The sequence below is a fragment of the Clostridium sp. JN-9 genome, from assembly GCF_004103695.1.
GTDB lineage: Bacteria > Bacillota > Clostridia > Clostridiales > Clostridiaceae > JN-9.
The window spans coordinates 115343-173013 of the sequence record NZ_CP035280.1; the positions used below are offsets into that span (position 1 = coordinate 115343).

Annotated in this window: 47 protein-coding genes, 5 pseudogenes and 1 other annotated feature (2 of these 53 running past the window's edge); of the genes and pseudogenes, 34 read left to right on the plus strand and 18 right to left on the minus strand. The window is 31.3% G+C overall.

The genetic code is table 11. The features are described 5' to 3' along the window. A protein-coding gene (locus tag EQM05_RS00620) for a TIM-barrel domain-containing protein (protein ID WP_128747966.1) crosses the window boundary here: on the minus strand, window positions 1-1378 show its 5' portion. The gene continues 869 nt to the left of window position 1, outside the view; 1378 of the gene's 2247 nt are visible here — the first part of the coding sequence; the start codon lies at window positions 1376-1378; its stop codon lies off the left edge, out of view. Between the two features lie 146 nt (window positions 1379-1524). Between EQM05_RS00620 and rbr the strand changes: the two genes are divergently transcribed. From rbr to EQM05_RS00655, 7 genes and pseudogenes are all read left to right on the plus strand, one after another. Further along, on the plus strand, window positions 1525-2112 hold the full coding sequence (rbr, locus tag EQM05_RS00625) for a rubrerythrin (protein ID WP_128747968.1): 588 nt from the start codon (window positions 1525-1527) through the stop codon (window positions 2110-2112). A gap of 87 nt (window positions 2113-2199) precedes the next feature. Beyond that, a pseudogene (locus EQM05_RS00630) lies at window positions 2200-3309 on the plus strand (DUF362 domain-containing protein). Window positions 3310-3457: 148 nt separating this feature from the next. Then, a complete protein-coding gene (locus EQM05_RS00635) occupies window positions 3458-4231 on the plus strand; it encodes a TatD family hydrolase (protein ID WP_128747970.1) in 774 nt (257 codons plus the stop codon). Window positions 4232-4539: 308 nt separating this feature from the next. Next, a complete protein-coding gene (locus EQM05_RS00640; protein WP_128747972.1) occupies window positions 4540-5544 on the plus strand; it encodes a 3D domain-containing protein in 1005 nt (334 codons plus the stop codon). Between the two features lie 66 nt (window positions 5545-5610). Further along, window positions 5611-6162 carry a ribonuclease M5 gene (gene rnmV / locus EQM05_RS00645; protein WP_128747974.1) on the plus strand — a complete coding sequence of 184 codons (552 nt, stop codon included), beginning with the start codon at window positions 5611-5613 and terminating at the stop codon, window positions 6160-6162. Then, window positions 6155-6991, plus strand: a complete 837-nt coding sequence (gene rsmA / locus EQM05_RS00650; RefSeq protein WP_128747976.1) for a 16S rRNA (adenine(1518)-N(6)/adenine(1519)-N(6))-dimethyltransferase RsmA — start codon at window positions 6155-6157, stop codon at window positions 6989-6991. The genes rnmV and rsmA overlap by 8 nt, the downstream gene beginning before the upstream one ends. 75 nt (window positions 6992-7066) lie before the next feature. Beyond that, window positions 7067-8386 carry a hypothetical protein gene (locus EQM05_RS00655; protein ID WP_128747978.1) on the plus strand — a complete coding sequence of 440 codons (1320 nt, stop codon included), beginning with the start codon at window positions 7067-7069 and terminating at the stop codon, window positions 8384-8386. Window positions 8387-8611: 225 nt separating this feature from the next. Here the strand turns inward: EQM05_RS00655 and EQM05_RS00660 are convergent, their stop codons facing one another. Next, window positions 8612-9166, minus strand: a complete 555-nt coding sequence (locus tag EQM05_RS00660; RefSeq protein WP_128747980.1) for a hypothetical protein — start codon at window positions 9164-9166, stop codon at window positions 8612-8614. A 122-nt stretch (window positions 9167-9288) separates the two neighbouring features. Continuing rightward, a pseudogene (locus tag EQM05_RS16080) lies at window positions 9289-9498 on the minus strand (IS1595 family transposase); the annotation flags it as partial. A gap of 368 nt (window positions 9499-9866) precedes the next feature. Between EQM05_RS16080 and EQM05_RS00670 the strand changes: the two are divergent. The 5 genes from EQM05_RS00670 to clcA all read left to right on the plus strand — a co-directional run bounded on the left by EQM05_RS00670 (window position 9867) and on the right by clcA (window position 14685). Then, window positions 9867-10457: a hypothetical protein gene (locus EQM05_RS00670; protein WP_205694151.1), complete on the plus strand. Its 591-nt coding sequence runs from the start codon at window positions 9867-9869 to the stop codon at window positions 10455-10457. A 107-nt stretch (window positions 10458-10564) separates the two neighbouring features. Continuing rightward, window positions 10565-11323, plus strand: a complete 759-nt coding sequence (locus EQM05_RS00675; protein WP_128747984.1) for a prolipoprotein diacylglyceryl transferase — start codon at window positions 10565-10567, stop codon at window positions 11321-11323. Between the two features lie 46 nt (window positions 11324-11369). Then, entirely contained in the window at window positions 11370-12206 is an 837-nt protein-coding gene (locus EQM05_RS00680; protein ID WP_128750990.1) for a hypothetical protein, read from the plus strand. A 13-nt stretch (window positions 12207-12219) separates the two neighbouring features. Next, window positions 12220-13059: an Mrp/NBP35 family ATP-binding protein gene (locus EQM05_RS00685; protein WP_128747986.1), complete on the plus strand. Its 840-nt coding sequence runs from the start codon at window positions 12220-12222 to the stop codon at window positions 13057-13059. Between the two features lie 36 nt (window positions 13060-13095). Then, window positions 13096-14685, plus strand: coding sequence for a H(+)/Cl(-) exchange transporter ClcA (clcA, locus tag EQM05_RS00690; RefSeq protein ID WP_128747988.1), 1590 nt, complete (start codon window positions 13096-13098; stop codon window positions 14683-14685). A gap of 33 nt (window positions 14686-14718) precedes the next feature. Here the strand turns inward: clcA and EQM05_RS00695 are convergent, their stop codons facing one another. Then, window positions 14719-14913: a hypothetical protein gene (locus tag EQM05_RS00695; RefSeq protein WP_128747990.1), complete on the minus strand. Its 195-nt coding sequence runs from the start codon at window positions 14911-14913 to the stop codon at window positions 14719-14721. Window positions 14914-15083: 170 nt separating this feature from the next. On the opposite strand from EQM05_RS00695, the gene EQM05_RS00700 reads away from it, so the two are divergent. The 7 genes from EQM05_RS00700 to EQM05_RS00730 all read left to right on the plus strand — a co-directional run bounded on the left by EQM05_RS00700 (window position 15084) and on the right by EQM05_RS00730 (window position 24308). Beyond that, window positions 15084-16217: a GGDEF domain-containing protein gene (locus tag EQM05_RS00700; protein WP_128747992.1), complete on the plus strand. Its 1134-nt coding sequence runs from the start codon at window positions 15084-15086 to the stop codon at window positions 16215-16217. Between the two features lie 147 nt (window positions 16218-16364). Further along, window positions 16365-17399: an ABC transporter substrate-binding protein gene (locus EQM05_RS00705; RefSeq protein ID WP_128747994.1), complete on the plus strand. Its 1035-nt coding sequence runs from the start codon at window positions 16365-16367 to the stop codon at window positions 17397-17399. A gap of 138 nt (window positions 17400-17537) precedes the next feature. Then, entirely contained in the window at window positions 17538-19151 is a 1614-nt protein-coding gene (locus tag EQM05_RS00710; RefSeq protein ID WP_243108087.1) for an iron ABC transporter permease, read from the plus strand. 5 nt (window positions 19152-19156) lie between these two features. Continuing rightward, complete coding sequence (locus EQM05_RS00715) at window positions 19157-20227, plus strand: ABC transporter ATP-binding protein (protein WP_243108088.1); 1071 nt, start codon at window positions 19157-19159, stop codon at window positions 20225-20227. 16 nt (window positions 20228-20243) lie between these two features. Continuing rightward, complete coding sequence (locus tag EQM05_RS00720) at window positions 20244-20939, plus strand: MgtC/SapB family protein (protein WP_128748000.1); 696 nt, start codon at window positions 20244-20246, stop codon at window positions 20937-20939. Between the two features lie 74 nt (window positions 20940-21013). Continuing rightward, on the plus strand, window positions 21014-22765 hold the full coding sequence (locus EQM05_RS00725) for a sensor histidine kinase (protein ID WP_128748002.1): 1752 nt from the start codon (window positions 21014-21016) through the stop codon (window positions 22763-22765). Continuing rightward, window positions 22758-24308 carry a response regulator gene (locus EQM05_RS00730; RefSeq protein ID WP_164917151.1) on the plus strand — a complete coding sequence of 517 codons (1551 nt, stop codon included), beginning with the start codon at window positions 22758-22760 and terminating at the stop codon, window positions 24306-24308. The genes EQM05_RS00725 and EQM05_RS00730 overlap by 8 nt, the downstream gene beginning before the upstream one ends. A gap of 15 nt (window positions 24309-24323) precedes the next feature. Here the strand turns inward: EQM05_RS00730 and EQM05_RS00735 are convergent, their stop codons facing one another. Together EQM05_RS00735 and EQM05_RS00740 are read right to left on the minus strand one after the other, a co-directional pair. Beyond that, window positions 24324-24866 (minus strand): ECF transporter S component, encoded by a 543-nt coding sequence (locus EQM05_RS00735; protein WP_128748006.1) that lies wholly within the window; start codon window positions 24864-24866, stop codon window positions 24324-24326. A gap of 75 nt (window positions 24867-24941) precedes the next feature. Next, the gene (locus EQM05_RS00740) at window positions 24942-25949 is read right to left on the minus strand and encodes a DUF3048 domain-containing protein (RefSeq protein ID WP_128748008.1); all 1008 of its coding nucleotides are present in this window, start codon (window positions 25947-25949) and stop codon (window positions 24942-24944) included. 280 nt (window positions 25950-26229) lie between these two features. Between EQM05_RS00740 and EQM05_RS00745 the strand changes: the two are divergent. The 6 genes and pseudogenes from EQM05_RS00745 to nrdG all read left to right on the plus strand — a co-directional run. Next, window positions 26230-26574 (plus strand): annotated as a pseudogene (locus tag EQM05_RS00745) (ATP cone domain-containing protein); the annotation flags it as partial. Between the two features lie 816 nt (window positions 26575-27390). After that, a complete protein-coding gene (gene ltrA / locus EQM05_RS00750; RefSeq protein WP_128748012.1) occupies window positions 27391-29256 on the plus strand; it encodes a group II intron reverse transcriptase/maturase in 1866 nt (621 codons plus the stop codon). A gap of 133 nt (window positions 29257-29389) precedes the next feature. Continuing rightward, window positions 29390-29884, plus strand: a pseudogene (gene nrdD / locus EQM05_RS00755) (anaerobic ribonucleoside-triphosphate reductase); the annotation flags it as partial. Between the two features lie 838 nt (window positions 29885-30722). Further along, window positions 30723-32582, plus strand: a complete 1860-nt coding sequence (gene ltrA / locus EQM05_RS00760; RefSeq protein WP_128748014.1) for a group II intron reverse transcriptase/maturase — start codon at window positions 30723-30725, stop codon at window positions 32580-32582. Between the two features lie 105 nt (window positions 32583-32687). After that, window positions 32688-33980, plus strand: a pseudogene (gene nrdD / locus EQM05_RS00770) (anaerobic ribonucleoside-triphosphate reductase); the annotation flags it as partial. Between the two features lie 5 nt (window positions 33981-33985). Further along, a complete protein-coding gene (gene nrdG / locus EQM05_RS00775; RefSeq protein ID WP_128748016.1) occupies window positions 33986-34501 on the plus strand; it encodes an anaerobic ribonucleoside-triphosphate reductase activating protein in 516 nt (171 codons plus the stop codon). A 60-nt stretch (window positions 34502-34561) separates the two neighbouring features. Here nrdG and EQM05_RS00780 read toward each other — a convergent pair whose 3' ends face one another. Further along, window positions 34562-35002, minus strand: coding sequence for a hypothetical protein (locus EQM05_RS00780; RefSeq protein WP_128748018.1), 441 nt, complete (start codon window positions 35000-35002; stop codon window positions 34562-34564). Between the two features lie 161 nt (window positions 35003-35163). On the opposite strand from EQM05_RS00780, the gene EQM05_RS00785 reads away from it, so the two are divergent. After that, the gene (locus EQM05_RS00785; protein WP_164917152.1) at window positions 35164-37266 is read left to right on the plus strand and encodes a Mur ligase family protein; all 2103 of its coding nucleotides are present in this window, start codon (window positions 35164-35166) and stop codon (window positions 37264-37266) included. Window positions 37267-37341: 75 nt separating this feature from the next. After that, window positions 37342-37707 (plus strand): metalloregulator ArsR/SmtB family transcription factor, encoded by a 366-nt coding sequence (locus EQM05_RS00790; RefSeq protein ID WP_128748022.1) that lies wholly within the window; start codon window positions 37342-37344, stop codon window positions 37705-37707. Window positions 37708-37727: 20 nt separating this feature from the next. Here EQM05_RS00790 and EQM05_RS00795 read toward each other — a convergent pair whose 3' ends face one another. The 3 genes from EQM05_RS00795 to EQM05_RS00805 form a co-directional block, all read right to left on the minus strand. Then, entirely contained in the window at window positions 37728-38366 is a 639-nt protein-coding gene (locus tag EQM05_RS00795; RefSeq protein WP_128748024.1) for an MBL fold metallo-hydrolase, read from the minus strand. A gap of 187 nt (window positions 38367-38553) precedes the next feature. Beyond that, a complete protein-coding gene (locus tag EQM05_RS00800; RefSeq protein ID WP_128748026.1) occupies window positions 38554-38847 on the minus strand; it encodes a hypothetical protein in 294 nt (97 codons plus the stop codon). Between the two features lie 17 nt (window positions 38848-38864). Next, a complete protein-coding gene (locus tag EQM05_RS00805; RefSeq protein ID WP_128748028.1) occupies window positions 38865-39785 on the minus strand; it encodes a hypothetical protein in 921 nt (306 codons plus the stop codon). 737 nt (window positions 39786-40522) lie between these two features. On the opposite strand from EQM05_RS00805, the gene EQM05_RS15620 reads away from it, so the two are divergent. Beyond that, window positions 40523-41905, plus strand: coding sequence for a transposase (locus EQM05_RS15620; protein WP_164917153.1), 1383 nt, complete (start codon window positions 40523-40525; stop codon window positions 41903-41905). A 203-nt stretch (window positions 41906-42108) separates the two neighbouring features. Here EQM05_RS15620 and EQM05_RS00815 read toward each other — a convergent pair whose 3' ends face one another. The 4 genes from EQM05_RS00815 to EQM05_RS00830 all read right to left on the minus strand — a co-directional run bounded on the left by EQM05_RS00815 (window position 42109) and on the right by EQM05_RS00830 (window position 46248). Beyond that, window positions 42109-43581 (minus strand): IS66 family transposase, encoded by a 1473-nt coding sequence (locus EQM05_RS00815; protein ID WP_128748030.1) that lies wholly within the window; start codon window positions 43579-43581, stop codon window positions 42109-42111. A 191-nt stretch (window positions 43582-43772) separates the two neighbouring features. Continuing rightward, on the minus strand, window positions 43773-44969 hold the full coding sequence (locus EQM05_RS00820) for an ABC transporter permease (RefSeq protein WP_164917154.1): 1197 nt from the start codon (window positions 44967-44969) through the stop codon (window positions 43773-43775). 1 nt (window position 44970) lies between these two features. Beyond that, window positions 44971-45867: an ABC transporter ATP-binding protein gene (locus EQM05_RS00825; protein ID WP_164917155.1), complete on the minus strand. Its 897-nt coding sequence runs from the start codon at window positions 45865-45867 to the stop codon at window positions 44971-44973. Window positions 45868-45945: 78 nt separating this feature from the next. After that, the gene (locus EQM05_RS00830; protein ID WP_128748037.1) at window positions 45946-46248 is read right to left on the minus strand and encodes a hypothetical protein; all 303 of its coding nucleotides are present in this window, start codon (window positions 46246-46248) and stop codon (window positions 45946-45948) included. Between the two features lie 430 nt (window positions 46249-46678). Here EQM05_RS00830 and EQM05_RS00835 point away from each other — a divergent pair, with 430 nt between their 5' ends. Then, entirely contained in the window at window positions 46679-46954 is a 276-nt protein-coding gene (locus EQM05_RS00835) for a CD3324 family protein (RefSeq protein WP_128750992.1), read from the plus strand. A gap of 130 nt (window positions 46955-47084) precedes the next feature. After that, the gene (locus tag EQM05_RS00840) at window positions 47085-47591 is read left to right on the plus strand and encodes an AAA family ATPase (RefSeq protein ID WP_128748039.1); all 507 of its coding nucleotides are present in this window, start codon (window positions 47085-47087) and stop codon (window positions 47589-47591) included. 500 nt (window positions 47592-48091) lie between these two features. Here EQM05_RS00840 and EQM05_RS00845 read toward each other — a convergent pair whose 3' ends face one another. Further along, window positions 48092-49402: a helix-turn-helix transcriptional regulator gene (locus EQM05_RS00845; protein ID WP_164917156.1), complete on the minus strand. Its 1311-nt coding sequence runs from the start codon at window positions 49400-49402 to the stop codon at window positions 48092-48094. A gap of 209 nt (window positions 49403-49611) precedes the next feature. Between EQM05_RS00845 and EQM05_RS00850 the strand changes: the two genes are divergently transcribed. Further along, a complete protein-coding gene (locus tag EQM05_RS00850) occupies window positions 49612-50937 on the plus strand; it encodes a S41 family peptidase (RefSeq protein WP_128748042.1) in 1326 nt (441 codons plus the stop codon). Between the two features lie 238 nt (window positions 50938-51175). Here the strand turns inward: EQM05_RS00850 and EQM05_RS00860 are convergent, their stop codons facing one another. Continuing rightward, window positions 51176-51391, minus strand: a complete 216-nt coding sequence (locus tag EQM05_RS00860) for a helix-turn-helix transcriptional regulator (protein ID WP_128748044.1) — start codon at window positions 51389-51391, stop codon at window positions 51176-51178. 273 nt (window positions 51392-51664) lie between these two features. Between EQM05_RS00860 and EQM05_RS00865 the strand changes: the two genes are divergently transcribed. Next, window positions 51665-51832, plus strand: coding sequence for a hypothetical protein (locus EQM05_RS00865; protein WP_205694152.1), 168 nt, complete (start codon window positions 51665-51667; stop codon window positions 51830-51832). Window positions 51833-51982: 150 nt separating this feature from the next. Here EQM05_RS00865 and EQM05_RS00870 read toward each other — a convergent pair whose 3' ends face one another. Then, on the minus strand, window positions 51983-53116 hold the full coding sequence (locus tag EQM05_RS00870) for a DUF4179 domain-containing protein (protein WP_128748048.1): 1134 nt from the start codon (window positions 53114-53116) through the stop codon (window positions 51983-51985). Window positions 53117-53129: 13 nt separating this feature from the next. Continuing rightward, window positions 53130-53648, minus strand: a complete 519-nt coding sequence (locus EQM05_RS00875) for a sigma-70 family RNA polymerase sigma factor (RefSeq protein ID WP_128748050.1) — start codon at window positions 53646-53648, stop codon at window positions 53130-53132. Window positions 53649-54037: 389 nt separating this feature from the next. Beyond that, window positions 54038-54291: a binding site (T-box leader), on the plus strand. Between the two features lie 95 nt (window positions 54292-54386). Between EQM05_RS00875 and ileS the strand changes: the two genes are divergently transcribed. Further along, window positions 54387-57494, plus strand: a complete 3108-nt coding sequence (ileS, locus tag EQM05_RS00880; protein WP_128748052.1) for an isoleucine--tRNA ligase — start codon at window positions 54387-54389, stop codon at window positions 57492-57494. 164 nt (window positions 57495-57658) lie between these two features. Then, window positions 57659-57671 carry the beginning of a LacI family DNA-binding transcriptional regulator gene (locus EQM05_RS00885; RefSeq protein ID WP_128748054.1) on the plus strand. It continues 983 nt past the right edge of the window, so 13 of the gene's 996 nt are visible here — the first part of the coding sequence; the start codon lies at window positions 57659-57661; its stop codon lies beyond the right edge, outside the window.

Genomic DNA, 57671 nt, shown 5'->3' on the forward strand with positions numbered 1-57671 from the left:
TGGCTCTTGTCATTGAAAACTGGCGCAGGTTAGGTCTCAGCTCTTCCTGAGCTTCATTTGAGCATCTGCTCATTTCCATTCCAAACATGTTATGGAATTCTGAATGAGTTATTGTACCATTACTGCTGTTATGAATGCATTCATCAGGCATAGTTTTTATGTCATTATTGAAAACAGCAGGTTCATTCATATCATTCCATATTCCATCAATGCCAATAGAAATAAAGTCCTTAAGTTCTTTTTTCCACCACTGTCTGGCTTCTGCATTTGAAAAATCAGGGAAGGCACTTTCTCCAGGCCATACTTCTCCTGTAAAAAGTGTACCATCAATATTTTTTATGAAGTGATCTCCTGCTAATCCCCTTTCGTATACACCGTAATTTTCCTCTACCTTTACACCAGGATCTAAAATAGTTACAACTTTAAATCCGTTTTTATGTAATTCCTTTAGCATTTCAGAAGGATTATTAAAATTATTTTTGTCCAAGGTCATTACTTTAAATTTATCCATATAATGAATATCCAAATAGATTGTATCGCATGGAATTTTATTTTTTCTAAGGCATTTAGCCAGATTAAGTACTTCTTTTTCTGATGCATAGCTGTATCTGCACTGCTGATAGCCAAGTGCCCATTTTGGCGGCAGCTCCATGGTCCCTGTAAGCTCCGAATATTTATGTACTACATCCTTTAAGTCATTGCCGGGAATAAAATAATACTGGATCTTTCCGCCTGCTGCTCCAAAATAAATCATGTCCTTAAAGCTTTTACCCATATCGAAAAAGCTTCTAAAGCTATTATCAAAATAAATTCCATAAGCGTTATCAGGCTTAAGTCCAGCATAAAAGGGAATTGTTTTATAGAATAAACTGGTTTCATCATTATTCATAGGATCATCAGTATTGTAATTTTCTAAGTAGCAGCCCTTTTTATTTAGGGAACCACCTTTTTCACCAAGACCATAATAGGCAAGGCAGTCGTTTGTTTTGCTGATAAAAATATTTGAATCCCGCCTTCCGGCAGCTTTAAAGTCAGAACAAATTATCTTCCCGTCCTTGGATTTGAATGCTATTTTTAAAGAACTTTTTTCTATATATGTGTCTGAAATAGTTCCATGTATTATAATATAATTATCATCTTCAGAGAAAGTACAATTAACCTTATGCAGATTATCTGTAACTGCATTTGTACTACTGCTGGTTTCAAAGGGTTCACCTATGAATATTTTAATTATTCCATTAGAAAAATTGGATATTTGAATTATTCCGTTAAGGAAGTGCACAAAAACATCTTTTTCTTTTTGTTCAACTGATAGATATCCACTTATAGGTATAACGTTTTCATATTTTGCATTGAATATTTCTTTATGAAGCAGCATGATAAAATCTCCTTTATTTATTATTTTTACACATCAATTCTAATATAAATCAGCATAATAATAAACTCTATATTAGAAAATTATTAATTATTACAAAATTTTTGGGGAAAATATAGACAAAATGCTTTTATGAGGTGATTGTAATAATGAAAGATTTAAAGGGAACTCAAACAGCGGATAATCTGGCAAAGGCATTTGCAGGGGAATCACAGGCAAGAAACAGATACACATATTACAGCAAAGCTGCAGATAGGGAAGGCCATAAGCAGATTGCAGCTGTATTTTTAGAAACAGCTGATAATGAAAATGAGCATGCAAAAATATTTTTTGATTTTTTAGTTCAGGGTTTAGGAAACGCACATATTAAAGTGGATGCAGAATATCCTGTAGGATATGGTAATACTGAGCAGAATCTGCAATATGCAGCTGAGGGTGAGAAGGAGGAATGGGGTACATTATATCCTTCATTTGCAGATATAGCAGGGCAGGAAGGGTTTAAAGAAATAGAAATAACAATAAGAAAAATCATAGAAATTGAAACTGCACATGAGAAAAGATATTTAAATTTGTTAAGCAGCTTAAAAAATGGAACTTTATACAAAAAGGATACAAATCAAAAATGGAAGTGCAGAAACTGCGGATATATTTTTGAAGGAAAAGAAGCACCAGCTGTATGCCCTGCCTGCAAACATCCACAGGGGTATTTTGAAATCATGTATGATACTCAGCCGTAATATGAAGGGATTTCATCTGCTGCTAAAGTTTTACTAAGATTAAAAAAATGATATAATTAAGGGAGTTTATATTGAGGGGTGATTACAATGGAAAAGTCAAAGGTATATTTTACAGACTTAAGAACAAAACCGGGATTAAATCTGCTGGATAAGCTGGAAAAGTTGGTAAAAAGGGCAGGAATAGAAAATATTGATTTTAAAAATCAGTTTACAGCCATAAAAATCCATTTTGGAGAGCCTTGAAATCTTGCTTATTTAAGGCCCAATTATGCCGCCAAAATAGTCAGCATGATTAAAGAGCTTGGGGGGCTTGTTTTTCTTACAGATTCAAATACATTATATTCTGGAAGAAGAGCCAATGCAGTTGATCATTTATTAGCTGCACAGGAAAATGGATTTAATCCATTATCAGTTGGATGCAATGTAATAATTGCAGATGGAATTAAAGGAACAGACTATAGAGAAATAGAAATAAATGAGAAGTATTGTAAAACAGCTAAAATAGGTGCTGCCATAGCTGATGCTGATATTATTATATCAATGACTCATTTTAAAGGTCATGAAATGACTGGATTTGGTGGAGTCTTGAAAAACCTTGGCATGGGTTCAGGTTCCAGAGGTGGAAAATTAGAAATGCATTCAGCCTCTCAGCCTGAAATTCACAAAGAAAACTGCATTGGCTGTGGAATGTGTGTAAAAAGCTGTGCACAGGAAGCTATTAGCATTAACGAAAATAGAAAGGCCGAAATAGATTATAATAAATGTGTTGGATGCGGACAGTGCGTGGCTGTATGCCAATTTAATGCAGCACAGGTTGTATGGGATGAAAGCGCAGTAACAGCAAATGAAAAAATTGCAGAATATGCATATGCTGTTGTTAAAGATAAGCCAAATTTTCATATTAGTTTTATTATGAATGTATCCCCAAACTGTGACTGCTGGGATTCAAATGACTTGGCAATAGTTCCCGATATAGGAATAGCAGCATCATTTGATCCTGTAGCCCTTGACAGATTATGTGTGGATCTTGTTAACAAAGCACCTATGATAAATGGATCAACTTTAAGTGACACCAATTATCATGAAGGAGAAGATAAATTTGGACATATCCACTTGAACACAAGCTGGGAAGCAGGGCTTAAGCATGGAGAGGAAATAGGTCTTGGCACACAGGACTATGAACTAATAACTATTTAACTAAGAAGTAAGAACTAAGAGGTAAGAGGTAAGAGGTAAGAAGTAAGAGTTAAAAGCTAGCAACTTTCAACTCTTAACTTTCAACTTTCAACTGAAGAATTGACTCTTAACTTTCAACTTTTAACTTTCAACTGAAGAAAGGGGTATTATGGAAGATATAAAAATATTTGATTCTCATGCTCATTATGATGATGAGCAGTTTGATGAAGATAGAGACCAGATTATTGAAGAAATTAAAAACAGTAATGTAATAGGTGTGCTGAACTGCGGTTCTTCTTTTTATGGAGCACAAAAATCTGTGGAGCTGGCAGAGAAAAATGATTTCTTTTACGCAGCAGTAGGTTTACACCCGGAGTATGCAAATGAAGTTGATGATAATATGATAGAAAAGCTTAAGCAACTGGCTAAAAGCCCAAAAGTAAAGGCAATAGGGGAAATTGGACTGGATTATTATTATAAAGAAAATCCGCCAAGAGAAATCCAGAAAAGGGCATTTATAAAGCAGATGGAACTGGCTGAAGAATTACAGCTGCCAGTTGTTATACATGACAGAGATGCTCATGAGGATACACTAGATATAATTAAAAGGTTTCCCAAGGTAAAAGGCGTTATTCACTGTTTTTCCGGAAGCCTTGAGTTTGCAAGGCTGTGCATTAAGCTTGGATACTATATTGGATTCACAGGAGTAGTAACTTTTAAAAATTCAAAGAAAATCAAGGAAGTAGCAAAAGAAATACCTCTTGAAAGAATGTTAGTTGAAACTGACTGTCCCTATATGTCACCAGAACCCAATCGTGGTAAAAGGAATAAATCGAATTATATTAAATTTATTATAGAAAAATTGGCTGAAATTAAAAGTGTGCAGCCTTCAGTGATATCGGAAAAAACATGCGAAAATATTAAGGACTTGCTAAGATTATAAAAATAGTGTAAAATTATATTACGTAATTTTAGGAAGATTAACAAGTTTTACATTATAACGTTGTAGATGATTAAAAATATAAATTTTAGCATATAATTATAACACATACATCTAATAATACTGCAATTAATACTACCACACCCGTATAGACTGTTATAATATCAATCAGCTATTATATTATTTTATATGATTTTAAGTTTATGCACATTGTGCATTTGCAAACAGTCTAATCTGCATAAGCAACATTTGACAATTTTCGTCACAAATAATATAATGTGTTTTGTTGCTTTGCCATGAGGAGGTATTTTATGGAAGGAAAAATTAAAGACAAACTAAAATCTTTTTTTTCCAGTGGTCCTAAAACAATTTTTGTTATAATGTTAGTTTTGATGTGTTCAACAATTGTTATAGTCAACACAAGAAAGAATATTATAGTATCCATTGATGGAAAAGAAACAAAAATTACTACATTTAAAAGCACATTTAGAAGTGCACTTGACGCAAATAATATAACAGTAGGACCTAAGGATAAGACATCGCTTGGTCTTGACAGTGAAATAAAGAATGGAAGCAAAATTGAAATAACAAAGGCAGTAAATGTTCAAGTAGAAGTTGACGGAAAGAAATTGCATATACAAACAGCAGAAAACAACGTGGAAAAGATGCTGGAAGCAGAAAATATTGGGGTGCAGGATTATGACAAAGTTTATCCAGGAAAAGATGCCTCAATAAAAGACGGAATGAAAGTTTCCGTTGTCAGAGTTGATTCTAAAGTAATTAAGGAAACGCAGCCCATGGATTATTCAACTGTTGTAAAAAAAGATAATAACTCTGAGCAAGGTGTAAAAAAGGTACTTCAGGAAGGTGCTCCTGGGGAAAAGGAAATCGCGACCAGGGTAATTTATGAAGATGGTAAAGAAGTATCAAGAAAAGTAATCAGCGAAACAGTAAAAAAACAGCCAACTCAAAAAATAGTAGCTATGGGAACTTTAGGAGCAATAACTCCTTCTCGTGGTGGTGGTAAAGCTCTTTATACAAAGTCTTTAACACTAACATCCACAGCTTATTCTGGTGGAGGACATACTGCATCAGGTACTGCTGTAAGAAGAAATAATGGCGGATACAGTTCTGTGGCAGTTGATCCAAGGGTAATACCTTTGGGAACAAAACTATATATTGACGGCTATGGATATGCTGTTGCTGAGGATACTGGCGGAGCAATTAAAGGAAGTAAAATTGATTTATACTTCAATACCTACTCCGAAACAAGCAATTGGGGAGTAAGGCCAGTGACAGTTTACGTTTTAAAATAGGAGCATATGCTCCTATTTTTGTGTTTTGAATAAATTTTGATTATATAAATATGGAGGTATCAACTGTTGATTAAAGAAGTAATTGTTGTAGAGGGCAGGGATGATATAACTGCAGTAAAGAGGGCAATTGATGCAGAAGTCATAGCTGTTGGAGGCTTTGGGATTAATGCAAAGGTAATAGAAAAAATAAGGGAAGCTCAAAGAAGGCAGGGAGTTATAGTGCTTACAGACCCTGACTTTGCAGGAGAAAAAATCAGAAAGATTATTTCAAAGAGAATTAAAGGTATTAAACATGCTTATATAACTCAGCAGGAAGGATATAAGGATGGAGATATAGGAGTTGAAAATGCAGCTCCCAATGCCATAATAAAGGCTTTGGAATCAGCTAAGTGTGAAGTAAAGGAAGCAAGAGACGAATTTGATATTAAAGATATGTATTTCTTCAAGCTTGTTGGGGATAAAATGTCCAGGGAAAGAAGAGATCTCCTTGGGAAAGAATTAAGAATAGGATACTGCAATGGCACTCAGCTTGTAACAAGGTTAAATAATTTTGGGGTTTCCAGGGAAGAATTTATAAAGTGTTTAAAGAAAGTTGAAGAAGGTATAAGTAATGGATAAAGTATCAACACTTGATATAGTAAAAAAGTATGGATTTAGATTTTCTAAAAGCTTAGGGCAAAACTTTTTAATAGATAATACGGTATTACAGGATATTGTTGAAGGCGCTAATATTTCTGAAGATGATTTTGTTATTGAAATTGGGCCAGGAATAGGTACACTGACAAAAGAGCTGTTATTAAAGGCTAAAAAGGTATGTTCAATAGAACTTGATTCAGATTTAATACCAATATTAGAAGAGGAATTAAAAGAATTTAAAAATTTTGAAATAATACATAAAGATGCCCTTAAGATTGATTACAATGAAATAATAGGAGAAGAGAAAAGTGTGAAATTAGTAGCTAATCTGCCCTATTATGTTACAACACCAATAATTGCAAAGCTATTAAATGATCATTATAATTTTAAAAGTCTCACTATTATGATACAAAAAGAAGTAGCAGAGAGAATTGTTTCTAAGCCTGATTGTAAAGAGTATGGAGCTATTTCAATACTTGTCCAATATTATTGTGACACAGAAATAATCAGAAAGGTTTCCCACGCAAGCTTTGTCCCAGAGCCCAAGGTGGATTCCATGGTTATCAGGCTGGATAGACTTACTGAGCCGCGAACCAAGCTGGATAATGTAGAACTTTTCTTTAAAGTTGTCAGAAGCTCCTTTAATATGAGAAGAAAAACATTATGGAATGCTTTAAAAAGTATCCCCTTAGATAAGGATAAATTAGAAATAGCATTCCATGAGTCCGGCATTGATCCTAAAAGAAGAGGAGAAACACTTTCTGTGGAGGAATTCGGGAAGTTATCAAATTGTATAAATAAATTGCTATAAATATCACGTCTTTGTTCACTTTTTGATAATCACCTCATATATTATAATGAATAAAATATATGGAGGTATCATAAGTTGGCACAAAAAAAGAATTATAGTAGATATTTTATCATATTACAGGAAGATGAAAAAGGCTATGCCACTTCTACAGATAAGCTTCCTTCTGGTTACTTAAAGCTGGAAAATAAAAATGATAAATGCAAAGTCTCTTATTATGTTCAAAATTTAAAAAAGGAACCAGTGCCATATTACATGATTTTAATATGTAATAAAAAAGAAGTAAAAAAGATTATCAGAATAGGAGAATTGAACATAGACGATTATGGAAGAGCAGATGTAACATACGAATATCCAATAGATAGTATTGGTGGCAGTAAAATTTCTATGGATAAAATATCCGGAGCAGCCATTGTAAAGTTCCTGGATTCAAACATAATATCTGTAATGAGTGGATTTGCATCCACAGATATACCCCAGTGGAAGGGGTTTGAGATGGTAGACAATTCTACCAGAGTTAAGAAAGAGGAAAAAACTGCAGATGCTAATAATAGTATATTTGATGAATATGAAAAAAGCATTGAAAAAGTAAAAACCGTAAATAAAGAAGATAAATCAGATGTTGAACAAGTTAATAAAATCATTAATGAAATTAAGACAAATAAAGATGAATTAAAACATGATGATTTAAGCAAGCAGGAAAGGGATAATAAAGACAATAACAGTGAAGATAAAGACCTTAATTTAAAGGCTGAAAAAGCAGAACAAATAAAAACCCATAGAAAAGATGAAAAGAAAGTTGAAATAAAAGCTGAGAGAAAAGATGAAAAGAAAGTTGAAACAAAAGCTGAGAGAAATGATGAAAAGAAAGTTGAAATAGAAGTAGAAAAGGAGCCGAAAGCGGAACCTGAAAAAGAAAATATTACTTATGCCAATGATAATATTGAAAATAGAAATACAGGTGAATATCCTTTAGGTGCCGCTAACGAATTCTTCAGGGGAATAAGCCATGGACTGGAAGAAGTAGAGGAATTAAGCCGCCATATCAAAAAGTGTACATGGTATAAAGTTAAAGTTAAGAGTATTAATGATTTGTATAAATGTGATGATTACAATAAGTATACAGTTTTGTATTATCCTATGCTCAGCTATTACCCATACATTAAGCAGTATGGACATTATATTATAGGTTATAAATTTAATAACGAAGGCAGAATGAAATATTTAGTTTATGGAGTACCAGGGAGAAAGTCCAGACGAGAGCAGCCATATGGCGGGAAATCAGGATTTGTAACATGGATACCATTAGACCACGGAGAAGAGGATGAAGACAGCATGGGGTATTGGCTGATGTTTTATGATTTTAGAAATTCAACGATTATAATACCTGTGAAATAATAAAGAAGGGGCTGTCGCATTAGCAGTTAAAACTGCTGATGCAAGGCTCATTTTTTATTGAAGGCTGAAACTAAAGATTAAAAAAGGATTTGAAAAATCCAGAGCCGATAGGCTGCCCCTTAAAACCCAAAGATTAAAGTCTGTTCTTTAATCTTTCCTGCTTTAGATATATGGCTCTTTTATTAAACAGTGTTGATAAAGTAACAAGTTCATGTTAGGGACAGGCTAATTAAAACATATTTTAGCATTTCTCATATTTGTATATGTATTTTCAATATTAATTTTACTTATTGCTTCTATAAATTTATTTATTGTAGATGAAATATTATTAGAATTAGAACTCTTTAAGAATTTGAATAAGCTTAAATAATTATTTAAATATTTCGTTGCTACTCCTCTAAAACGGTATATCCATTCCATGCAGTCACATCTATATTTTACTGCTTCAAAGCTATTATCAAGGAATTTATTAATCTCCCTTATTTTCTTTCTTTTAAAGAACATGGCAAAAAAGCTTTTCGGTCTTGAGACTGCCTGCTTATTTTTATTTAATATTTTTCCAATATAATTTTCCATATCCATTGCATTCATACGTCCCATTCCCACTGCTCTGGAATAAATATTTTTATGTGAATCCAGTGCTGTAATAACGCAGACTTTATTATTGCTGATATTAATGTAACTTACGCTTTGATCATGAACTCTCTTTTCATCATGTTCAATGCCTTTCTGTCCCTTCCGGGAGAATTTTAAGAAAAAATTTTCAATAATAGATTTCAAAGTAAATCAGCTATTTAAGCTTCTCAAAAAACTGTAGAAGCATCAGTATTTTTGCTCGCTTAAATAACGATTTACTAAATGAAATTATAAAGTTCAAACTTTCCCTGCATTTTATTTTGTTTAACCATTTTTAAAGCAGAAAGCAGCTTGTGCCTCCAGTAAAATAGTGTTACATAAGAAACGCCAATTTCTTTGGCTGCCGCCTTAAGTGACAAGCCCTTCAGGGTACATCTAATGAATGATTCCCATTTATCAGGAAAGTGAGTCCTTGCAATTGGTGTGTTTGTAAAATCATTAAAGGTTTTTTTGCAGCTTTTGCATATATATCTTTGTTTACCATTGTATTTTCCGTATAGCACTGTATGGGTGCAGCCACAGTATGGGCATTTTCTTTCAGAATCATGTCTTAATGAAGCAAAATAAGATAATATATTTATATCAGTACATTTTTTATTCTCCATGGTAATCCAATCCTTTCAGTAATATGTAGGTATCTTAATTATTACCATTAAAGGATTGTCCTATTCACATCAACATTATTATTTAAAAGAGCCATAGGTGTCTATAGAAAGTAAATATCTAAACACCACAATATATTGCATGTAAATTCATTAGTGCGACAGCTCCTTCTTTATTAATATTTAATTTAATGTATTCATATATTTATTATTGAAATATTAATTAGGAGAATGATAAGATTATGAAGGTAGTTGTGGTAGATAGAAAAAAACTTGGTATTATGCTTATGATTTCAGGACTTATGATAATATTATTTTTTATAGAAATAAGTTTCCAGCAAAGATTGAAATTTACTTCGCTTATTCAAAATGATATGAATTCTTTAAAAGAGTATAGTGCAATGAATGGGAAACTTACCTATAAGCTTCCTGAAGAATGGAGTACACAGGAAAAGAATTTTGGCGGCGGTGAAATAGTATACCATAATGGCTTTAAATCAAAAGATGCAAAAATATATGGATATGTACAGGTATGGCAGTTAAATGAGGATTTAAAAATGTTTTTAGAAAATAGTAAGATAATATCTGAAAAACAAAATACCTTCAAAAATTACAGCATAAAGCCGGTATCAGTAAATGGGCAAAGTGCATACTTAGTTGAATATACGGTTTTAAATGGAAATGATATTTATTATAAGGGTATTGAATACTATATTAAAATTAAAAATGGGTTTATTAGATTTGCCTTTAATATGAGAGAAAATAACTATAAGGAAGATCTTAATATGGTATTTAAAACCATAGTTGAAAGCAGCAGATTTATAGATAAATGATGAGTTATCAGATCATGGTAATCCCTATAATAAAAATTTCAGTGTATAAATAATATTTGTGATATAATAACTCTGTAAACTTTATTGAAAATATAAGGGGGATTATTATGAGGCCCATTCTTTTTAGTGTGTTTGGAGTAAATGTCTACGGTTATGGGACAATGATAGCAATAGGAATATTAAGCGCTGTGATTTTATTAGGATACAGAGCAAAACAAAGAGGCTATAATGAAGATCACATATTTAACATGAGTGTAATTGCTGTTATATCAGGTATTATCGGAGGAAAACTATTATTTATAATTACTGAAATGACAAGCATAATTAATGATCCATCAATACTTAAGGATATTGGAAATGGATTTGTAATTTATGGGGCCGTAATAGGAGGAGCTGCTGCAGTATATTTTTATAGTAGAAGAAAAAAGTGGAACACTCTTAAAGTTTTTGACATGGTAATACCAACAGTGGCTTTAGCCCAAGGCTTTGGAAGAATAGGATGCTTTTTCGCTGGATGCTGTTATGGCAGGGAGACTGCTTTGCCTATAGGTGTAGAATTTACAAATTCTCTTTTTGCACCGCCAAATATTATAAGGTACCCAACCCAGATATTTTCATCCTGCTTTGATTTTTTATTAGCTTTGTTTTTATTATGGTATGATAGAAAAAATCATAAAGAAGGCAGGACATTTGCCTTATATTTAATAATATACAGCATAGGAAGGTTTTTGGTAGAATTTTTAAGGGGTGACCCAAGGGGTAATGTTGGGGCCTTATCTACATCACAATTTATCAGCATTTTCGTATTTATTGCTGGAATAATTTTATTCAACATTCATTTAATATGGAAAAGAACAGAGGATTAGAAAGAGTACGCTATAGGAGGTTACCGATTTGAAAGCAAAAAAAACACTGAGCCATAGTAAATTATGTTTATCTGTCATTTTTCTGGTGATAATAGCATCTCTTTTTTCAGGCTGCAGTAAAATGAATAATATTGAAGTAAAGCTTGGTATAAAGAATAATGATTTTGAATATATTAAACAAAATAAAGTTCAGAAAATAGTAATTCAAAGCACAAGGGATAAAGGCTTTAGATTTTTAGTAACAGACACAAAGGCCATAAGTGAATTATATGACATTTTATCTTCTGCTAAAGTTGTAAATCAAAAAACCGACTTAGAGCCTGATTATATTTTTGAAATGTATGAGGGCAATAATGTTGTTCATAAATTTAAATATGTGGCAGGATTAGACAAGAAGGATTTTGGAAACCTATATAGTGATAACAAGATATACATTGTTTCAAAGAGAATAGATAATGATATTATAAAAAGCTTTTGGACTATAAGAAAACCAAAGGACTTTGAAGTTATCTATTATAAATCCATTTTAAGTGCAATAGAAAAGTATGGAACCAATACTAATGGATCTAAAAAAGTAGGTATAAATATTTATGATGATGTAGATGTTGCAAAATTTATTTTATCCACTGATTTAGAGAATTTTAAAAGTGAATTAAGTTCCAAAACAAATAATACACATTTAATGAAAAACGCCGCAGAAAAGGGGAATTATGATTCTATAATCTCCGTTCAGACTCAGGGATATAAGTCTACTTTATATAAAGCAATAATTACTTTTACTGATAAATCTAATAACAACGAAAAAAAGGTATACGTATTTGATAAATATGAAAATGGACAATGGAATATAAATATTTCTGATACAAAACAAAGCGGATTTTAAAGGAGGATAAAACATGAGCAAGTGTGATAACTGCGCAAGTAAAGGAAGTTGTAATAACAAAGAGCAGAACTGTTCCAAGATAATACCAAGGTATGGAAAAGTAAAACACATTCTTGGTGTAATCAGTGGAAAGGGAGGAGTAGGTAAATCAACTGTATCAGCTATGTTAGCAGTAAAATTAAAAAAAGCAGGATATTCAGTTGGTATATTGGATGGTGACATTACAGGCCCTTCTATTCCAAGGATTTTTAATATAAATAAGAAGAGAGCTGAAATGATACCTATAGATAATGAGCAGGTAAAATTCATGCCGGTTGAAACTGAATTAGGCATTAAAATAATATCCTTAAATCTGCTAACAGAAGAGGAAGAGCAGCCTGTTATCTGGAGAGGTCCTGTTATTACAGGTGTTTTAACTCAGATGTATACTGATACTGTTTGGGATGAACTGGATTATTTGATTATTGATATGCCGCCAGGAACAGGCGATATAGCATTGACTATAATGCAGAGTATTCCTGTTGAAAGCATGATAGTTGTTTCAACGCCTCAGGATATGGTATCCATGATAGTTAAAAAGGTTGTAATTATGGCAGAAAAAATGAATGTAAAAATAGCCGGTGTAGTTGAAAATATGTCTTATGTACAGTGCGGCAATTGCGGTGAAAAGATGAGGGTATTTAGTAAAAAAAGCGCCAAGGAACAGGCAGCATACCTGGGGATACCTCTGCTAGAGGAGCTTCCCATAGATTTGGATTTAGTTGAAAACCTGGAAAATGGCAATTGTGAAGACTATATAGCAAATAGTGAAAAATATTCAGATTTATTCTCCGATTTCATATACAAAAAATAAAGTAATATTATTATAAATTGCAGGGAAGAGATAAATTTGAATGATGAGAATAGTGAAAACAGCATATATAATACATTAAACAAGTGGCAGAATCTGAAGTTAGATCTTGTTTTAGAGGGAATATGTATAGGGGCTTTAACAGGATTCATTATTGTTTTATACAGGTTATCTATTGAAAAATTAGGTGAATTTGCAAAAAGACTTTATAGGATTCAAAGGTATAATTATTGGTATATAGCAGCATGGATCATAGTATTGATTATACTTGCCTATATTGTTGGAACATTAGTGAAAAGGGAACCAATGATAAGTGGAAGTGGTATTCCTCAAACAGAGGGAGTCCTCTTAAGACACCTTAATATGAATTGGTTATCAGTAATCATAAGCAAATTTATTGGAGGAATAATATCACTTGGTGCGGGACTTTCACTGGGAAGAGAAGGCCCATCCATACAAATAGGAGCAGCAGTAGGACAGGGATTCAGCAGAATCTTTAAAAGGGCAAGTGTGGAGGAGAAGTTTCTTATAACCAGCGGTGCCAGTGCAGGATTATCATCGGCATTTAATGCTCCTTTAGCTGGCGTGATTTTTTCACTGGAAGAGATACATAAAAATTTTTCACCATTAGTACTTTTATCTGCAATGTCATCTGCTTTAACTGCAGATTTTGTATCTAAAGAATTTTTCGGGCTTAATCCCATATTTGATTTTCATAAATTAAGCCCCTTGGCACTTAACAATTATTTTTACCTTATTATGCTTGGAGTTATTCTTGGTGTGCTGGGCGTGGTTTTTAATGTTTCATTGTTAAAGAGCTTAAAGATTTATGATTCTGCAACATGGCTTAAGACAGAAACAAAACCCATAATACCATTTGTACTTGCAGGAATATTAGCCCTTGTTATGCCACAGGTACTTGGTGGCGGGAATGAACTGATTTTATCTCTTATTAATAGTAATTTTACAATAGGAACTTTAATTGTATTGGTTATTGTTAAGTTTGTATTTACTATGATTAGCTATGGCTCAGGTGCTCCAGGTGGAATATTTTTACCTTTATTAGCAATAGGGGCATTAATAGGCTGTATATTTGGCAATGGGGCAGTTTTAATATTTCATATGAATTCAGTATATATTAATAATTTTATTATATTAGGTATGGCTGGATATTTTACAGCTATTGTAAGATCACCTATTACCGGGAGTATCTTAATTACAGAAATGACAGGATCCTTCAGCCATCTTCTATCACTTACTATAGTTTCTATAGTGGCTTATATTGTGGCTGATGCTATGGGATCCAAGCCTGTTTATGAGGCTTTATTAGACAGGATATTGATAAATAAACAAAAAGATTCTTCAAAAGAGGAAAATACAAGGAAAGTAATCTTAGAAATTCCTGTTTCCATGGGCAGTATATTAGAGGACAAAAAGATTAAAGAGATTAAATGGCCAAAGTCATGTCTATTAGTTGGAATCAAAAGAGGGGTAAAGGAAATTATTCCAAAGGGAAATACATCAATTTATGCAGGAGATTATTTAACGGTTCTTGTTGATGAAGATAAATCAATAGATATAAGGAATAAGCTTTTAGAATATGGTCATTGCAGCAGTATAAATAAATAATATAAAAACGTGTCAGTGTTATGACACGTTTTTTTAAAATATGTTGTTATTTAAATGGCTGTTTGAAAGGGTATGTTTGTTTACATCTTCATGAGAAGGATGAACATTTACTGAAGATCCTTGCTGAATACCAGATGGCAGACAGCATAAAGGTATATTTTTTGTTGTGCCGTCATCAAAACTTACATAAGCTTCTGCAGAATTTATTTCAATTATTCTTCCAATCATTTTTTGTCTCCCTCAATATATAATTAGTATTCTTATTGTTTACGGATATTATAAAAATATACATATTAATCCAAAAAAATCGTAAAACGTATTGTAAACATTTACTTAAGGAATTATAATCATATTGTAGACTTTTATTGTACAAGAGATGATCTACGGGGGGGATAACAGTGTTAAAATGGGGGGCTATTATTTTAATCATTTTACTTGTATTAATATTATCTTATGAGACATTTTTAATTTTAAAAATGAGGAATAAAATAGTTACTTTAAAAACCATAAAGGAAAAAATGTATGTTTTATCTGATAAAATCAATGCATTGGATATGCATGACAAAGAAAATGTGTATAATATATTATTAGAAACAGCCATTGAATTAATCCCAGGTGCTTCTAAAGGGAGCATTCTTACATTAGAAGAAGATGGATTATTTCATTATAAAGCATTAATTGGCTATTCTGAAAAAATTAAAAATCTTACTTTGAAAAAAGAAGAAATATTTTCATATAAAATTAATAATTTTACTAAGACAGTGCTGATTAATGATCCAAGGAAACTGGATGAAAAAATAGTAGAGAAAAGTAAAATAGATACATTAAAAAAATATGAAGCTTTGGATATAAAATGTATAATAAGTTCTCCAATTTATGTTGATAAAAAGTTTGTTGGAATTATAAATGTGGATGGCATAAACGAAAGCAAAGGATTTGATAAGGAAGATATTTATATAATGAATTATATTAAAAATGAGCTTCAGCTGGCATTAAAGACATCATCCATTCAAAGCAGCTTAAGATACTTTGCTAACGTGGATGAATTAACTGGTGTATTTAATAGAAGATATGTAAAACAGCTTTTTGAAAGGGAAATTGAAAATATTAAAATAACAGGACAAAGCTGCGTTATAGTATCAATGGACATCGATAATTTTAAACGCATTAATGACACTTATGGGCATAGTGCCGGAGATACAGCTTTAAGAATATTTTCAACTATTCTTAAGCAGAATATTAGAAATACAGATATATACGGAAGATTATCCGGAGATGAATTTGCATTACTGCTTAGAAATATCAGCAAAGAAAAAGCTGAGGAAAAGATGGAGGATATAAGGCAGCATCTTATAGGTAATAATATAGGCTCAATACGGTTATGCTTCAGCTATGGCATATATTATCTGGACAAGGATAATATGCTTTCAGTGGAAGAAATACTTGATGATGCAGATAAAAAGATGTATAAATATAAAAATAAAGTGAAAAAAGAAAAAGTAAAACAATATAAAGATGTAATTGAATTATAGGTACAAGGTATAAAACTTTGTACCTTTTTTATTATATGTATGTTTTTTTTACTTAAATGTGTTATATATTGTTCATATTTTAACACTAACATAATAAATGTTTTATAATGTAAACGTAAACAAAAATAAAGTTTTAGGGGGATTCAAATGAATAAGAAAAAGGTATTGGCAGTAGCATTAACTGCTATGATGACAGCAAGTCTATTCACTGGCTGTGGAAGTAAATCAACAGGAGATACCAGCAAAAAACAATTGAGTCTAACTATATATGCAGGATTAATGGAGGATCATGCAAATGCTGTAGCAAAAGAATTTGAAAAGGAAACAGGTGTAAAGACCAGCATAGTAAGAATGTCCGGCGGAGAAATTCTTACAAGGATAAAAGCCGAGAAGTCAAATACTAAAGCATCTGTATGGTATGGCGGACCAGCAGATACTTTTATAGCTGGTATGCAGGAGGGACTATTAGATAAATATGTTTCACCATCAGCTAAGGATATACCAGATAAATTTAAGGACAAAGATGGGTACTGGACAGGAATATATAATGGATATTTAGGATTCGTATGCAATAAAAAATTATTGCAGGAAAAAGGAGTAGAAGCTCCAAAATCATGGGATGATTTATTAAAACCTGAATTTAAAGGACAAATTGTTGTAGCTAACCCTGGATCATCAGGTACTGCATACACTATGCTTGCAACTTTAGTTCAGCTAAAGGGCGAGAAGGAAGCTATGGATTATCTGAAGAAACTGGATGCACAGGTAAAACAATATCCTAAGACAGGATCTGCTCCTGCACAAATGGCAGGAATGGGAGAAACTATGGTTGGTATCTGTTTCCTGCATGATGGAATAAAATATCAAAAGGAAGGATACACAGACATTGTATTGTCAGCTCCATCGGAGGGAACCGGATATGAAATAGGTGCAGTTGGATTAATAAAAGGCGCTCCAGACCAGGAAGCCGGGAAAAAGTTTATTGACTGGTGCTTAACAAAAAATGCTCAGGAATTAGGACAAAAGTATGGCTCATATCAATTCTTAACAAATACAAATGCTGTGCCGCCTAAGGAAGCAGATCAATTAAAGAGTACTAAATTAATAAATTACGATATGCAGTTTGCAGGTAAAAATAGAGCTAGATTGGTAGATGAATGGCATAAAGTTACCAATAAATAAAATTAAATTCACCGTCTTTACTTTAGGACGGTGAATTTTATAAATATAAAAAGAAAGGTGAAGCTAATGGCATTAAAAAAGTTTCGAGATAAATTGAAAAATGACTCAACCAATATGAAAAAGATTTGGCGGGATCCCATGCTTTTAATTACTATAGTTTTTGTGATTTTAACCCTTTTAATATTTATTTTGTATCCCTTATTTTCAATATTAAAGGAAAGTTTTATTTCTGAACATGGAATTACATTAAGTTCATATAAGTCCACATTACAAAATATTGACTTTCAAAATACACTCAGAAATACTTTGCTTTTGGGATTTATAGTGGGTGGTTTATCTACTCTTATTGGATTTATTTTCGCCTATGCGGATTCATACATTAAAACTAATTTTAAAAAATTATTTAACATAGTATCAATTTTACCTATTATATCACCACCTTTTGTATTGGCTTTATCAGCAATTATGCTGTTTGGTCAAAAGGGAATAATATCAAAACAGCTGCTTCATATTCAAAATTCAAATATTTATGGATTAAAAGGACTTATTGTGGTTCAAACCATGACATTTTTTCCAGTTGCATATTTACTGTTAACTGGACTTCTTAAGCATATAGATCCTGCATTGGAGGAAGCTGGCAGGAACATGGGTGCCTCCAGGTGGAAGACATTCACTACAATTACATTACCATTAATGGCACCTGGAATAGCAAATGCATTTCTACTTACTTTTATAGAGACTGTGGCAGACTTTGCTAACCCTATGGTTATAGGAGGGAACTTCTCCACATTAGCTACGCAGATATATCTGCAGGCTATAGGAAATTATGATATGCAGGGCGGTGCCACTATAGCAGTTCTTCTTCTTTTGCTTACAATATTACTGTTTGTGTTAGAAAAGTACTGGATAGAAAAGAAATCCTATATTACAGTTACAGGTAAAGCATCAAGAGAAAGAGAATTAATTAATGAAAAAAATATTGTTTTACCAATTGATATATTTTGTCTTTTGATAACTGGAATTGTAATGCTATTTTATATATTAATACCTATTGGAGCCTTATTTAAAATATGGGGAGTAAATTATTCACTGACTTTGGATAATTTTAAATATGTATTCAGATTAGGTACCAGTGCTTTAAGTGACACTACACTGCTTGCAGCTATAGCAACTCCCATAACTGGAGTTTTAGCTATGATTATTGCTTTTCTTATTGTAAGAAAAAAATTTTATGGCAGAAGTTTTGTGGAATTTACCTCATTGCTTGCAATGGCAGTACCAGGTACTGTTATAGGTATAGGATATGTACTTGCTTACAACCAAAAGCCGATTTTACTCACAGGCACAGCAGCTATAATAATAATTTCATTTATAATGAGAAGCCTGCCAGTTGGTGTAAGATCCGGGGTGGCAGCACTGCAGCAAATAGATCCAAGTATTGAGGAAGCTGCATCAGATCTGGGAGCAGACACAGGAAAAGTATTTACTTCTATAACACTGCCTTTAATTAAGCCTGCTTTCTTTAGCGGCTTAGTGTATACATTTGTTAGAAGTATGACAGCTGTCAGCGCTGTAATTTTCTTAGTATCAGCAAAGCATAACATGCTGACTGTAGAAATAATGGCACAGGTGGATGCCGGAAGATTTGGAGTAGCAGCTGCATTTTCTACAATACTTATTGTAATAGTATATATTGCAGTCTTTATTATGAATTTTGCATTAAGAAAAATGGGCATAAGTGAGGAGGAATAATGGTTATGGAAAGTAAAGGTGTAAATTTAAAAAATCTGACAAAAGTATATATAGGAACAAATGATAAGGTGTTTAAAGCTGTGGATAACATAACTTTAGATATTCATCCAGGAGAGTTTGTTACTCTTCTTGGTCCATCTGGCTGTGGGAAAACAACTACATTAAGGATGATAGCAGGTTTTGAGATACCTTCAGAAGGGGAAATATATCTTGGAGGAGATAGAATAAATGACCTTCCTCCAGATAAAAGAGATACATCTATGGTATTTCAAAGTTATGCACTATTTCCTCATTATAATATATTTGACAATGTTGCTTATGGATTAAAATTAAAAAAGCTTCCAAAGGATGACATAAGAAAAAGAGTAAATAATATATTAGAATTGGTTGGATTAACTGATCTTGGAAACAGATATCCAAATCAGCTGTCTGGAGGTCAGCAGCAAAGAGTAGCATTGGCAAGGGCTTTAGTAATGGAACCAGGTGTTTTGCTTTTTGATGAGCCGCTGTCAAATTTAGATGCAAAATTAAGAGTATACATGAGAACTGAAATAAGAAAGATTCAAAAGAAAGTTGGTATAACTGCTGTATATGTTACACATGATCAATCGGAGGCAATGAGCTTATCTGATAGAATAATAATTATGAACAAAGGTAAAATTGAACAAATTGGAACACCTAAAGAAGTATATTATACTCCTAAAACTGAATTTGTAGCAGATTTTATAGGCACTGCTAATTTTATAGATGCTGAAGTTTTAGATGTAAGTGATAATGGAGAATTTAATATAAATATCAGCGGGAAAATAATAAAAGTTAAAAGCAATGCTGAAAAGAAAAGAGGAGATATTTGTAAACTGGTATTAAGACCAGAAGCTGTAAAAATAGGACGGGATCAGCTTCTTAAGGGTGTAGTTGAGTTGTCAACATTTATGGGTTCTTATCAGGATTATTTAGTAAGAGTTGGGGAAAATAAAATAAAGATTCAGGATAATAATCCCCAGGGCAAGGAAGTATTTAAAGAAGGTGATGAGGTTACTATAGGCTTCAACCAGGAGAATACTCATATATTATAGTTTATAGGGAGAATAAATGAAAACATGTGAGGTAATATTAAGGTTAATAACAGCTATATTTGTTGGCGGGGCTATTGGTTATGAGAGAGAATACAAAAACATGCCGGCAGGATTCAGAACCCATATATTAGTATGCCTGGGTGCATGTGTAATATCCATGATACAGCTTTATGATATACAAAATATCGAGCAGATTATTATAGCTCATCCAGATTTAGCACCATCATTTAAAGCTGATGTAGGAAGGCTGGGAGCACAGGTAATAAGCGGCATTGGATTTTTGGGAGCAGGTACAATAATACAGGATAAGGGCTCTGTGAAGGGGCTAACAACAGCTGCAAGTTTATGGGTGGTAGCATGTATTGGGCTTGCAATAGGATTAGGTTATTATAGTTTAGTAATATTTTCAACCATAGCTGTAGTAATCAGCCTTGTAACTTTAAAAAAGTTTGAAACAAGATTTTTAGACAAAATGAATACTGTTAAGCTGGAAATTACTTATCTAGAGAAAAAAGAAACTGTGCATATGGTAACGGATTACTTTGAAGAAAAGAATATTAAAGTAAAAAATATAGAATTCAGCATGGAAGATGATGTAAGCCAGGGGTATAAAAGTATGTATACTTTACTGGTACCAAGATACATTAAATTAAATGATATTTTAAAGGATTTAGGAGAAAAAAGTCAGATAATTAAGGTTAATATTGTATGATAATAAGCCCGGTAAATAATAACTGGGCTTATTATGATATAATTGTGTTATAAATTCTGAGTGAGGATTAGATTATGATTAAAATAAAATCATTTAAAAAGGAGCTGTTTGGGGTTTTTGTAATAGTTGGAATAATCCCGCTGTTTTTAATGGGCATTTTTTCATATTATAATACTTCACGTATCATAAATAAAAAGATTAATAATTCATTAATGGATAACATAGATGTAATGGCTAAGCTATTAGACTATTCTTTAGATAATTTTCAAAGCATAATTACATATGTATCTACAAATGAAGACGTTATAAATGTATTAAATAAAACAGAGTTTAAAAATTATGATGAAAGGTTTGATGATTCACAAAAGATATATAAGATTACTAATACATTGCTGGCAACTCAGAAGATGGATATTCCTATTTATATTTCAGGAATAAATAATAAATACATAAGATTTAGCACTGCAGAGTATTTTGCGCCCATATACTTTGATATAAATAATGAAATCTTTAAGGAAATTGATAAATCTGAACAAAAAAATTACTTTTTCATCAATAGAAGAGTAGATGGAAAGTTAAGAAAAGATGTAGTGCTTGCCATAGGAACTCAAATTAAAAACATTAGTGATAATAAAAAACTTGGATATGCTGTATTAGATATATATGATGAATATTTTGATGATATATTTAATCAGGCAAATGTGTATAAAGAAAATAATATATATGTATTGAATAAGGATGGTACTATTATAACAGACAAACTATATAAAGATAGAACTGGATTCAAATTCTATGATGAATATTTAAGCACTGTTTTAGGGAAAGATTCGGGTACATTTAACTGTAAGATAAAAGGGAATAATTATATGGCATATTTTACTACATGTAAAAATACCGAGATTAAAATAATTGAAGTTGTTCCTACTCAGGTGTTATTTAAAGATAGAACTTTAATTATAGGAATGGTGATTTTATCCGTAATTATACTTGGTATAATAGCAATTGCTGCAAGTTTCTTATTATCAAATAGTATTTCAAAACCTATAAATAAACTTTCCAGGTTAATGAATGAAGTGGAAAATGGAAATATGAATGTAAACTTTGATTCAGAATATGATGATGAAATTGGAAAATTAGGATACAATTTTAATAAAATGATTAAAGAAATAAATAGATTAATAGAGGAAGTATATAAAAAGCAGTACCTGCTAAAAGAATCTGAACTTAAAGCATTAAAGGCTCAGGTAAACCCGCATTTTTTATATAATACATTAGAATCAATAAACTGGATGGCAAAACTTGGAGATGCCAAGGGAGTATCCAAAATGGTTACAACTCTTGGAAAGTTTCTAAGATATTGTATAAGCAAAAGGGGAGATATAGTTACTGTAAATGAGGAAATTGAGCAGATAAAGAATTATCTTACTATCCAAAAGGTGAGATATGGGGACAGATTTAAGGTTAGTTTTGATGTAAACAATCTAATGCTTGAAAAACATATGCCAAGGCTTTTATTACAGCCATTAGTAGAAAATGCAATTATACATGGCTTAGAACCTAAGAGCAGTGGTGGAATCCTTATAATTAAGGGATATATTTTAAACCAAAATGATATGTGCTTTGAAATTATTGATAATGGAGTGGGACTTACAAATTCCAATTCAAAAGGGGAAGGCATTGGAATACAAAATGTTAATGACAGGATAAAACTTCAATATGGTGATGAATATGGAGCTAAAGTCTTTAGTGAAAATAAAATGACCATATCAAAATTAGTTATACCATGTAATGATAGTATTCTTGAAACGGGTGATAAATATGAATAAACCAATAAGTGTAATGATCGTTGATGATGAGTATTTAGCCAGAGAGGGAATGAAGAAAACAATAAAGTGGGAACAATATGGATGTGAAATATGCGGCGAGGCCTGCAATGGGCAGGAGGGCATAGATAATGCAAAGAAGCTGTGTCCGGACATAGTAATTACAGATATAAAAATGCCAATTATAGATGGATTAAAAATGATACATGAGATACAAAAGTTTCTTCCCTATACAAAATATATTGTTATTACTGGGTACGATGAATTTGAATATGCCAGAAGTGCTATCAAGCTTAATGCTGTTGACTTTATTTTAAAACCAATTGAGGAGAAGGAACTTATTTCAGCTATAGTGAAGGCAGTTGAAAATATTAATATAGTAAAGAAAGAGCTCTTTGAGAAAAAAGAAAAGTTCATTTTAAGTATTTTTAAGGGTAAGATAACAGATGAAAATATAATATTAAATAATGCCAATAAGTATGGCATAACATGTGATAAAGTTTATGTTATATTGGTGGCAAATGAACAATATGAATCATTAACTGAAAAAAAAGAAATAAAAAAATTATATCATACAAATATCTGCATAAGAAAGATATTTAAGGAAAACTTGAATCATATAGTTTTTATTACTGATATTGAAGATAAGGAAATAATTATTTTATATAATGGGGATTTTGATTTAGATGTAAACCAATTAAAAATGATTCAGGAAAAATTATTAAAGGAACAGGGCTTGTGTACAACAATTGGCATATCCAGCTGCAAAAGTATTGGCAAAGCATATTCAGCTTTTTTGGAAGCACAGGTTTCTGAACGGAATAAATTGTATATGGGGAAGGGAAGTATTATATTATATAATGATACTGCAGCAGCCAATGGGGATATAAAAAAACTGCTGTCAATTGAAAAAAAGAATCTTTTCTCAAAAATGCAGGCACTTGATATGCCTAATATAGATAAGCAGCTAAAATATATATATTTTGATGTATTAAGCAAAAATAAGATTCTTGAAAACGATGTTAAGCAGTTTACAATTGAGGTAATTTTAAATGCTGCACATATTATAAGCGGTTATAGTATGGATCTTGAAATGATAGCAGGCGAAAACTTTAATGTTTATGAATCTGTTGCAAAATTAAATACTATTAATGAAATATATAACCTTGTTAAGGGCATAATCTCAGTAGCCTTAAATTCAGTAAAGGAAATTAATGTTTTAGCTGCAGAAAACGGCATTAAAGATGCAGTGGAGTATGTAAAATTACATTACTATGAAGACATATCATTAAAGGATGTTGCAAATAGTGTTTATTTAAGTGAAAGTTATTTGAGCAGAGGTATAAAAAAACTGCTTGGAATAAATTTTGTTGAGTACATAACTAAGCTTAGGGTGGAAAAGGCTATGGAGTACATGAAAGATCCAAACATAAAGGTTACTGATATTGCTAAAAAAGTAGGATATTCTGATTACAGATATTTTACTCACATATTCAAAAAACAAACAGGATATACTCCAAGTAAATGGAGACAAATAAAAAATTAGGTGATTTAAAATCACCTAATTTTCTATACTATGAACATTTCTCTTTTTTAATATTTCAATTAATAAAACTGCTAAAAAGCCGCCAATCAAAGCAGTTATAAGCTGAGGTGTGCCCATTACAACTACAAGCTTATCAGCAATTTTTTTAGGTATTGCTAACTTAAAAACATTCACTAATTTTGAGGCTGAAAGACTTAAAAATAAGTATTTGAAAAATGCACCAGAAGCAATACCAATATATTTTCCATAGGATTTATAATTCCTTAATGATCCATAGAAGATTACAAAAATAGCGTTACCAATCATAATAAATGGTATAAATGGTGCCAGCGGTGCTGCCAGCTGCCCTGTGAGCCAGGCTAATACAGGTGTAAGTACTCCTAATGACACACCCCATGCTGTGCCGCACATAAATGCAGTTAAAATTAAAATAGCGTTAATTACCGGGCCTACTAAAAACTGATTAATCTCTGGGAAGTTCTTTCCCATTATCTGTATAACTATGGCCAATGCCAAAAACAGAGAAGTTCTGATCAGCTTATTCAAGTTTTTATCCATGTATACATCTCCAATCGATTTATTTAATTATTATTGCATTTATTATTTTATCACTTATGAATTTCAATGTAAAAGTCATTCTATATCAATAACACAGTTATTGTCCAATATATGCCACCAGGTCTTTCCTGTATGCAGTGGAATTACATTTCCACTGGTATCTTTTAATATGGTAGGAGAAGAGTTATCTTTTTTATACCACTTTCCCTTTATATATTTTCCATTACTTATAACATAGGCATCTCCTTCACCAGTTAAATCAATCTGCAGATGCTGCCCATCAGACTGCAGTTTTATTTTTGTTACCTGTATTACAATATTATTAACTGAAACAGCTTTAGAGCTGTCTTTATCAACCATAAGTTCTGAATCCATAGACTTATCATATTTAGAATTGTTCAAAGAATATGATGTAGAATAATATTTATTTAACTTCAGATTGATTTTATTAGCAGATAGTAAACTGCTGTTGTTCCAGTAATTATTATTAAATTGTAAATCTGAGCATGGCTTATTATTGAAGTTTTCCTGCTTTAAAAGATTTTCTATATTATCTGAGGAAGTATATAAATTGTGTGGTGCTTTTCTTGAAGTATCTCTCCAATAAGACTTCCCATGGGACATTTCATTTAAACTCATTAAATTTTGATTCTTTATACTTATCAGGGCTTCCTCACTGCCGCCGCAGTGTGCAAAAGGAACATTGTATTCTTTAGCTATATCGATAAAATAAGGGCGTGCACTTCTAATGGGGCCGATTTTATTGCTGGTTTCCTCTTGATAAAGAGCAATAAATCTTGGAATACCACCCTCTGCCATGGTTTCAAAAACTATATCAGCATTTATTAAGCCTGACTGCGGCCTGGCATCCTTTGAATTTTCTATTATAGCCATAAATGGTGCTCTGTTAAATGATTCTTTTGATATTTCATCACCTGTATATTTTGATATGTATTTTTCCGGAGCAGTATTATTTTTAAATACAGCTGCTGAATCTTTTGTATTTTTACCGGTACATCCGAATATTGTAATTAAGCTCACAATGCTTAAAATTCCACAAACAATTAATTTCTTATATTTCAAAATATTACACCTGCCTTATTTATATAATAATATATATTATTTGTAATGTAATGAAAATATCATATAAATTTCAAATTAATCTGCTATTTAAAATTGCATAAGGGAGAAAAATAATAAACACAAATTTGAATTGTATTTAATAATTTGGGGAAAAAATAGGTATACTATAATAACCTCAGATAAAATGACTACAAGGCATTTTTAAAAATTGCTCAAAAATTTACCCCATAGTATAATATCTATTGTTCATACAATATATAGTATTTTAGGAGGAGAGCGTATGCTACATGTAGTAAAAAGAGATGGCAGATTAACTGAATTCAACTCAATAAAAATAACAAATGCCATTAAAAAGGCATCAATTGAAATTGGTTATGAACTCAAGGAAAGTGAAATTTTTCAACTGACACAAAGAGTTATAGAAAATATTGAGGATATTAATACAGAGAAAATATCTGTTGAAGAAATTCAAAATATGGTTGAAAAAGTACTTTTAGAAAATCAATTCATGGAAGTAGGCTTAGCTTATTCAAACTACAGAAAAGAAAGAACAAAAATAAGAGAAATAAAATCTGAATTAATGAGTGCCATCGAAAAAATTGGTGTGGAAACAGACAGGGATAATGGTGTGACAAGTTACTGTTAGAACAGAAATAGCAGTTGACTCGAAAGAAAATTTTGAGTCAAACTTCTTGCAAGGAGATGTGGAATGATGGAGTAACGCCCTGAAACGCACCGCTAATACTCCTTACAGCGGCTTATTTGATGTAGCAAATGGCTGTGAATAGCAAGGTGAAGAGTTGGGGACAGCAGACCGAAAGATGGGAACACTTGAACTTTAGTATCAAAATTAACAATGATATTGTATGAATTAAAGAAAAAGTGCCCATACTCGAAAACGGCTCAGAGGTGAGTTGTGTCTGTGATACCTATGGCGTCTATAAAATTTCTATGGTGAGAATTGTTTGTGATACAGAGCAAACTGACAAACTTCCGAATGTACGGGTCTATACTCGGAGCATACAGAAATGTATGTCACAACTAAGATTGTGGCTAGTGAGGTAAAGTAAGATTCATTGTTATGAAATACCTTATATCGTTACAGGCGGTATCAAGCTAGCAGGCTCAGAGGAAGCACCTAAGGAAATTATGAAAAGATACACGCAAGAGGAACTTGGAAAGCCCACTAACATGGAGGACTACAAACCTTTGAAGTGTTGGAAAGGAAAAACTTAGTGTTATAACTTTCCTTTAATGTGGAGGAGAGCAGTGGCACAGTACCTATGAAACTCTGATAATAAGGAGTGGAGGGATAGCCACTAGACGTTATTAGTAATAAGAAGTTAAACAATTAGTAAAATTAGGTTCAGTTAAGACTAAGAGAAGGCTAACCGTGAAGGCTTTTGGGTGTAATCCTAAAACTAAGGGGTTGGACTGACTAATGGTAACGAATCGGAAAACTGATGAAAAGAAGGCAAAAAGTAGGCTCAGGCACAATGAATACTATGATATGCAAAACTGTTATGACAATTTGTATTTTAAAAGTCAAAATGGTAAAGAATTTAGGGACTTAATGCCAATCATATGTTCAAGAAATAATATTCTGCTAGCCTATAGAAATATTAAGAAAAATAAAGGAAGTAAAACACCTGGAGCAGACTCTGCTAATATTATTGACTTAGGAGAAAAAGATTCAGACAGCCTTATATCTGATATACAGAAAAGGCTAGAGAATTACAGACCTATGCCTGTTAGAAGAAAAATGATATCCAAAGCTAACGGAAAGGAACGTCCACTGGGCATTCCATCAATTTCCGATAGAATAGTACAGCAAAGTATTCTACAAGTATTAGAACCTATTTGTGAAGCAAAATTTCATCCACACAGTTATGGATTCAGACCAAACAGAAATACTCATCATGCCATTAAAAGGCTTGACGGATTGATGAACAATTCTGGATATCATTATGCTGTTGATATTGATATCAAAGGCTTCTTTGACAATGTTAATCATGGAAAATTGCTAAAACAAATATGGACACTAGGCATAAAAGATAAAAACCTAATAACTATAATAAGTAGAATGTTAAAAGCAGAAATCAAAGGTGAGGGTATCCCCACGAAAGGGATTCCGCAGGGAGGAATACTTAATCCACTGTTAGCGAATATTTGTTTAAATGAATTGGACTGGTGGGTAAGTAATCAATGGGAAACAAACTTCCAAATGAGGTCGGTTAGAAACAATGGTGAAATATTAACCTCTAGAGGAGGAAGATATCGTGCCTTGAATAAGACCAATCTTAAAAAGATGTTTATAGTGAGATATGCAGATGACTTTAAAATCATGTGCAATGACGCAAAAACAGCACAAAAAGTGTTTGTAGCAGTGAAAGAATGGTTAGCTGAAAGATTAGGACTGGAAATTAGTCCTGAAGAGTCAAAGATAACCAATCTGAGAAAAAATTATACTGAATTCCTAGGATTTAAATTAAAAGTACATTTGAAACGTAAGAAGTGGATGGTGCAATCCAGAATAAGTGATAAATCCAAAGAGAACATAAACAAAATACTTAGGGGAAAAGTAGAATACATGTTAAAAATACCAAATGCAAGTGAGGTTAATAAATACAATTCTACAATATTGGGAATTCAGAACTACTATAAAATTGCAACACTCGTAAACATAGACTTACACGATACAGCCTTCTTCATAAATAGGTACCTCAAGCATAGACTCAAAAAGAACATTACCAAAAAGGGGGTAAAAAGTCGGACATATCTTCTTTATTATGGAAAATACAATTTCAAACATATATTTGTAAAGGGAGTTGCATTATTTCCAATACTTGGTGTAAAGTTCAGACCTCCTTTTGCATTTAAACAGGAAATCTGTAGTTACACTGAGGAAGGAAGAAAACTAATCCATGATAAATTGGAATGTATCGATATGAAAATACTCCATTACTTAATGGAGAACCCAATACGTAATGCAACAGTTGAACTAAATGACAATAGACTATCATTATATAGTGCACAAAAAGGGAAGTGCTCAATAACAAGAAAAAGATTAGATATTGGTAATATTGAAGTCCATCATAAGATTCCTCGAAGCCAAGGTGGAAAAGACAATTACCAAAATCTAATACTTATCACAAAAGATGTGCATAAATTAATACATGCTACAATAACAACAACTATAGAACATTATCTAAATATTGTCAAACCAACTGGAGAAATGCTTGAAAAAATAAACAATCTAAGAATGCTGATTCCTGGATTGGAACCTATAACAATCGGAAGTTTTTAAGAACTGTTATTAAACTAATTATAATTAACTATATAGGCTAGTAACGTTGGAGCGCCGTATGAGGTAAAAGTCTCACGTACGGTGTGACGCGGGGGAAAAGCCAGAGATAGCTTCAACAGCATACCTATCGCAATCAAATGTTGGAAATAATTTTTCATCAAAACTGCTTAGAATAGCAAGTGAATCAAATAAATGGCATAACTTATCTGTAATGCCTAAGCATTTAGCAAAGGCCCATGAAAATGGGGACATATACTATCACGATCTGGATAGCTACAATTTGACCACAAATTGTTTACATATTCCTACGGGAGAAATACTGCAAAGAGGCTTTAATACAGGATATGGCACAATAAATAAGCCAAAGAGAATAGAATCAGCTGCAGAGCTATCCTGCATACTGCTTCAATCAACACAAAATGATATGTTTGGTGGACAGGCTCACCCAGATTTTGACAATGATATGGCAGCATTTGTAGATCCTACCAGACAGGAGATAAAAAAGGAACTAATGGAGCTTGGAATAGACGACAATAGGTTAGAAGAACTGGTTGAAATAAAATTAAGAAAAAATATAGGGCAGGCAATGCAGGGGATAGTATATAACCTCAACACAATGCATGTGCGACACGTTGCTTAGTTAAAAGCTAGGCCAGTATCTGAAAGCAGAGATAAATATTAAAAAAATAAATTCTATATATTGTGGCTCAATGCAAGTAAGATACTAGAACTCTTATTCTTAGATGTGGGATGAAGGGGTAACGCCCTGAAACGCACCTTTAATACTTCGACAAGCAGATAAAGGTAAGCAAATGCCCTAATGTTTGAAGCTCGGTGAAGTCGGCTGAGAATGGGCCTAACAGGTCATGCTGTAGGAAAGCTGTCCAGAGGTGGGTAGTCCCATCTATAGGTCGGAAGTCCATAAAATACTTATGGTTAGGATATGCCTTAGCAAAGCATCGACGAACCATCGACGATAAAATGCCTAGAGTGTAATGCGTAGAAATGCGTATCTCTCCAAAGTGAGAGGTTCGAGGAGGATGAGTAAAACTGTGCGTTATGAAAATCCTTATACTATTAAAGGTAGTATGGTGAAAACTCTTGAACAGGTGTATAGATGGAACCTAAAAGTATATGTACGGATAAAGAATAAGGGAACGTGGAAAACTCAGAACATGGAGATTTTGCTGTCGATGAAATGTTGATAGGGAAAGGTAAACTATAACCTATCTTAATCTGAGTGAAAGTAGAGACATAGTACTGAAGAAACCGTAATAATAAGCGGTGGAGGGAAGGTCTCAAGTCGGGTGAAGTTGATGTAGTAATATTATAATACCATAAGGTTCTGGTAAGACTAAAAGAGGCAGTATCACAAACTTTGAAATAGAAGGGAGTGATTAGCCGACTTATGACGACTAAGCAAGAAGGAAAGGCGTAAGAAATTAAGGCATAATGAATACTATAATATGCAATTTGTGTTTGACAACCTTTATGAACAAAGTAAGCAAGGCTCTGTTTTCAAAAATCTATATAATGTAATAACAAGCAGAGAAAATATATTACTTGCATATAGAAATATAAAAGCTAATCGTGGAAGTAGAACAAGAGGTTCAGACAACAAAACTATAATGGATATAAAGGCTGAGGATTCGGATAAAGTAGTTGAAATCATAAGAAATAAATTACAAGACTATAAACCCAAACCAATTAGAAGGGTAAATATACCTAAACCTAATGGTGAACTCAGACCGTTAGGAATTCCATATATAGATGATAGAATAATACAACAAGCATTCCTACAAGTACTAGAACCAATCTGTGAAGCAAGATTTCACAACGATAGTTATGGATTCAGACCGAACAGAAGCACACATCATGCAATTGGAAAATGTTATAACTATGTTAATGTAGTAAAGCAATACTATGTTGTAGATGTGGACATAGAAGGGTTCTTCGATAATGTAAACCATGGAAAGTTACTTAAACAAATATGGACATTAGGAATAAGAGATAAGAAAGTATTGAGTATTATTAGCAAAATACTAAAAACACCCATAGAAGAAAAAGGGGGATTAAGCTATCCAACGAAAGGAACGCCACAAAGTGGTATCTTATCGCAACTATTAGCGAATATCAACCTAAATGAATTCGATTGGTGGATATCTAAGCAATGGCTAGACTTCCCAGCAACTCAAAGAAAAAGTGGAAAAGGATATGGTTCTTTATCAGAAAAAGAATATAAGAACAGCTCCAATAAACTAAATGCTTTGAGAAATCACACAAAAATGAAGCCTTGCTTTATAGTAAGATACGCTGATGACTTTAAAATATTTACTGACTCTTATCCAAATGCAAAGAAACTAATGAAAGCAACAGAAAAATGGTTAAAGGAGAGGCTTGATTTAAAAATCAGTAAGGATAAAAGCAAAATTGTAAACCTCAAGAATAATTATTCAGATTTTCTAGGTATTAAATTTAAAGCAAAATTAAAAATAGAAAATGGGAAAACACGATATGTTATAAAATCAAATATGCAAGATAAACAAATGGAACGTATAATCAGAGAGATTGATAAAAAGATAAGGGAAGTTGCTGATGATGATACCCCTAAAAGTATGTATAAACTTAACTCTTTAATAATGGGTGTTCATAATTATTATGACATAGCCACAAATATCAATGGAAATTTTAATGATATAGAACACAGACTTTACCGAAAGATAAAGCATCAATGGTTAAAGAGAAGAGAATGTGCTACAAGAAAAGGTAAATTTTCTGCAACATATATCAAGCATTATGGAGATTATAAGCAAAGAAAACAATTCTTTGTAAAAGGAATTGCACTTTATCCTATAAGCGGAGTAGGTTTTAAAAGACCAACTATATTTAACAAAAGAATTAGCAATTACACTGTTGAAGGAAGAAAGCTTGTACATGATGGTCTAATATCAATTAATAATTCAACACTTAAACACATAATGGAAAACCCAATAATTAATATGAGTGTTGAATATAATGACAACAGAATCTCATTATACTGTGCTCAAGGTGGGAAATGTGCAATAACTGGTTTACCTCTAAAGGTAGGCAATATGGATTGTCACCATAAAACGCCAAAGTTTATGAAAGGCACAGACCAATATAACAATCTGATATACGTAATAAAAGATATACACTTACTTATACATTCTAATAAGGGATCAACACAGAAAAGGATAATAAACCAGTATTCAATAAATGATGAACAACTTGAGAAAATAAATAAACTGCGCTTATTAGTCGGAAATTATAATATAACTAAAGAGAAAGCTTACACAGTAAACTAGCTATCGACAAAATTCATTCGATGGAGCGCCGTATGAGGTGAAAGTCTCACGTACGGTGTGGAGCGGGGGAAAACATGGAGATAAAATCAAAGTGTTACCTATCGCTATTCTAGAGCAGGTTCTCAGGTGCCATTTTCTTCAATTAATTTAGGCATTCCTAATTCAAAGGACGCAGCACTTGTCTGCGAGATATTTTTACTGCAGTATGCAAAGGGATTAGGAAAAGGTGAGCAGCCAATATTTCCCAACATAATATTCAGAGTTAAAAGCGGCGTAAACAGAGAAGAAAATGATCCATATTATTATCTATTTAAACTGGCTTGCAGAGTTGCTGCTAAAAGAATGAATCCAACTTTTATGAATCTGGATTCAGATTTTAATAAGGAATACTATGACAAAGGATATTTGCCTGCAACTATGGGATGCCGCACATATGTAATGTCAAATATAAATGGAGAACCAGGAACCAAAGGAAGAGGAAACATTGCCCCAACAACTATTAATCTTCCAAGGATTGGTATACTATCTAAAGGAAATATTAATAAATTTTTTGAATTACTTGATAACAGATTAGAATTATCCAGGGAATCTCTTCTTCACAGATATAATGTATTAAAAAGGCTAAAGGTTAAGGATCTGCCATTTGTTGCAGGACAGGGACTTATGAGGGGTTCAGAAAACTTATCACCGGATGATTCCATTGAACCAATTTTAAAGCAGGGAACATGGGGAATAGGATTTATAGGACTTGCTGAAACGTTAACTGCTATTATAGGAAGTAATCATGGACAATCTGACGAAGCAAGAGAATTAGGACTAAAAATAATTTCACATATAAGAGAATTTTGTGATAAGTATAAGCAGATAGACAAGCTTAATTGGTCATGCTATGCTACTCCTGCAGAAGGATTAAGCGGGAAGTTTATTTTACAGGATAAAAAAATATTTGGTAACATTAAGGGAGTAACTGATAAAGACTATTATACAAATAGTTTTCATATACCAGTGGGCTTACCTGTCTCTATAAAGAAAAAAATAGATATAGAAGCGCCTTATCACAAGATATGTAATGGCGGACATATAAGCTATATTGAAATTGATGGGTATCCAAATGCAGATGTCATTATGGATATATTAAATTATGCATATAAAAATACTAATATTTCATACCTGGGAATAAATTTTCATATTAGATATTGCAGAGAATGCGGAACCTACTTAAATGACGAAGATTTATGCCCGAATTGCGGAAGTAATAACATTCAAGGCATATCAAGAGTAACAGGATATTTAAGCCTGGATGAGAGATTTGGGGCAGGTAAGGCTGCGGAAAGGGCAGATAGAATGAGCAATGAAGATAATCATTCATATGTTTATAGATCCACATGCCAGGTGTAATGCTTATGGAAGAAAATAATATTAAGCTGCAGGTGGCTGGATTTTTAGATAATTCCCTTGTAAATGGTGGGGGAATGAGAAGTGTATTATTTGTGTCCGGATGCAGGCATAATTGCCAAGGATGCCATAACAAAGCAATGCAGGACTTTAATTATGGAGATTCTATATATTTAAAGGAAATCTTAAGCAGAATTGAAGGGAATATGCCTATAATCAGAGGAGTCACATTAAGCGGAGGAGAACCATTTGAACAGGCTGAGGAATTATATCAGCTTTCACTTGGAATAAAGACCCTCGGACTTAGTATATGGTGTTACACAGGGTATACCTTTGAGCAATTAGCTGAATGTAATAATCACAGCCGTAAAAAACTCCTAAATAGCATAGATGTACTGGTTGACGGAAAGTTTCAAATAGACAAAAAATATAAGGGCCTTAAATATATGGGTTCTTCAAACCAGAGGATCATCAATGTGAAAGATAGTATCAAAGAGCATAAAATAATACAAATAAAATATTAATTATAATTAAGCCCATAGGATTAAAAACTTATGGGCTTTTACTTTACATATTGTTTATCTTTATTCACCGCTGACTAATTTTTTCATATAAATAATAAATTTATCCGGTTTTTTGTCATGAAGGCATGCGTATTCAAGAAGATTACTTCCCTGTATTGCAAAGGGGCTAAGCAGAAGCCAGTAAAATGAATACTTTAAGCAGATTACCCCTTGTATATTCATAATGTTGCTGCTATAATCCCAAAATTGAATTCCAAAGGATTTTAATATTATTCCAAATGTAAATTCAATTGATATGATTATTAATGTGGTTATAATTATTTGTTTCCACTCTGGGGTATAATTATGATAGAAGCGGCCTACAAAGTTTATTAATATACCTGCAGTTCCGCTCATTAAAAAACTGGACCAATTGCTGTGCCCATTAACAGCAACCTCTATTAAGTAATAAAGCATCCCAAAAACTAAAAAGATAATTACATATTTGTTAACTTTTTTCAAAATGTTCACCTTCTAATATTTATCAAATGTGAAGCTTCCAAGCATATTTTGTGATTAAAAGCCTAACATTATACATAGGTTTTAAAATGTATGTATAAGTTTTATTGGAAATTTGCAACATATATATACTTTGATTATTGATGAAAGCTGGTGATAATGTAATGAATATAAAATCTATAAAGTTTTATGAGGGAGACAATATAAAATTTGTCAGCAGAGTTGTTAAAATAGAATTAATATGCTGTACAAGAAGAGACAAATTAAAATATATAAAAGAATATATTAAAATTAACTTTGTTTTAGGCTTTTGTGAAAAGGTTATTGACCTGGTTAGTGAATCAAGCGCAGATGAAATCTGGCTTACTTATTCTGATGAGGATGTAAGTAAATTTATTCTGGAAAATATTATTGATGAGTACGATGAAAATATTATAATAAAAAAGGCTGAAGCACTTAAAGAACATGGATTAATATATGATATTGCTATGTTTATAAAACACAGGGGAGTACCTGTAATAAGGCTTAGCAAAACATGCTACCAGCTTGGCTATGGTAAAAATGCTTTAATAATAAGCAATAATTATCAAAGTTACGAGGAAAACCATAAGGTTGAAATTATTAAGGATAAAAAAGCACTATTTGAAATATTGAGATATAATCACATACCTAAAGTGAGCTACAGTTTAGTTTATGGTGAAGAAGATATTCAAATACACAGGGATGGTACTTTTTGTTTCAGAGTATTTTGTTTTAATGGAAAAGTAAAATTAGTATACAAAGCAGAAATATATGAAAACAGCAGTTATAATTATGCTAAAAAAGTTATATATTCTATTACTCATAAAAATCAGCAAATAAATGATATATGTAAAAAAGTATATAATTGTTTTCAAATTTCTCTCCTATGTATTGATTTAGCAGTGAAAGACGAAGAAATTGCAGTATGGGATGTAAATTCGATTTTCCAGGTTCAGGACCAAATAGCACCAGTAAAAAGCCGTATAATAGAATGTATTTTTAATTGCTATAAGGAAATCGGGATGAACTCCATACCAATAATTTCGGTAACAGGAACTAATGGAAAAACCACTACGGTAAGATTAATAAGCCACATAATGAATGAACTTGGATACAATACAGGAATGACTTCTACAGCAGGTATATTTATTGGAAATCACAAACTGAAAAATGGTGATACTACAGGATTTTTAAGTGCAAGGGATGTGCTGACAAACTTTCAGTCAGAGGCCGCTGTGCTGGAAACAGCCAGAGGGGGTATATTAAGGAATGGACTAGGCTATGAGGAAGCATCTGTAGGTGTTATAACCTCAGTGTCTGAAGACCATATAGGTAAAATGGGTATAAAAGATTTAAATGATTTAGCTGAAACCAAATCAGTAATATTACATGATGTAAATTCAAAGGGGAAAATGGTAGTTAAAGGTCAAAGGGAAATAATGAAGGTTGTATCTGCAATAAGGCGAAATGATAATAGTAAAAGGCTGTGTGTATTTTCATTAGAAAAAAACAAATATATTAATGAGGCAATAGAAAATAATGATGAGGCTATCTATTTAGATAATAATAATATTATATATTTTAGTCATGGAATTGAAAAAACCATTGCAAAAGCAAATGAGATACCCTTTACTCATAATGGACATTCAAAATCAAATATATTAAATGTAATGGCTGCAATAGGAGCGGTTTCAGATTTTACCAATAATACAGAGAATATTGTGGATATAATTAAAGGTATTAAATGCGATTTATATTTTAATCCTGGAAGACAGAATATTATTGATTTGAATAGCTATAAGATAATTTTAGATTATGGTCATAATTCTGAAGCATTTTATGAAGTTTTTAATATAGCAAAGGCCATGCAGCCTGCAAAAATTACTTCAATAATAACTGCTCCCGGGGATAGATTAGATAAGTATATAATTGAACTGGGGAAAATAGCTGCTGAATTCAGTGATAACATTATAGTGAGAGAGCAGCAGGATTTAAGGGGACGAAAAATAGGAGAAACAGCAGATTTACTCATAAGAGGAGCTGTTAATAGCGGATTTGACAGTAAAAATATTAAAATTATATATAAGGAACAGGAAGCTGTAGTTGAGGCAATGAAGAAGGCACAGCAGGGAGAAGTAATTATTTTATTTACTCAGTGCTTAGATGTTGTAATTCCAGCTATAAACTGCTATTTAAAATCATTACACAGGGAGCCTATAGGCAAGGATATTGATCTCTCACATTAAATTAGTGCAGTTGCAAAGGAATTCACATGAATATATTATATTTATAAACATTACTTTCAAAGATAGAGGTGAAAGATGGATACCAAGGGCGAAATAGAAGTTTGCCAATGCAATGAAATACATGAGGACTGTGTAGACTTCGTAAAAAATAATATGCTGGAAGAAAAATCATTTCAAAGGCTGTCAGAGTTATTTAAGGTTTTAGGAGACAATACCAGAATAAAAATAATCTATGCATTATCAAAAAAAGAATTATGTGTTTGTGATATTTCAGAAGTGGTGAAGATGAGTCAATCTGCAGTATCTCACCAGCTTAGAATATTAAAATCTGCCAGACTTGTAAAGTTCAGAAGAGAAGGAAAAGTGGTTTATTATTCCCTTGATGATGAACATATTGAAAAAATATTTAATGCAGGACTTGAACATATCCAGCATAAATAAAAAGCGGGTTTTCCCGCTTTTTATTTGCTGTAATTAAGTATTTTCACTAAATTTCTTTCATCAGGGATTTTGTCAATTGTTAAAGTTGAATCGTTGATTCTGGTTCCATTTTTCATTTGATTTATAAATCCCTCAACACCATCTATAGGAAAATTCATTACTGGAGTTTTATAATGCATAGGTATGACAATATGAGGTTTTATTTTACTGCACAGTTCAGCAGCTTCCTTTGAATCTATGGTGAAGTTTCCGCCTACAGGAATTAAAAGAACATCAATATCACCTAGATCATCAATTTCATCTTGTGATAAAATGTAACCTAAATCCCCTAAATGGCATATTCTTAAATCATCCATCTTAAAAATATAAATTACATTTTCTCCACGCTTAGCACCCTTAAATTTATCATGATATGAAGGCAGGCCTTTTATGGATATGTCCTTTTCATAAAAAAGCCCAACCTTATCAATTATAGCTGCATTTTTATTAATCATCTTTGTATAATCATGATCAAAATGATGATGGCTTATGGTTACAACATCAACATCTCCCTTAAATACATTGTAGCCTACAGTTTCATCATATGGATCTGTTAGAAGTTTTCTGCCTTTGGAATCTTCCAATAAAAAACTAGAATGACCAATCCATGTAATTTTCATACATATCACCTCTATATTAAGTTTTCCTCATTAATAATAAAATTATATCACAATGGCTGATAAAAATTTTCCAATGCCAAATGACGCCAATTAATAAATATCTTTCTTTTTAAACAATGTTAAAGATAATATACAACATTTATTTACCAAGTCTTTTTGTGTTAAGACCGCTAATCTTGCTGATTTCTCAATATTTAGTGCTTTGATACTTTTGGATTATTACAATAGATTTCATATAGTTGGAAAGAGGTGTAGTATCACTGCCATATAAACCATAGGATTTTACATTAAACTGACAATCTTCCCCATAGGTTTTAAAAATGGTAAATGGTTTACTTTTGTCTAAATATGAGCTAAATGGCTTAATAAATTCTTTATACTTATCATTTGAAGGTAATGAATATAAATAATAAATCGAAAATACCTTCCATTTTAAATTATCGTATGATGAATTTAATACATATGCAAAATTATTTTGCAAGACAGTGGAGGCTTTATCTAATGGAATATGTGCACTTCCCCATTGCCCATAATATTTACCTTTAGGATAATATTCATATACTGATTGAAAGTTTTTACTATTTGTTTTTCTCGAATGTTTAAATCAGTAATTTGGTCATCGCTTCCATGAGTTGTTGGGACACCTTCTATAACCATACTAATATCAAAAAAATTACCGCCAAATAACTTTTGATATTCTGCTTTTCTTGAAATTAAATCTTTTTGAATTTTTTCAGTAATTTGATATATTGGATGGTCTCTAAATATATTTTGATTTTCTAAATCATTAGTCTCATATACTTTTTTAAATTCGCAAAGTAATGGAAAATTTGTAAGATTACCTACTATACTTAACTTTTTATATATATAATCTGCTGCAATATTAGTCATATCCTCCACATCAATGCCTATTACTTTAAATTTCTTATCTTGCGGTAATGTATCATAAAATCTCTTAAGATTTTTCCAGTCTTTTATATTCTGATTAGTTGCAAGGACAGACATGTGCTGCTTTTTACATAATTCGTTAAGTATATTTTCGTCACCAGTTTTAAGATATTCATCATAACCACAACCAATGCTATGTGATACTTCTGGTAAGAAATATTTAATATTCCCGTATGTTACTAAATATTCAAGAAAGAAGGTTTCAAGCGGGAAATTTACATCAACGAAATGATTCTCCCCAGTTAAAAATACCTCATAGTTTGGTATAGCATCATCAAGTATCTTTATATGTTTAGATAAATCATCTAATTCAAGTGAAGCATGATTATAATCATTTATTGTATTTGATATATTTTTGCTAGAATTATTATCAATAGCATTGATTTTCCTAGAATGATTTGTACAATCAGTGGAAACAAGAGAAACACAAATTATCATAGGAATTAACTTAAAAAAAAGCTTATTAATCATTATAATATTTACTCCCCTTTGGCCCCTACATTTACCATCATTATACTCCGCTTACAATATATACATGGATATAATTATCATAATATATTTTCTACTTAATTTCAATGCTTGATAAAGGCTTTACCAACAGAGGTAAAGCCTTTATCATTTCCAATAAGTACCTCTATATACTTCTACATAATTATGGTACAATATCCAAGTATAATTTATTAACCGTAGTGGGTGGCTGCGGGGGTTTTGAGCGTTTTATCCCCCTTGGACTATTGGTGGTATGTCATCATAGTTAGGGGGTGGTATTGGATATGTTTGATACTTTTATAAAGTGTGCATCGATTGTTTATGTGATTAATTTAGTTTTAAAACATAATCTATTTATACATTGCTTAAAAATTAAGATTAAATTTTTAGGCCTCGATATAGAAGTCAGAAGCAAAGAAAAAAGTGCCCCATCCTGTAAAGATTAGCACTTTTTCTTACTAAATATCAAATTAAAATCCAATAGCCCTAAAACAAAATAAATGTTCTAAGACTTAGCTTAGTGTTAGCGCACTAAGCTTTTCTTATTTATATTATATCAAACTTTTTATAAAAATAAACAATAATTTTTATTATCTTCAATAAGTAATATGAAAATTTCTAAAAATAAGTACTATAATATTTAGCTTTTAAAAATGATTTTAAGATCTTTTATAGAATTATATATATAGACTAATGATAATTAAAAGGAGATAGTTTGTATGTTACAATTAAGCAAAAACGATAAAGATAAGGTGTTGGAAGCTATAAAAGAAGGTAGGATTGATGCTGCTGACGTAAGTTTCCCTAATCTTATAGATACAATAGTATTAAAAATGAAAAATATAGGACTTATAGATAAATTGGCTGAAAGTTTTAAAGATAAAAGAAAACAAAATAAGCATATTCCATTTCATATACTTATTGCGTTAGCAATTACAGCAAAGATGAAACTTAAAACCAGCCTGACAGATGTCGCCTTTGCTGTGACTGATGGTGAGTTATTATCTGAACTAGGATGGAATATGTGGGATACCAATAAAAACCTTGAAGAAGGGTTATTCGCCGAAGGCGTTATGAGAAATTTAATTCAAAAATATGATGCTGAGGAATTTATAGAGTCTTATAACAATTATGTCCAAAATGTAGTTATGCCATCTCTTAACATAGCTCCATCTATACATATTCTTGATTGCACTAAAATACATGTGAATTTAGATAATGTAAATTATGAAAATTCTGAAACTATAAAAGATGATGGAAAAGTGATTCGTGGTTATAAAATGGGAACATTAAGAGGTCTTATGGATGATTCGGGAATTATAGAAGAGATAGTTTTTGATTCTATAAAGCCTCATGATTTAGAACTTTGTAGAAATATGATTTTAAAAAGTAAATGTTTAAAAGGTGGAGATATTCTCATAAATGACAGGGGATTTATTTCTCGTGATGTTATTAATTTTTTGAAGGTTGAAAAGCAAGTGGATACATATGTACCTGCAAAAAAGAACATGACAATATACCAAGAAGCTGTAAAAATAGCAATCTCCGAAGACAAGTGGCAAAAACACCCTAACAGGAAAAGGAAAACTCAAGAAATACACCTGGTTAAGGATCTAGGTATGATGTGGCAAAGTAATACACCGGATAAAGATGTTGACTTGTGCGCCTGTGTCGTTCATGATAAAAAAGATAATGAATACTATGTATTTTTAACCACAGACACAAATAAAACTGCAAAACAAATAATAAATACTTATGAACTAAGACCAGAAATTGAAGAAGACTATAGACAAATAAAAGACTTTTGGAAATTAGAAGATTTTAAGAGTACAAAATATAATTTTATAACTTTTCATATAGTTATGACACTCATTGGCTACATGTATTTTCAACTATTCAAAAACATGGAGGAGGGAAATAAGTATTCAGGCAAGTCCCTCCCTGTAATTATTAAGAATTATAAAGAAGATAAGCAAAAGTCAGTTATAATATATTCTGGTCAATATTTTGGCGTATTTTCCTTTATTGAATTTATTCAATTGTATGCTGGCTGCTCCGCAGAGGTAAGGAAACTTCTTGATCCAACCTTGGCTTTAGTATAGCAGGGTTGGAGGGCTACGCCCAAATTACGAATTGAAGTTTATTATTAATTTAGGATATTAATAATAAGTAACTATTCAGTTACCCTAAAAAGTATATAAAAAAGCACCTTACTTTCAAATTCTTATGCATCTGACAGTAAGGTGTTAATATTAATTTTAGGTTCACCAAAAAGAGGTACTTCGTTCCTTTTTAAGCGGAGCTTTTACGTCAAAGTTGGATCAAATTGATTCACTGTAAATGTTGATTTTATGCAATCCAAGGCATTTTTGCCTTGTTTTCTTACAGTAGATACATATCCACGGATTCTAGTAAAAGCGTTAGCTCCAGCAGAACTTCTAAAGGTGCCTGAAATCTTTTGCTTAACTTTAGCCATACGTAAATCACGTTCTGCTAAGTTATTATCAAAAGGTATATCAAAGTCATACATGAAAGCAAGTATTTGTTCCTTATAGCCATTTAATCTATTGAGTAAATTAAGACTGGCACTTTTCTTTACCTTCTTTTTAGAATATAATTCAATGTTTTTAGCATAGTCTTCGTCAATGCCAGCTTTAAGTATTTTATCATACTTAGATTCAAAATCCTGAATTTTATCTAAAGGTAAAGCATTTTGTTTGTTATTAGCTAAATCTACTTCTTTTTTTATATCTAACAATAGATTTTTCATTGGCTTTGCCCAGTTTTGACCTTGTAATTCAGTTATACCATTAAGTTCTCTTAATATATGAGCATTACATAGAGCATGATTGCAGTTAGTATACTTAAAATAAGTTTTAAAACCATCATGGACTGCCGTCCCAGTAAAGTTTGGAAGTATTGTAATATCATCAATAGCCTTTTTACCACGCTTTTCATGGCATTCATAATATGTAAGATTTTTATTAGAAGCAACATGAAGCCACTGGCGTTTTTTATCTATATAAATACCAGTTTCATCAAAATGAACTGCTCCTGTAGATGAGGTAAGGCTATTTCTAATCCTATTTGTTATAGCTTGTAAATTATCATGACAGTCTTGATTGAAGGTTACCATACTACCTTGACTTAAATGATGGTTAAATAAATCCTCAATGAGTTCAACAGCACGTTTATACGGAATCAACTGATATTGAGTTAAGTAAACAGCTATCGCTTTTAGGCGTTCTCCATATTGAACTGTATTCTTTATTTCTTCTGGGAAAGCAGCTGTATTTTTACTTTTACAATGAGGACATATTTTAACTTCTGCTCTATGCTCTACAATTTTAACTTTTACATCTGGTATATCTATAATTTGACGAACAATATATCTTTCAGGAGGTACATCCTTTAGGGATGCTCCGCATTCAGTACAGAATTCAACATTGTGAATTTCAATTTCATCAGGAGTATCATGTAAACACAATGTTGTTCCCTCATGACCCCTTTGACCGCCAGGTTTTTTACCTGATTTTGTTCTTAAACTTTTAGTCTTCTTTTTAAAGCCATCTGACGATGGAGGTTTACTGCTATTACTACTGTTTTTGTTGACTTGGCTTTCTAATGATTTTACACGCTCGTTTAGAGCCTTATTCTCTTTAGAAAGTGTTTCTACTTGAGATTGTAGTTCTTTAATTTGATTTGATAATTCTTTAATAACACCTATAACCTGAGATACACCTTGATTGTAAATCTCGATGATTTGGCCTTCACTCACGATGTGTCACCACCTTATCATTAGTTTTTGCAAGACAGGCTTTATGATACCAAAAAATAATGATAAATGGAAGGCTTTTTTTCAATAAATTAATAATAACAGTAAATTTAAATTATTTTAATAGCTGAATAGTTACAATAATAAATACTATTCCAGTTATTGTAAGATACCTGACCCCTAGTAGAAACTAATTAGTAAATATCTTTCTTTTTGAACAATGTTAAAGATAATATACAACAAATAAATGTAGTTATTGTTAATACAACTATACCCATAGTATATGTTATATTTGGGTTTTCTAGTTGAGCAATACTTGCACCATTCAATATACTTGGTATATTGCTATAGGTAAAAGGTACAAACTGAGCAAATCCCTTAAAAAGTTTTAACTGAGTGCTAAAAATATAATAAGTAGTATACACTATAACTGAAAAACAAATGGCCCCAGTACTATTACTTATCAATGTAGAAACAAGAATTGACATTGAAACAACTGTAATAATTAGTAATATATATATAGGAATTATATAAAATATAAAGCTTCGGGCATCTATAAATATTTTGTTATATGATTTATTTCCTGCAAAAATATTAGCAAAGTTTCCTGTATAATAAGCTGTGGGATAATATGGAGATCCAAACCCTTTTGTTAAGCCAAGGCCTATAAAAAACAATAAATATACAGCCGCAACTAATAATATGCATATAAAACTATAAGAAATTATTTTTGAAAATATTACCTTGCTTCTTGATATAGGCTGAGTAAGTAAAATTTTAAATGTTCCCTCATCTACCTCACTTGAAACAGAATCTGAAGCTAATAAAAATAAAATTATTATTAATAACAATGGCATAATACTGGTGCTGGATAATATAATAAAATTATATGAAGTCATTGAAGTATCAGAATATATTGGCTTTATATTCTTACTTAAAAGAATTTCATTAATATCTATTCTGTTTTGTATTTCCTGAAGACTTTCTCCACTTACAACACGATTTTCACTAATATCAAGTGCAGCGGCTTTATCTAATTTAATCTGCGCACTTAATTTTCTTTTCCAGTCATTTGATGCTATTGCTTTACTTTCTTCATTTAATAATTTTAACTGATTTTCATAAGAATCAATTATTATTTTCATACGATTTAGTTTAGAAGTATCTCCTGATTTATCATTTTTATATTCCTCCTTAATGGAATTAAGTGCATTAGTAACTGATTCAATTGCAAAATCACAGCTGCTTTTTTCTGAAGATATCCTTTTACTATCAATACTATTATTTAATATTATATATAAAAAGGTGAATACTATTAGAAGCAGTATACCTATCAGATTTTTTTTCCTTTTAAAAAACTTTTTAAATTCAAATATAACTAAGGTCCCCACTTTATTTACCCCCATATATTTTTGAGTATTCGTCCTCTAACATAGAATTCACTATTTCTATTCCAGTATAATCCAACTCATTGTGCATAAATAACTTTAATAAATCATTTAGGTTTTTATTATCCATATTGATTAAAAACTCATTATTATTTATAGTATATCCATTTATAAAATCACAATTTTTAATAAGTTTTTCTGCTTTTTCTACTTCAGCAATATATACTTTAAATGTTTGAGAATTTTTGATATTTTCATTTGATTTTATTGAATTAATTCTCCCATCTTTTATAAAAATTACCCTGTCACAAATTTTTTCTACCTCGCTTAATACATGTGATGACATGAATATAGACATTTTATTTTTTTTAGAAAGATTGACAATTGTTTTCCTAAGTTCTATTGTTCCACTTGGATCTAATCCATTAGTAGGCTCGTCTAGTATTAATAGTTTAGGCTCGGTTAGGAGGCATATACCTAATGCTAGCCTTTGTTTCATGCCTAATGAATATGTTTTCACAATGTCATTTATTCTATTGGATAACCCCATATAATTAATCACATCATTCATTTTTTCTTTTGAGACACTATTTATTTTCCTAATAAAATCAACATTGTCTTTCCCGCTTAAAAAGGTATATAGGCCAGGATTTTCAACTATTGCGCTAATACATGATAAAGCTTTCTCTCTTTCTTTTTGCAAATCGTATCCACAAATATTTATGTTTCCTTTGTCTGGATGTATTAAGTTAGTTATTATTCTAATGGTAGTGGTCTTTCCTACTCCATTGGGACCTACAAAGCCTACTATTTCTCCTTCATTAATGGAAAATGAGATATTATCCAGGACTTTATTTTTCCCAAAACTCTTTGAAACATTATCTAATTTTAGTATATACACACTATTCTCCCTCCTCAATATGATAGGTAATTTGAAGGGGAAATTTTATTAATTATTATTTTTATTAATTATTATCTGTTAATATGTGGTGTATGTCCTTGTATAGCGTACCCTAGAATATATTCCTGCAATTATGTCACCAATTGTAGTTGCATCCTTTTCAGTTTGAGAGTAATTAAATCCATTCATATAGTATATAGTAATATAATTTAAATTAGTATCATAATCAATAGTGCCAAGTCCAGCTGATTGCCATACATGATCCCATGAAGATAAAACATCAGCAGTATTGGATGCTTTTACAGATAAAGCAAACGAAAAAATAGATAGAAATATAGCCAAAGAAATTGCTATATTTTTTAGATTTCTTTTTAAAACCATAAAACCCCCTTCTAAATTTCCCCTTCACATATATAATTACATTATTTATATCATTTGTCAAATATTTATATTTTCTGTATATGATATCACTTATTTGTAATTTACTCAACTTTCGCATATGAAATTCAAGGAGAAAGCTTGTAAAATAAATGCATAAAGCAAAGGAACATTCCCTTTGGTATGATTCAACATGATTGCAATAATAGCAATTAATTACAATAAAGCTTTGCAGTGATTTAGCTGATATGTTAAACTACAGGTATCACAGAAAATACATATAATTTGTATTGAAAGTAGACAGGAAAGGAGACTTTATGAGAAGATATATTATTTATGCTTAGCAGGGGCTATTGCATAAATATTGATGATTAAAAAATATCAAATAGCCTTTGCTCAATCCTATGAAGACATTAGATTTAGGAGGAGCATAATGAGCTATATTAAAGAAATTGATGTATTACCAGAAGAATTGTTAGAATTAATTCAAAACTATATCGATGGTGAATATATTTATATTCCAAGAAAAGAATGTAATAGGAGGACTTGGGGGGAAACTACCGAAAGTAAAAGGGAAATTTCAATTAGAAACTCAGAGATTTATAAGAAGTACAAAGAGGGTATATCTGTAAGAGCTCTTTCTGAAATGTATTATTTGTCTCCCAAAAGTATTCAAAGAATTATATCAAATATGAATAGTGAAAATTAATAATAAAATGCGTCATTAAGTTTTTATCTTATAGCGTATTTTTATTTCAGAAAAATGTTTTAGGCAGATTAATTATTGTATGAAATGATATTATTTGAATTGTAATAAAGGTTTTACGGAGGGATTAAATTTGGTAAAAAAACTTATTATAATTAACGGAACTATGGGTGTAGGAAAAACAGCAACAAGTAGGGAACTTAATAAAAAACTCAACAATTCAGTATGGCTCGATGGTGATTGGTGTTGGATGATGAATCCTTTTACTGTAAATGATGAAAATAAAGATATGGTTATAAAAAATATAACTTATTTATTGAGGAATTTTCTTATTAATTCATCATTTGAATATGTTATTTTCAACTGGGTTATACATTATGAAGATATTTTTAACCTTCTACTTCAACCATTAAGCGATTTAGAATTTGAGGTTATAAAAGTTACTCTTATTTGTTCAGGAGAAACACTTAAGGAGAGAATTTTAAATGATGTGAAGCTTAACTTAAGAGATGACGAAGAATTAAGCACAATTCTTGAACGTCTTGAGCTATATAAAAATATGAACACAGTAAAAATTGATACAACAAATATTTCTATAAATGAAACTGTAGATAAGATAATAAAAATTACATGTGAGTAACTACCCGTTATCCTTTCCAAACTATGCATCATTTTTCACATGAAGATAAAATTAAACTGTATTCAAAGATTTTCGATGCATTAAAAGCTGGTTTTATAACTGTAAAAATGAGTTGGAAAGTTGAAAATGTTACCATCATTGTTGCTCAAAAGTAAGATACTTTTTAAAACATAATCTCTTTATACATTACTTGATACATTACTTGAAAATTAAGATTAAACTTTTAGGTCTTGATATAGAAGTTAAAAGCAAAGAAAAAAGTGCCTCATCCAACGAAGATTAGCACTTTTTCTTACTAAATATCAAATTAAATCCAATAGCCCTAAAACAAAATAAATGTTCTAAGGATTACTTAGTGTTGTTGCACTAAGCATATTTATTTATATTATATCAAACTTTTTATAAAAATAAACAATAATTTTTGCAATTAATTTAGGATATTAACAATAAAGACTGTTCCAGTTTTTGTAAGGTACCTGGTCCCTGGTAAAAATAAAGTTTTACCTTTCCAAAACAAATTTTATTAAAGCTTTTATACCATCCTTGTCGTCATTTGTATTATAGAAATCTATGAATTTATAAATTAACCTATGAACTTCTAAATTGCTATCTATTGAAATTATCTCTAATAATTCATTTTTAATATTATCTAACTCGTTGAGATTATTTTCTTTACTGTAAATGTCAAAAAGTTTATCTAAAGAATTAAGCAGCAATTCATATTGTTTCGTAAGTTTTGCAGAAGAAATAGCCTTACGGTAATAATCTTTTGCTATATCCAGGCTGTTAATATAAACCCCTGCATTTGCTATTTCTAAATATATTTGAGGGACATAATCGTCTTTTGGCAATTCCTCCAAATTATCTGCAATAGAAATAATTTTATCAATATATCTTTTAACATTTTTTATATCTTCAAAATAAATATAGATATCCATCATGTTGCACATAATGACTAACTGTTTAATCCTATCCCCTGGGCCCAGAACTGATAAAATATGCTTATACTCATCCAGGGCTTCTTTATAATATTTAATTTCCTGAAGGCAATTTGCTTTAAGAGTAAATATTTTAAATTTATTATCATTAGACAATTCGTTAATTGAAGTTGTTATATGATTAATTTCTTCAAGTGATTCATTATATAAATTTAATTTTTTATAAGCTAATGCACTATTAAATGACAATTTAAATTTCAATTTGTCTGGTAACTGATTATAATTTAAAACAAGTTTCCCAAAATATAAAGCTTCATTATATCTGTTAAGCTTAATGCAACAATACATAAGTTTAATCAGCAAATCAGCCAATTCTGTATTAGATAATATTTTATTACCATTTTCAAAAGCTTTTAAATAATATGTATAACTGCTATGATACTCGTTTTTAAGATTAAATATATTCCCAATAATTTTATAGACGGTTATTTTTTTATTGATGTCTACCTCGTTATTTATTAAGAACTGGTCTATTCCCTCTATGTCATCGGATAAATTCATAGAGGAATTATTTGAATTTTCATTTAGAAATTTTATATATTTATCCACAATCAAAGTTGCTTGTATCTTTTCATCCTGAAGAAGATAGGAAGCAGTAACCCTAAAATCAATATTCCTTTGTTTACAAACATTATTGATATTATTGGCAATTACTTCAGCAGCATTAGTGGAAAGCCTAACTTTGTCATTTTCAATCATGCTAATTAGATTACGTGTAATTTCATTACCCGTAATTTCATCTTGCTTTAATCCTAATGATTTTCTAATATTTTTAATTTTTTCACCTGAAGATATAATTTTAATATTATCCATACGCACTTCCATATAAAAATATTTTAGTCAAGTAAATTATAGTACAGAATTTAACAAATGTAAAATTAAATGTTTACATTTGCTATGGGTGGTGGTAATATTTACATAAACAATAAGATAATTGTAAATAAGAATATTGACAAAATCTAATTATATATTTATTTAAAGTCAATAATGGACATACTAGGGATGCCTGGGGGGTGATATCTATGAAAATGAAATTTCAGATAATAGCTATTTTATGTATAGCTATTATATTTTCATCTTGCGGTGTTGCAAAAAAGGACAATGCTTTAACTCTTAGTAATGTTTCCAATTTAACAAATGAACAATGGATAGAGGATATTAATTACTTGGAAAAGAATCTGGCAAAAAAACATACCAATGTCTACCATACTATTACAAAAGAAGAATATGAAAAAGAATTCAGTGACTTAAAAAAAGAAGTCCCTGAACTGAAGGAATATGAAATTAAATTAAAGCTGGCCCAAATAGTTGCTTCTGTTGGAGATGCTCATACAGCTTTACGCGTAAATTTAGAGGCAAGATTTAAAGATGGTACTAATCTTTATCCATTTCAACTACATTGGTTTGGTGATGATTTAAAAATAATAGCTATAGACAGGAATTATGAAAAGTTTTTAGGTAATACTTTAATTTCTGTGAACAATACACCAACAAAAGAAGTGATGGCTAAGATTAATACTTTAATCTCTCATGAAAATGAGCAATGGTCAAAAAATCTTAATGAAGAACTTATCCGAATACCAGAAGTACTAAGGTTTCTAAACATAACAAAAGAAAACAAAGTTCAGTTTAGTTTTAGTGATGATAAGGGTAATATAATAAAATTAAATTTATCACCACAGACTGGTAAATTAGAAAATATGGTAAGCGTAGAGGATTCACTTACTAAAACTGTGTCTATGTATAATAATGACATGAATGACTATGACAATGCTTTTTGGTATAAATATATCCCAGATGATAAAATAATGTATTTCCAATATAATCAATGCATTGACAGGAATATTGCAAAACATTATGGAATTGAAAATTATGAAAAGTATCCTGATTTCAATAAGTTTACTGATGAGTTAATTAAAGAGCTTAATGATAAAGAAATAGATAAATTCATTATAGATTTAAGATATAACAGAGGTGGAGATTCTGGATTAATGAATGGATTTGCACGGAAGCTCTCAAATATTACGAAGCTAAATGGTAAAATATTTGTGCTAATAGACAAAAACACATTTTCATCTGGTGTAATTGCCTGTGTTTCACTTAAAAAAATAACTAATGCCATATTCATAGGAGAACCTACAGGGGGAAATGTAAATTGCTATGGTGATATAAAAAAGCTTATATTGCCCAATTCTAAAATTCCAATTTCGTACTCTACTGAATATTTTGAATTAGCACCTGAATATGAAGAAAATTTCACACCTGATATACCAATAGAGCAATCCTATATAGATTACACTAAAGGAATTGATGATGTTTATGAAGCTGCAAAGGCTTATAAAAATTAATGGAAACAAAAACTGGTCCAGTTTTTGTTTTTTACATTTCTTTATGATATTTAGAAAAGTAAGCCATATAGACTATGAAAATAAGCAGATAAGCCGCGGCAGCAAGTAAAATTATAAGTAAATTGTACTTCAATATACTATATATAATTACAAGAATACCAAATATTATCCCAATAACATCAAAGGCCTTTGCTTTTGCTTTGATTTCAATAGAATTAATAGTCCAATAAATACATAATTAAAAGTCTTCATCTTTAGAGTCCCCCTCATAAATAAATATTTCTTCAATGCTGACCTTAAACAACTTTGAGATTTTAAAAGCAAGTATTATGGATGGATTATACCTTCCATTTTCAAGTGAACTGATTGTTTGTCTTGTTACTTCAAGTTTTTTTGCAAGCTCTTCTTGCGTAATACCATGTTGTTTTCTAATTTCTTCAAGTCTATTTTTCACTACCATTCCTCCAATCAATCTATGTAAAGTTCACTATCCATTATCAGTGTATGACTAATTTTTATCTATGTCAAGCAAGCTTTCCATTTGCACTTAAAAAATTAGCTCAACTATCCATTACCACTTCCAGTAAATACCTCTATATGCTTCTACATAATTATGGTACAATATCCAAGTAAAATATGATAACCGCAGATGGGTGGCTGCGGGGGTTTTGAACGTTTTATCCCCCTTGGACTATTGGTGATATATCATCATAGTTAGGGGGTGGTATTGGATATGCTAGATTTGATTGTAAAGAGTTTTGCAGCCATTTATATTATTAGATTAGTGTTAAAACATAATCTTTTTATTTCTAAGTTAATTATAAATGTAAAATTTCTTGGAATTCACATAGAAATCAATGGCAAAGAGAAAAAGCACCCATCCAGCAAAGAATAGTGCTTTAAGCTCTTAGATTCACATAATAATTTTATCCAATAGCCCTAAAACAAAATAAATGTTCTAAGACTTAGCTTAGTGTTGTCGCACTAAGCTTTTCTTATTTATATTATATCAAAATTTCTATAAAAATAAACAATAATTTTTTAATTAATTGGAGGAAGCTTTAAGCAGATTAATCTCATGAGTATTTCCATTTAAATCTTTGACAATCATTTTTAAGCTGCTAATCTTATCAAAAGCTGTAATGGAAAAAGTCTTTGTTACATTAGTTTTATTGTCACCATTACTAGTTTCTACAACCCATTTTGTTGGCTTGTATACGGTTCCTTTATCATCTACCAATGTGATATTATCAATATCTTTTAAAGTATCTTGACTTAAAGGTTTTACCTGATTATTAAAGTTAAAAGTAATATCCATTCCAGTAGGCAGCATTTCAGCAGAAACAATATTTACAAAGGCATTTTTTTCAGAAGCTTTAAATACAATTGGTTTAACATCCTTAAATTTGTTATCTAGTTTTATGTTAGTCTTCCATGTACCATCAATGACTTTGTATAACTTTACTCCTGCTTCTTGTAATTGTTTCTTGGTATCATTGTCTAAATTAGGTAGTGTTTTAGGATCTATTTGGGCTGAGGCATCTGCATACAATTCTATTTTATTGATCTGAAGGTTAAAATTATTTATATCTTTGAAGCTCTTTGCTGCTGATACAGCATTTTCATCACCAAATCCATCCATAATGTTTAGAATATCATTAAAAACTAATTCTCCTTTTTCTTTATCTACACTGCAGCTATAATCTTCAGAAAGAGGTATTTCTTTACCATCATCAGTCTTGATACTGCAGCTAAGCTTAGCATTCTTAAAATATTTCAATGAATCTTTATCAGCAAACTTTAGATTTAAGGATAGGGCAGCTCTTTTACTGTCTTTTAAAACATTGCTTACCTTTATCTCCACGCCGTTGCTTTTCATAATATTATTATCTACATTTTGAATATAGCCATTATCTACTGCTTTCTGAACACCATAATTATTGCCGAATAAGGAATTCTTCACCGCGGCTATTGCAGTATTTCCAAAGGCAGCTCCTCCAATTATAGCTACAGCCGCTACAGCCGCTGCTATCTTATGTTTATATTGAAATTTAAATTTATTATTTTTACTTTTTCTTATTTGATTAAAAGCTATTTCTTTCTTTTTTAAAACACTGGCTGGTATTACCACGTCATCATTTAGAATTTTTTCCATTTGATCTTCAAAATTAATACTCATTATCTAATACCTCCTACAATACACTTTCATTAAGATAAACTGATTTTAATTTTTGCCTGGCCCTGCTTAATCTGCTTTTAATGGTGCCTTCCTTTTCATTAAGTGTTTCGCTGATCTCTTTTGTTGTAAGCCTGCTTACGTAATACATAACTATTACCAGCCTGTATTCATAGGGCAGTTTATTTAAAATACTTTCAAAATCTAATTTTTCCTCTGAGTTTTCAACATAAGCAGCATTGGTGCTTTCTAGTAAACTATAGTCATCTACATACAAGACTTTATCGTCGCTTATTATATCATTGCACTTATTTATTAAAATTTTAATTATCCAGGTTTTAAAATAACAAGGTTTATTAAGCTTCTTAATATTAGTAAAAGCTGCAAGAATTGTTTCTTGTATAGCATCACCTATACTCTCTTCATTTTTAAGCCTGGATCTTGCTATTTTATACATCTGAGGCATGTATTCATCAATAATCTTAATAAAGGCCTCATCATCTCCATTTTGAGCCTTCTTTATTAGCAATTCCATAGTTATCTCCTTCCTCGAAACACCGAGTAAACTTCCATTCTTATAGTCGGGTTATGCATAAAGGTCATAAAATTCATATGCGCATATGTTGTAAAGCTTAAATTATTCATTTTCAATATCATTACTAAACTCAGTCTGATAAATTTGAAGCTGCTCACTTTACACTTATTAGACTTAAAATAAAATAAAATGGTTGCATATAAAGTTATTTATATACATGTGAATGATAAAATAAAGTATACCAAAAATTAGAGCTAAAAGTATACCACCTATAACATTGAGATATGGAGATATATACCGTATCATGGTGTAGAATACTATGGAGTTTTATACTGAATATTTTTGCATATAAAATATTTGACAACAAAAAACGTATATAATATAATATTCTAAAGGCTTTGATCAGGAAAAGTAATTGGACTTTTTTCTTAAAGAGAGTGGGAGCTGATGGAAACCCATAGAAGGAATCTAATAAAAATCACCTGGGAGCTTAATATTGAAAATCTGAACTATTTTAGGCAAGTAAACTATTACGTAATTCTGCGTTAAAGAATAGAGTATCATAGATGTTGTTATAATATTTGTTGTACTTGAATTATAAGTTCACCATAGGTGGTATAGCGGTTATTTCTCCGTCCTAATCAGGATGGAGTTTTTTATTTTATAATTGCAGCATAGTATTACGTAAAATGGGCTGCTCATGCAGAAAGATGGGAAATATGAAGGGAGTTAAAGATAATGTATAAGAAAGTAGATTCTTCAAAAAGCTTTGTAGAATTAGAATCTGATGTACTAAAGCTATGGAAAGAAAATAAAATAGTTGAAAAAAGTTTTGCACTTAATAAAGATGGAGAGTATTTTACATTTTATGACGGACCTCCAACTGCAAATGGAAAGCCTCATGTGGGCCATGTGCTTACAAGGGTTATTAAGGATTTAATTCCAAGATACAAGGTAATGAAGGGATATAAGGTTTTAAGAAAGGCAGGATGGGATACTCATGGACTTCCTGTAGAACTTGAAATAGAAAAGAAACTGGGTATATCCGGCAAACAGCAAATCGAGGAATATGGTGTAGAAGCTTTTGTTAAACAGTGTAAGGAAAGCGTATTTACTTATGCTAATATGTGGAAGGATATGTCTGAGAAGCTTGGATTCTGGGTAGATATGGATCATCCATATGTGACATACCATAATGATTATATAGAATCTGTGTGGTGGGCATTAAAGCAGATGTGGGATAAAGGCCTTTTATATAAAGGCCACAAAGTTATACCATACTGCCCAAGATGCGGCACAGCCCTTTCATCTCACGAAGTTGCCCAGGGCTATAAAGACGTAAGAGAGTCTACAGCTTTTGTTAAATTTAAAGTAAAAGGTGAAGAAAATAAATATATACTTGCATGGACAACAACACCATGGACACTGCCAAGCAACGTAGCTCTTGCTGTAAATAAAAAGTATGATTATGTAGAAGTAGTGAATAATGGTGAAAATTTAATACTTGCTAAAAAGTTATTAAATGTACTTGAAGGTGAATATGAAATAGTCAATGAATTCAAGGGAGAAAAATTATTAGGAATGGAATATGAGCAGCTGTTCCCATTCTATACTCCTAAGGAAAAAGCATTCTATATTGTACACGGAGACTTTGTTACTTTAACAGATGGTACTGGAATAGTACACATTGCTCCTGCTTATGGTGAAGACGATAATTTATTAGGCAAGAAATATGGATTACCACTTATAAACCTTGTGGATGGAGAAGGAAAATTTGTTGACTGCGTAGAGCCCTGGAAAGGGATTTTTGTAAAGAAAGCAGACCCTAAAATATTAGAGTACATGAAGGAAACAGGCATACTTTATAAATCAGAAAAATTTACCCACTCATATCCTCACTGCTGGAGATGTGATACACCATTGCTTTATTATCCTAGGGACAGCTGGTTTGTAAAGATGACATCTTTAAGAGATAAGCTGCTTGAGAACAACAATAAAGTAAATTGGTATCCTGATAACATAAGGACAGGAAGATTTGGGAAGTTCCTTGAGAATGTAATAGACTGGGGAATAAGCAGAGACAGATATTGGGGTACACCACTTCCAATATGGGAGTGTCAGTGTGGACATAGAGAATGCATAGGCAGCAGGGCTGAGCTGGAGGAAAAGGGGATAAATGTTCCTAAGGATTTGGAATTCCACAAACCTTATATAGACAATGTTAAGCTTAGATGTCCTAAGTGCGGCAAAGAAATGACAAGAACCCATGAAGTAATTGACTGCTGGTTTGATTCAGGTTCTATGCCATTTGCACAGCATCATTATCCTTTTGAAAACAAGGAAGTATTTGAAAAAAATTTTCCTGCACAATTTATATCTGAGGCTGTTGACCAGACAAGAGGATGGTTCTATACACTGCTTGCTATTTCCACAGCTTTATTTGATACAAATCCCTTTGAAAATTGTGTTGTTTTGGGGCATGTTTTGGATAAACACGGTCTTAAAATGTCAAAACATAAGGGAAATGTTGTGGATCCATTTACAGTATTAGAAAAAGAAGGAGCAGATGCTACCAGGTGGCATTTTTATACAGCCAGTGCACCATGGCTTCCAACTAGATTTTCCGAGGAAGATGTTGCAGAAGCTCAAAGAAAGTTTATAAGTACACTATGGAATGTATATTCATTTTATGTACTTTATGCTGAAATAGATAAATTTGATCCTTTAAAATATGCAGATTTTGTTTCTGAAAATGTAATGGATAGATGGATAATATCAAAATTAAATACTTTAATAAAGCAGGTTGAAGAACATCTTGATAATTACAGAATAACTCAGGCAGCATTGACAATAGAAGACTTTGTAGATAGACTTTCAAACTGGTATGTAAGAAGAAACAGAGCAAGATACTGGTCAACAGAGCTTACAGATGATAAAATAGGTGCTTATACTACTTTATATAATGTTTTAGTAACCTTATCAAAGGTTGCCGCACCTTTTATACCATTTATAACTGAAACCATATATCAAAGTCTTGTTGTAAGCATGGATCCTAATGCAGTTGAAAGTGTCCATCTCTGCAAGTGGCCAAATTATGACGAAAGCCTTGTTGACAGCAGTTTAGAGAAGGATATGGATTTAGCTTATACAGTGGTAAAGCTTGGAAGAAGCGCTAGAAATTCAGCTAATATAAAGAACAGACAGCCTCTAAGTGAAATGCTCATGAGCACTAAATCACTTCCTGAATATTATGATGATATTATAATGGATGAATTAAATATCAAAAAGGTTGAGTTTGGAGCAGACTTGTCTAAGTATGTAAGCTTTGAAATTAAACCAAATCTGCCTGTGCTTGGAAAGGCTTATGGAAAGCTGATTCCTGGAATCAGAAAAGCAATATCAGAAATGAATCAGATGAACCTGGCACAAACTATTAATAATGGCGGCACCGTAAAAGTAGATGTTCAGGGAAATACCATTGAACTTACCAAAGAAAATTTACTGGTAACAATGCAGGGATTAGAAGGCTTTGCATTTGCTGGCGAAGGTGAAATAGGGGTTGTTTTAGAAACAACAATTACAGATGAATTAAAAGAAGAAGGGTATTTAAGAGAAATTTTAAGTAAGATACAAAATATGAGAAAAGACAGCGGCTTCCAGGTTGCAGATAAGATAAACTTATATGTTGGATACAATAAAATGCTTGAAGCTATAGTAAGAAAATATGAAGATGAAATTAAAAAAGAAACTCTGGCTGTCTCAGTATTTTATAATGAACCTGCAGAATATTCAGATTGCAAAATTAATGGTGAAGACTTTAAATTGTCAGTAAAAGTTGTAGAATAGTGTTGAACAGGGTATGGTAAATAAATATTATGCCCTGTTTTTTTAACATATTTGCAAAAAAGTATACTCAAACCTGCAAAATAACACAAACTACCTTGTATTGAAAAGGTTATACTAGTATAATATTATAAATATGTAATAGAAATTAAATGGGAGTTGATAATATGGCAGCATCAA

Excerpts from the sequence above, each read along its gene's own strand:
- ltrA (WP_128748014.1), top strand. The coding sequence starts at position 30,723 with ATGCAATTTGTGTTTGACAACCTTTATGAACAAAGTAAGCAAGGCTCT.
- EQM05_RS00730 (WP_164917151.1), top strand. The coding sequence starts at position 22,758 with ATGAATAAACCAATAAGTGTAATGATCGTTGATGATGAGTATTTAGCC.
- EQM05_RS00785 (WP_164917152.1), top strand. The coding sequence starts at position 35,164 with ATGAATATAAAATCTATAAAGTTTTATGAGGGAGACAATATAAAATTT.
- EQM05_RS00795 (WP_128748024.1), bottom strand. The coding sequence starts at position 38,366 with ATGAAAATTACATGGATTGGTCATTCTAGTTTTTTATTGGAAGATTCC.
- EQM05_RS00725 (WP_128748002.1), top strand. The coding sequence starts at position 21,014 with ATGATTAAAATAAAATCATTTAAAAAGGAGCTGTTTGGGGTTTTTGTA.
- EQM05_RS00850 (WP_128748042.1), top strand. The coding sequence starts at position 49,612 with ATGAAAATGAAATTTCAGATAATAGCTATTTTATGTATAGCTATTATA.
- EQM05_RS00715 (WP_243108088.1), top strand. The coding sequence starts at position 19,157 with ATGGAAAGTAAAGGTGTAAATTTAAAAAATCTGACAAAAGTATATATA.
- EQM05_RS00845 (WP_164917156.1), bottom strand. The coding sequence starts at position 49,402 with ATGGATAATATTAAAATTATATCTTCAGGTGAAAAAATTAAAAATATT.
- EQM05_RS00720 (WP_128748000.1), top strand. The coding sequence starts at position 20,244 with ATGAAAACATGTGAGGTAATATTAAGGTTAATAACAGCTATATTTGTT.
- EQM05_RS00685 (WP_128747986.1), top strand. The coding sequence starts at position 12,220 with ATGAGCAAGTGTGATAACTGCGCAAGTAAAGGAAGTTGTAATAACAAA.
- EQM05_RS00870 (WP_128748048.1), bottom strand. The coding sequence starts at position 53,116 with ATGAGTATTAATTTTGAAGATCAAATGGAAAAAATTCTAAATGATGAC.
- EQM05_RS00640 (WP_128747972.1), top strand. The coding sequence starts at position 4,540 with ATGGAAGGAAAAATTAAAGACAAACTAAAATCTTTTTTTTCCAGTGGT.
- EQM05_RS00710 (WP_243108087.1), top strand. The coding sequence starts at position 17,538 with ATGCTTTTAATTACTATAGTTTTTGTGATTTTAACCCTTTTAATATTT.
- EQM05_RS00695 (WP_128747990.1), bottom strand. The coding sequence starts at position 14,913 with ATGATTGGAAGAATAATTGAAATAAATTCTGCAGAAGCTTATGTAAGT.
- nrdG (WP_128748016.1), top strand. The coding sequence starts at position 33,986 with ATGGAAGAAAATAATATTAAGCTGCAGGTGGCTGGATTTTTAGATAAT.
- ileS (WP_128748052.1), top strand. The coding sequence starts at position 54,387 with ATGTATAAGAAAGTAGATTCTTCAAAAAGCTTTGTAGAATTAGAATCT.
- EQM05_RS00875 (WP_128748050.1), bottom strand. The coding sequence starts at position 53,648 with ATGGAATTGCTAATAAAGAAGGCTCAAAATGGAGATGATGAGGCCTTT.
- rsmA (WP_128747976.1), top strand. The coding sequence starts at position 6,155 with ATGGATAAAGTATCAACACTTGATATAGTAAAAAAGTATGGATTTAGA.
- EQM05_RS15620 (WP_164917153.1), top strand. The coding sequence starts at position 40,523 with ATGTTACAATTAAGCAAAAACGATAAAGATAAGGTGTTGGAAGCTATA.
- EQM05_RS00790 (WP_128748022.1), top strand. The coding sequence starts at position 37,342 with ATGGATACCAAGGGCGAAATAGAAGTTTGCCAATGCAATGAAATACAT.
- rbr (WP_128747968.1), top strand. The coding sequence starts at position 1,525 with ATGAAAGATTTAAAGGGAACTCAAACAGCGGATAATCTGGCAAAGGCA.
- EQM05_RS00670 (WP_205694151.1), top strand. The coding sequence starts at position 9,867 with ATGAAGGTAGTTGTGGTAGATAGAAAAAAACTTGGTATTATGCTTATG.
- EQM05_RS00735 (WP_128748006.1), bottom strand. The coding sequence starts at position 24,866 with ATGGATAAAAACTTGAATAAGCTGATCAGAACTTCTCTGTTTTTGGCA.
- EQM05_RS00835 (WP_128750992.1), top strand. The coding sequence starts at position 46,679 with ATGAGCTATATTAAAGAAATTGATGTATTACCAGAAGAATTGTTAGAA.
- EQM05_RS00705 (WP_128747994.1), top strand. The coding sequence starts at position 16,365 with ATGAATAAGAAAAAGGTATTGGCAGTAGCATTAACTGCTATGATGACA.
- EQM05_RS00805 (WP_128748028.1), bottom strand. The coding sequence starts at position 39,785 with ATGATTAATAAGCTTTTTTTTAAGTTAATTCCTATGATAATTTGTGTT.
- EQM05_RS00675 (WP_128747984.1), top strand. The coding sequence starts at position 10,565 with ATGAGGCCCATTCTTTTTAGTGTGTTTGGAGTAAATGTCTACGGTTAT.
- EQM05_RS00830 (WP_128748037.1), bottom strand. The coding sequence starts at position 46,248 with ATGGTTTTAAAAAGAAATCTAAAAAATATAGCAATTTCTTTGGCTATA.
- ltrA (WP_128748012.1), top strand. The coding sequence starts at position 27,391 with ATGGTAACGAATCGGAAAACTGATGAAAAGAAGGCAAAAAGTAGGCTC.
- EQM05_RS00635 (WP_128747970.1), top strand. The coding sequence starts at position 3,458 with ATGGAAGATATAAAAATATTTGATTCTCATGCTCATTATGATGATGAG.